52 protein-coding genes, 25 tRNA genes, 3 rRNA genes, 1 pseudogene, 1 riboswitch and 1 other annotated feature (2 of these 83 only partly in view) are annotated in these 57,671 nt (G+C 44.0%); of the genes and pseudogenes, 15 read left to right on the forward strand and 66 right to left on the reverse strand.

The genetic code is table 11. The features are described 5' to 3' along the window. Positions 1–445, forward strand: the 3' portion of a protein-coding gene (locus tag LC20001_RS09055) for a bifunctional transcriptional activator/DNA repair enzyme AdaA (RefSeq protein WP_010010963.1). Its footprint begins 128 nt before the window's first position; only the last 445 of its 573 coding nucleotides appear in the window; its start codon lies off the left edge, out of view; it ends in the stop codon at positions 443–445. Next, entirely contained in the window at positions 429–1,085 is a 657-nt protein-coding gene (locus LC20001_RS09060; RefSeq protein WP_010010962.1) for an endonuclease III domain-containing protein, read from the forward strand. The genes LC20001_RS09055 and LC20001_RS09060 overlap by 17 nt, the downstream gene beginning before the upstream one ends. Before the next feature lie 33 nt (positions 1,086–1,118). Here the strand turns inward: LC20001_RS09060 and LC20001_RS09065 are convergent, their stop codons facing one another. From LC20001_RS09065 to LC20001_RS09075, 3 genes and pseudogenes are all read right to left on the reverse strand, one after another. Next, entirely contained in the window at positions 1,119–2,270 is a 1,152-nt protein-coding gene (locus LC20001_RS09065; RefSeq protein WP_010010961.1) for a glycerate kinase family protein, read from the reverse strand. Between the two features lie 99 nt (positions 2,271–2,369). After that, positions 2,370–3,753: pseudogene (ltrA, locus tag LC20001_RS09070) on the reverse strand (group II intron reverse transcriptase/maturase). 484 nt (positions 3,754–4,237) lie between these two features. Then, positions 4,238–5,629 (reverse strand): L-cystine transporter, encoded by a 1,392-nt coding sequence (locus tag LC20001_RS09075; RefSeq protein ID WP_010010960.1) that lies wholly within the window; start codon positions 5,627–5,629, stop codon positions 4,238–4,240. Positions 5,630–6,346: 717 nt separating this feature from the next. On the opposite strand from LC20001_RS09075, the gene LC20001_RS09080 reads away from it, so the two are divergent. After that, positions 6,347–6,940, forward strand: a complete 594-nt coding sequence (locus LC20001_RS09080) for a TVP38/TMEM64 family protein (RefSeq protein ID WP_010010958.1) — start codon at positions 6,347–6,349, stop codon at positions 6,938–6,940. Between the two features lie 76 nt (positions 6,941–7,016). Here the strand turns inward: LC20001_RS09080 and LC20001_RS09085 are convergent, their stop codons facing one another. From LC20001_RS09085 to LC20001_RS09115, 6 genes are all read right to left on the reverse strand, one after another. Continuing rightward, positions 7,017–8,177, reverse strand: a complete 1,161-nt coding sequence (locus LC20001_RS09085; protein ID WP_056943334.1) for a pyridoxal phosphate-dependent aminotransferase — start codon at positions 8,175–8,177, stop codon at positions 7,017–7,019. Between the two features lie 555 nt (positions 8,178–8,732). Continuing rightward, positions 8,733–10,235, reverse strand: coding sequence for a ribosomal protection-like ABC-F family protein (gene abc-f / locus LC20001_RS09095; protein WP_004562613.1), 1,503 nt, complete (start codon positions 10,233–10,235; stop codon positions 8,733–8,735). A gap of 241 nt (positions 10,236–10,476) precedes the next feature. Then, a complete protein-coding gene (locus LC20001_RS09100; protein ID WP_010010955.1) occupies positions 10,477–11,310 on the reverse strand; it encodes an NAD(P)H-hydrate dehydratase in 834 nt (277 codons plus the stop codon). A gap of 85 nt (positions 11,311–11,395) precedes the next feature. Further along, positions 11,396–11,791, reverse strand: coding sequence for a hypothetical protein (locus LC20001_RS09105; RefSeq protein WP_056943335.1), 396 nt, complete (start codon positions 11,789–11,791; stop codon positions 11,396–11,398). Between the two features lie 95 nt (positions 11,792–11,886). Further along, positions 11,887–12,915 (reverse strand): IS30 family transposase, encoded by a 1,029-nt coding sequence (locus tag LC20001_RS09110; protein WP_169925067.1) that lies wholly within the window; start codon positions 12,913–12,915, stop codon positions 11,887–11,889. A gap of 217 nt (positions 12,916–13,132) precedes the next feature. Next, positions 13,133–13,216 (reverse strand) — tRNA-Leu (locus tag LC20001_RS09115). Between the two features lie 162 nt (positions 13,217–13,378). Between LC20001_RS09115 and LC20001_RS09120 the strand changes: the two genes are divergently transcribed. Beyond that, positions 13,379–13,741 (forward strand): DUF1304 domain-containing protein, encoded by a 363-nt coding sequence (locus LC20001_RS09120; protein WP_003680825.1) that lies wholly within the window; start codon positions 13,379–13,381, stop codon positions 13,739–13,741. 34 nt (positions 13,742–13,775) lie between these two features. Here the strand turns inward: LC20001_RS09120 and LC20001_RS09125 are convergent, their stop codons facing one another. After that, positions 13,776–14,246: a universal stress protein gene (locus LC20001_RS09125; protein WP_003680827.1), complete on the reverse strand. Its 471-nt coding sequence runs from the start codon at positions 14,244–14,246 to the stop codon at positions 13,776–13,778. Positions 14,247–14,342: 96 nt separating this feature from the next. On the opposite strand from LC20001_RS09125, the gene LC20001_RS09130 reads away from it, so the two are divergent. Together LC20001_RS09130 and LC20001_RS09135 are read left to right on the forward strand one after the other, a co-directional pair. Further along, positions 14,343–14,900 (forward strand): Ntn hydrolase family protein, encoded by a 558-nt coding sequence (locus tag LC20001_RS09130; RefSeq protein ID WP_010010953.1) that lies wholly within the window; start codon positions 14,343–14,345, stop codon positions 14,898–14,900. A gap of 59 nt (positions 14,901–14,959) precedes the next feature. Beyond that, positions 14,960–15,030: transfer RNA gene (locus LC20001_RS09135), tRNA-Gly, on the forward strand. Between the two features lie 73 nt (positions 15,031–15,103). Here LC20001_RS09135 and LC20001_RS09140 read toward each other — a convergent pair. The 4 genes from LC20001_RS09140 to LC20001_RS09155 all read right to left on the reverse strand — a co-directional run bounded on the left by LC20001_RS09140 (position 15,104) and on the right by LC20001_RS09155 (position 18,500). Next, positions 15,104–15,508: a hypothetical protein gene (locus LC20001_RS09140; protein WP_010010952.1), complete on the reverse strand. Its 405-nt coding sequence runs from the start codon at positions 15,506–15,508 to the stop codon at positions 15,104–15,106. Between the two features lie 64 nt (positions 15,509–15,572). Continuing rightward, entirely contained in the window at positions 15,573–15,749 is a 177-nt protein-coding gene (locus LC20001_RS14415) for a hypothetical protein (RefSeq protein ID WP_010010951.1), read from the reverse strand. Positions 15,750–16,222: 473 nt separating this feature from the next. Further along, positions 16,223–16,975 (reverse strand): sulfite exporter TauE/SafE family protein, encoded by a 753-nt coding sequence (locus LC20001_RS09150; protein WP_003680600.1) that lies wholly within the window; start codon positions 16,973–16,975, stop codon positions 16,223–16,225. Between the two features lie 46 nt (positions 16,976–17,021). Then, complete coding sequence (locus LC20001_RS09155) at positions 17,022–18,500, reverse strand: MFS transporter (RefSeq protein WP_003680601.1); 1,479 nt, start codon at positions 18,498–18,500, stop codon at positions 17,022–17,024. A 192-nt stretch (positions 18,501–18,692) separates the two neighbouring features. Here LC20001_RS09155 and LC20001_RS09160 point away from each other — a divergent pair, with 192 nt between their 5' ends. After that, positions 18,693–19,043, forward strand: a complete 351-nt coding sequence (locus LC20001_RS09160; protein ID WP_010010945.1) for an HIRAN domain-containing protein — start codon at positions 18,693–18,695, stop codon at positions 19,041–19,043. Between the two features lie 193 nt (positions 19,044–19,236). Here the strand turns inward: LC20001_RS09160 and LC20001_RS09165 are convergent, their stop codons facing one another. The 9 genes from LC20001_RS09165 to LC20001_RS09205 all read right to left on the reverse strand — a co-directional run bounded on the left by LC20001_RS09165 (position 19,237) and on the right by LC20001_RS09205 (position 26,328). After that, positions 19,237–19,638 carry a hypothetical protein gene (locus LC20001_RS09165; RefSeq protein ID WP_010010944.1) on the reverse strand — a complete coding sequence of 134 codons (402 nt, stop codon included), beginning with the start codon at positions 19,636–19,638 and terminating at the stop codon, positions 19,237–19,239. 77 nt (positions 19,639–19,715) lie between these two features. Then, on the reverse strand, positions 19,716–20,537 hold the full coding sequence (locus LC20001_RS09170; protein WP_010010943.1) for a helix-turn-helix domain-containing protein: 822 nt from the start codon (positions 20,535–20,537) through the stop codon (positions 19,716–19,718). A 92-nt stretch (positions 20,538–20,629) separates the two neighbouring features. Beyond that, on the reverse strand, positions 20,630–20,848 hold the full coding sequence (locus LC20001_RS09175) for a hypothetical protein (protein ID WP_010010942.1): 219 nt from the start codon (positions 20,846–20,848) through the stop codon (positions 20,630–20,632). A gap of 53 nt (positions 20,849–20,901) precedes the next feature. Further along, positions 20,902–21,489, reverse strand: a complete 588-nt coding sequence (locus tag LC20001_RS09180; protein ID WP_010010941.1) for a hypothetical protein — start codon at positions 21,487–21,489, stop codon at positions 20,902–20,904. Next, entirely contained in the window at positions 21,482–21,940 is a 459-nt protein-coding gene (locus tag LC20001_RS09185) for a MarR family winged helix-turn-helix transcriptional regulator (protein WP_010010940.1), read from the reverse strand. Before LC20001_RS09185 ends, LC20001_RS09180 begins: the two co-directional genes overlap by 8 nt. A gap of 72 nt (positions 21,941–22,012) precedes the next feature. Further along, positions 22,013–23,326: an MFS transporter gene (locus LC20001_RS09190; RefSeq protein WP_010010939.1), complete on the reverse strand. Its 1,314-nt coding sequence runs from the start codon at positions 23,324–23,326 to the stop codon at positions 22,013–22,015. Between the two features lie 63 nt (positions 23,327–23,389). Continuing rightward, positions 23,390–23,911 (reverse strand): GrpB family protein, encoded by a 522-nt coding sequence (locus LC20001_RS09195; protein ID WP_010010937.1) that lies wholly within the window; start codon positions 23,909–23,911, stop codon positions 23,390–23,392. A gap of 50 nt (positions 23,912–23,961) precedes the next feature. Then, complete coding sequence (locus LC20001_RS09200) at positions 23,962–24,687, reverse strand: pseudouridine synthase (RefSeq protein ID WP_003680176.1); 726 nt, start codon at positions 24,685–24,687, stop codon at positions 23,962–23,964. Positions 24,688–24,696: 9 nt separating this feature from the next. Continuing rightward, on the reverse strand, positions 24,697–26,328 hold the full coding sequence (locus LC20001_RS09205; RefSeq protein ID WP_003680178.1) for a putative polysaccharide biosynthesis protein: 1,632 nt from the start codon (positions 26,326–26,328) through the stop codon (positions 24,697–24,699). A 177-nt stretch (positions 26,329–26,505) separates the two neighbouring features. On the opposite strand from LC20001_RS09205, the gene LC20001_RS09210 reads away from it, so the two are divergent. After that, entirely contained in the window at positions 26,506–26,937 is a 432-nt protein-coding gene (locus tag LC20001_RS09210) for a universal stress protein (RefSeq protein ID WP_010010936.1), read from the forward strand. A 254-nt stretch (positions 26,938–27,191) separates the two neighbouring features. Here the strand turns inward: LC20001_RS09210 and LC20001_RS09215 are convergent, their stop codons facing one another. After that, positions 27,192–28,529 (reverse strand): IS4 family transposase, encoded by a 1,338-nt coding sequence (locus LC20001_RS09215; protein WP_099267146.1) that lies wholly within the window; start codon positions 28,527–28,529, stop codon positions 27,192–27,194. Between the two features lie 211 nt (positions 28,530–28,740). Next, positions 28,741–31,161, reverse strand: coding sequence for a leucine--tRNA ligase (leuS, locus tag LC20001_RS09220; protein WP_003680180.1), 2,421 nt, complete (start codon positions 31,159–31,161; stop codon positions 28,741–28,743). A gap of 55 nt (positions 31,162–31,216) precedes the next feature. After that, positions 31,217–31,419, reverse strand: a binding site (T-box leader). 161 nt (positions 31,420–31,580) lie between these two features. On the opposite strand from leuS, the gene LC20001_RS09225 reads away from it, so the two are divergent. Both LC20001_RS09225 and LC20001_RS09230 read left to right on the forward strand, forming a co-directional pair. Then, a complete protein-coding gene (locus LC20001_RS09225; RefSeq protein WP_010500113.1) occupies positions 31,581–32,459 on the forward strand; it encodes an IS982 family transposase in 879 nt (292 codons plus the stop codon). 71 nt (positions 32,460–32,530) lie between these two features. Further along, positions 32,531–33,193, forward strand: coding sequence for a phosphatase PAP2 family protein (locus LC20001_RS09230; protein ID WP_056943298.1), 663 nt, complete (start codon positions 32,531–32,533; stop codon positions 33,191–33,193). Here the strand turns inward: LC20001_RS09230 and LC20001_RS09235 are convergent. The 30 genes from LC20001_RS09235 to LC20001_RS09380 all read right to left on the reverse strand — a co-directional run bounded on the left by LC20001_RS09235 (position 33,190) and on the right by LC20001_RS09380 (position 45,200). After that, positions 33,190–34,662, reverse strand: coding sequence for an MDR family MFS transporter (locus LC20001_RS09235; protein WP_010010933.1), 1,473 nt, complete (start codon positions 34,660–34,662; stop codon positions 33,190–33,192). The genes LC20001_RS09230 and LC20001_RS09235 overlap by 4 nt on opposite strands. 87 nt (positions 34,663–34,749) lie before the next feature. Continuing rightward, a complete protein-coding gene (metK, locus tag LC20001_RS09240; RefSeq protein WP_003680443.1) occupies positions 34,750–35,937 on the reverse strand; it encodes a methionine adenosyltransferase in 1,188 nt (395 codons plus the stop codon). Further along, positions 35,935–36,027, reverse strand: a riboswitch (SMK box riboswitch). It overlaps the preceding gene by 3 nt. Before the next feature lie 110 nt (positions 36,028–36,137). Further along, a tRNA-Asp gene (locus LC20001_RS09245) sits at positions 36,138–36,211 on the reverse strand. 3 nt (positions 36,212–36,214) lie between these two features. Further along, a tRNA-Met gene (locus LC20001_RS09250) sits at positions 36,215–36,288 on the reverse strand. A 9-nt stretch (positions 36,289–36,297) separates the two neighbouring features. After that, positions 36,298–36,385 (reverse strand) — tRNA-Ser (locus tag LC20001_RS09255). 10 nt (positions 36,386–36,395) lie between these two features. Next, positions 36,396–36,467, reverse strand: a tRNA-Glu gene (locus LC20001_RS09260). Positions 36,468–36,485: 18 nt separating this feature from the next. Then, a tRNA-Ser gene (locus LC20001_RS09265) sits at positions 36,486–36,573 on the reverse strand. Between the two features lie 4 nt (positions 36,574–36,577). Further along, positions 36,578–36,651, reverse strand: a tRNA-Ile gene (locus LC20001_RS09270). A gap of 7 nt (positions 36,652–36,658) precedes the next feature. Further along, positions 36,659–36,729 (reverse strand) — tRNA-Gly (locus LC20001_RS09275). A gap of 24 nt (positions 36,730–36,753) precedes the next feature. Then, a tRNA-Phe gene (locus LC20001_RS09280) sits at positions 36,754–36,826 on the reverse strand. Positions 36,827–36,835: 9 nt separating this feature from the next. Then, a tRNA-Asp gene (locus LC20001_RS09285) sits at positions 36,836–36,909 on the reverse strand. A gap of 2 nt (positions 36,910–36,911) precedes the next feature. After that, positions 36,912–36,985 (reverse strand) — tRNA-Met (locus LC20001_RS09290). Positions 36,986–37,033: 48 nt separating this feature from the next. Continuing rightward, positions 37,034–37,107 (reverse strand) — tRNA-Ile (locus tag LC20001_RS09295). Between the two features lie 16 nt (positions 37,108–37,123). Further along, positions 37,124–37,197, reverse strand: a tRNA-Met gene (locus LC20001_RS09300). 15 nt (positions 37,198–37,212) lie between these two features. Beyond that, positions 37,213–37,286: transfer RNA gene (locus LC20001_RS09305), tRNA-Pro, on the reverse strand. Between the two features lie 37 nt (positions 37,287–37,323). Beyond that, a tRNA-Arg gene (locus LC20001_RS09310) sits at positions 37,324–37,397 on the reverse strand. A 10-nt stretch (positions 37,398–37,407) separates the two neighbouring features. Continuing rightward, positions 37,408–37,493, reverse strand: a tRNA-Leu gene (locus LC20001_RS09315). Between the two features lie 10 nt (positions 37,494–37,503). Next, positions 37,504–37,575 (reverse strand) — tRNA-Gly (locus LC20001_RS09320). Positions 37,576–37,589: 14 nt separating this feature from the next. After that, positions 37,590–37,662, reverse strand: a tRNA-Thr gene (locus tag LC20001_RS09325). A gap of 12 nt (positions 37,663–37,674) precedes the next feature. After that, positions 37,675–37,756: transfer RNA gene (locus LC20001_RS09330), tRNA-Leu, on the reverse strand. Positions 37,757–37,777: 21 nt separating this feature from the next. Next, positions 37,778–37,850 (reverse strand) — tRNA-Lys (locus tag LC20001_RS09335). Positions 37,851–37,853: 3 nt separating this feature from the next. After that, positions 37,854–37,926, reverse strand: a tRNA-Val gene (locus LC20001_RS09340). Between the two features lie 12 nt (positions 37,927–37,938). Continuing rightward, a 5S ribosomal RNA gene (gene rrf / locus LC20001_RS09345) occupies positions 37,939–38,055 on the reverse strand. A gap of 78 nt (positions 38,056–38,133) precedes the next feature. Next, a 23S ribosomal RNA gene (locus tag LC20001_RS09350) occupies positions 38,134–41,056 on the reverse strand. A gap of 158 nt (positions 41,057–41,214) precedes the next feature. Further along, positions 41,215–41,287 (reverse strand) — tRNA-Ala (locus LC20001_RS09355). Between the two features lie 14 nt (positions 41,288–41,301). Next, a tRNA-Ile gene (locus LC20001_RS09360) sits at positions 41,302–41,375 on the reverse strand. A 99-nt stretch (positions 41,376–41,474) separates the two neighbouring features. Continuing rightward, positions 41,475–43,044 (reverse strand): 16S ribosomal RNA (locus LC20001_RS09365). The 16S, 23S and 5S rRNA genes sit together here with 22 tRNA genes alongside, the layout of an rRNA operon. A gap of 501 nt (positions 43,045–43,545) precedes the next feature. Next, positions 43,546–43,926 (reverse strand): hypothetical protein, encoded by a 381-nt coding sequence (locus LC20001_RS09370; RefSeq protein ID WP_010011645.1) that lies wholly within the window; start codon positions 43,924–43,926, stop codon positions 43,546–43,548. Between the two features lie 101 nt (positions 43,927–44,027). Then, entirely contained in the window at positions 44,028–44,399 is a 372-nt protein-coding gene (locus LC20001_RS09375) for a CvfD/Ygs/GSP13 family RNA-binding post-transcriptional regulator (protein WP_010011646.1), read from the reverse strand. Between the two features lie 216 nt (positions 44,400–44,615). Further along, a complete protein-coding gene (locus LC20001_RS09380; RefSeq protein ID WP_003678941.1) occupies positions 44,616–45,200 on the reverse strand; it encodes a peptidylprolyl isomerase in 585 nt (194 codons plus the stop codon). A gap of 213 nt (positions 45,201–45,413) precedes the next feature. On the opposite strand from LC20001_RS09380, the gene LC20001_RS09385 reads away from it, so the two are divergent. The 4 genes from LC20001_RS09385 to LC20001_RS09400 all read left to right on the forward strand — a co-directional run bounded on the left by LC20001_RS09385 (position 45,414) and on the right by LC20001_RS09400 (position 49,044). Next, positions 45,414–46,592, forward strand: coding sequence for an IS256 family transposase (locus tag LC20001_RS09385; RefSeq protein ID WP_099267088.1), 1,179 nt, complete (start codon positions 45,414–45,416; stop codon positions 46,590–46,592). 149 nt (positions 46,593–46,741) lie between these two features. Beyond that, the gene (locus LC20001_RS09390) at positions 46,742–47,734 is read left to right on the forward strand and encodes an NAD(P)/FAD-dependent oxidoreductase (RefSeq protein WP_003678940.1); all 993 of its coding nucleotides are present in this window, start codon (positions 46,742–46,744) and stop codon (positions 47,732–47,734) included. 1 nt (position 47,735) lies between these two features. Continuing rightward, positions 47,736–48,236 carry a phosphatidylglycerophosphatase A family protein gene (locus LC20001_RS09395; RefSeq protein WP_010011648.1) on the forward strand — a complete coding sequence of 167 codons (501 nt, stop codon included), beginning with the start codon at positions 47,736–47,738 and terminating at the stop codon, positions 48,234–48,236. A gap of 154 nt (positions 48,237–48,390) precedes the next feature. Continuing rightward, positions 48,391–49,044, forward strand: coding sequence for a VTT domain-containing protein (locus LC20001_RS09400; RefSeq protein WP_010011650.1), 654 nt, complete (start codon positions 48,391–48,393; stop codon positions 49,042–49,044). Positions 49,045–49,097: 53 nt separating this feature from the next. Here the strand turns inward: LC20001_RS09400 and LC20001_RS09405 are convergent, their stop codons facing one another. From LC20001_RS09405 to LC20001_RS09445, 9 genes are all read right to left on the reverse strand, one after another. Further along, positions 49,098–49,745, reverse strand: coding sequence for a TIGR01906 family membrane protein (locus LC20001_RS09405; protein WP_010011651.1), 648 nt, complete (start codon positions 49,743–49,745; stop codon positions 49,098–49,100). Beyond that, positions 49,733–50,503 (reverse strand): TIGR01457 family HAD-type hydrolase, encoded by a 771-nt coding sequence (locus LC20001_RS09410; RefSeq protein ID WP_003678932.1) that lies wholly within the window; start codon positions 50,501–50,503, stop codon positions 49,733–49,735. The genes LC20001_RS09405 and LC20001_RS09410 overlap by 13 nt, the downstream gene beginning before the upstream one ends. 24 nt (positions 50,504–50,527) lie before the next feature. Next, on the reverse strand, positions 50,528–51,148 hold the full coding sequence (locus LC20001_RS09415) for a YutD family protein (RefSeq protein ID WP_010011652.1): 621 nt from the start codon (positions 51,146–51,148) through the stop codon (positions 50,528–50,530). 9 nt (positions 51,149–51,157) lie between these two features. Next, the gene (locus tag LC20001_RS09420) at positions 51,158–52,540 is read right to left on the reverse strand and encodes a bifunctional metallophosphatase/5'-nucleotidase (RefSeq protein WP_010011653.1); all 1,383 of its coding nucleotides are present in this window, start codon (positions 52,538–52,540) and stop codon (positions 51,158–51,160) included. A 337-nt stretch (positions 52,541–52,877) separates the two neighbouring features. Beyond that, on the reverse strand, positions 52,878–53,117 hold the full coding sequence (locus tag LC20001_RS09425; RefSeq protein WP_010011655.1) for a hypothetical protein: 240 nt from the start codon (positions 53,115–53,117) through the stop codon (positions 52,878–52,880). A gap of 83 nt (positions 53,118–53,200) precedes the next feature. After that, positions 53,201–53,812, reverse strand: coding sequence for a metallophosphoesterase (locus LC20001_RS09430; protein ID WP_010011656.1), 612 nt, complete (start codon positions 53,810–53,812; stop codon positions 53,201–53,203). A 143-nt stretch (positions 53,813–53,955) separates the two neighbouring features. Further along, positions 53,956–54,027, reverse strand: a tRNA-Asn gene (locus tag LC20001_RS09435). A 163-nt stretch (positions 54,028–54,190) separates the two neighbouring features. Continuing rightward, positions 54,191–54,511, reverse strand: coding sequence for a hypothetical protein (locus tag LC20001_RS09440; protein WP_029507753.1), 321 nt, complete (start codon positions 54,509–54,511; stop codon positions 54,191–54,193). After that, complete coding sequence (locus LC20001_RS09445; protein ID WP_010011657.1) at positions 54,483–55,043, reverse strand: GNAT family N-acetyltransferase; 561 nt, start codon at positions 55,041–55,043, stop codon at positions 54,483–54,485. The genes LC20001_RS09440 and LC20001_RS09445 overlap by 29 nt, the downstream gene beginning before the upstream one ends. A 391-nt stretch (positions 55,044–55,434) precedes the next feature. Here LC20001_RS09445 and LC20001_RS09450 point away from each other — a divergent pair, with 391 nt between their 5' ends. Beyond that, positions 55,435–56,463: an IS30 family transposase gene (locus LC20001_RS09450; protein WP_169925060.1), complete on the forward strand. Its 1,029-nt coding sequence runs from the start codon at positions 55,435–55,437 to the stop codon at positions 56,461–56,463. A gap of 502 nt (positions 56,464–56,965) precedes the next feature. On the opposite strand, the gene LC20001_RS09455 is transcribed toward LC20001_RS09450, so the two are convergent. Together LC20001_RS09455 and rihA are read right to left on the reverse strand one after the other, a co-directional pair. Further along, positions 56,966–57,319, reverse strand: coding sequence for a hypothetical protein (locus tag LC20001_RS09455; RefSeq protein WP_010011658.1), 354 nt, complete (start codon positions 57,317–57,319; stop codon positions 56,966–56,968). A 31-nt stretch (positions 57,320–57,350) separates the two neighbouring features. Then, positions 57,351–57,671, reverse strand: the 3' end of a protein-coding gene (gene rihA / locus LC20001_RS09460; RefSeq protein WP_010011659.1) for a pyrimidine-specific ribonucleoside hydrolase RihA. It continues 615 nt past the right edge of the window; 321 of the gene's 936 nt are visible here — the last part of the coding sequence; its start codon lies off the right edge, out of view; the stop codon is at positions 57,351–57,353.

Here is a 57,671-nt window from a genome sequence, read left to right on the forward strand (position 1 = left end):
TCTACCCCAACGCCAAAATGTGCGCATTTTTAAAACGTCGGCTGAAGCACTGGCTGCTGGTTTCCGACCATGCAAACGTTGTACGCCTACTGGTCGGCCGCTAAGTGACGCCGCTTGGAGCGCCGAGATCAAACAGATCATCGAACGCCATTACGCCAGTGAGCTGAACTTAAATGAACTCGCCCAACTTGCCCATGGCGCTCCTTACTATCTGCACCACAAATTTACCACAGTCACCGGGCAAACGCCGCAACAATATTTGACTCAAGTTCGCCTCGCCCACGCGCGTCATTTCTTGACCACCACCACACTGAGCATCAGCGCGATCGCCCAACGCTGTGGCTGGCCGAACGCCAACTATTTCAGCACCTTATTTAAACGCCAAATTGGCATCAGTCCCCGTCAATACCGCGAAAAGAAGGCCACACATGCAACTCACGATTAAACAACTCTACCAAACGATGTACACCACCATGGGCCCACAAGGCTGGTGGCCCGCCGACTCTAAATGGGAGATCATTCTCGGCGCGATTCTGGTACAAAACACCAACTGGCGCAACGTCGTCCCCGCGTTGACTAATTTAAAAGCCGCCACCGCTTTTGCGCCGGCGAAAATTCACGCACTTAACGCCAACCAGCTAGAACCCCTGATCCATTCCAGCGGTTTCTACCATAATAAAAGCAAAGCGATCGCCGCTGTATTTAACTGGCTCGCGACATTTGATTATGATCTAACCGCCATTAAACAAGCCCGCGGTGACCGATTGCGTCACGACCTGCTGCAATTGCGGGGAATCGGTGCCGAAACCGCCGACGTTTTCCTCGTCTATATTTTTGACGTGCCCACCTTTATTGCCGATAATTACGCCCGCCGCCTATTCACACAGCTCGGTTGGCCGAGCAACAATTATCAGCAGCTTTACCGCCAAGTTCAATTACCAGCTGATTTTACGCCAGCACAAGCCCAAGAATTTCACGGCCTAATCGATGAATTCGGCAAAAGTTATTTGCAAACGGCCACCGCCTGGAAGCAAAGTTTTCTTGCCGATGCCCACTTGATTCCAATCGAAAAAGCGACGCAGTGACCTCATTTATGCCACTACGCCGCTTTCACTTTTTCATACCGCCAACACTGCAGCTACGCGCTGGGCCGTGCGAGCTAAATTAATTTTGCCATCGACTAACGCTTGTTGCAGCGTGGTCACATGATCAACGATTGGGAAAATACTGGTTAAACCATGCGCTTGGAAGGCCGCCAAATCCCCCACTTGATTACCGACAAAGGCAAGACAAGGTTTATGCTGGCGTTGCGCGATCTGCGCAATTTTGACCGGCACCTTTCCCTGCAAACTCTGCGCATCGATTTGCCCTTCGCCCGTAATCACCACGTCAGCGGCCTGCACTAACTGTTCAAACTGACAAACTTGCGCGATCAAATCAAATCCAGAATGGACTTGACTGCCGATCAAACGCAACGCAAAACCAATACCACCAGCTGCCCCATCGCCAGCAACTTGGCCTTGCTGTTGCGGATCAAGTCGCTGGGCCAACTGCGTAAATTGTTGTTCCAACTCGACTGCTGCCGAGCCAGTTAGCCCTTTTTGCGGACCAAACAGCTGCACCGCGCCATTTTTACCCGTCAGTGGGCTCGTTACATCACTAGCACTTAATAAGGTCACGCCCTTCGTCATAACTGACTCAGTATCTATGGCGTCAATTTCTGCTAAATGCGCTAACGGCTGGGCAATTTGCTGCCCCGCCGCATCCAAAAACCGCGCACCTAAAGCAGCCAGCAGCCCCACACCCGCATCAACGGTGCCGCTACCACCTAAACCAACGATCACGCGCTGGGCGCCTAACTCAATTGCCGCCCGCAGCAGCTCACCGGTCCCTTGAGATGAGGCCAACTGATAGGTTGCTGCCGGTTGTACAAATTGAATGCCTGAAGCGGCTGCCGTTTCAATAATGGCTAATTTTTCCGCCGGGTACCAACCAAATTCAGCTTGAACAAGCTTGCCGTAAGGATCGTGCACTGGTCGTACTATTTTTTCGCCACCAGACTTATTGTGCAAAAACGCTACTACAGTACCCTCACCACCATCAGCAATCGCAACAGCGGTGCTGGGGATGCCCGCTTGTACAAACTGCTGCGCGACGATTTCACCCGCCGCTAAACTAGTGAAGGATTGTTTAAATGAATCAATTGCGATCAATGCTTTCGTAAGCTCACTTCCTTGATTAGGTTCATTAAATAGCTTAACACGACGCACTTATTTCAGCCACTGATCCAAATCGAGTAGGAGGTAATTGTAAGTTACCGTCCTCTCACACCACCGTACGTACGGTTCCGTATACGGCGGTTCAATAATTTAAGCACTCTGAATTTGCTGGAGCGTCTGACTCAAGTTAATGAGTCCACGACGTTCCAGCTCTTTGTTAGTTAGGGTACGGCACAGCGTTTTACTATGCGCTGTCCGCCAGTACCCTTTACGCGTGTTAGCGGATAGCTTAGCTTCATCTTTCGTAAATCCTAATCCGCTCAAGTTGTTCTCTCTAGTTTTGGCTTTCTTCCATTGTTTCCAAATGTACTGGCGAATACGTGACCGCAGCCACGCATCTAATTCCGTGATGAACCGCTTCATTCTACCCAAGCTGTAATACTGCAACCAACCGCGCATCTTTTGACGAATCTCTGCCATTATTTGGTCTTCGGATACACCACGATTACGCTTAGTCAGCCGCCTCAATGCTTGTTTAACTCGCTGCTTCGCTGACCACACCGGATAGGGAAAAGCCCTGCCTTTAGTGTGGCCCAACGTAAACCCTAAGAACTTCATTCTGTTGGTGGCGACCACTTGTGTCTTTTCCTGATTGAGCGTGAGTTTTAACTCATGCTCGAGAAAACGAGTCACACTAGCGAGGACTCGTTGGCCCGCGCGTGGACTTTTAACAAAGATATTGCAGTCATCGGCGTAACGGACAAATTCATGACCGCGCCTAGCTAGTTCTTGGTCGAATTCGTTGAGATAAATATTCGCTAACAGTGGCGAGATCGGCCCGCCTTGCGGTGTGCCTTTCTCACTGCGTTCAAACAATTGCCCATTCATGGTGCCACTAGTCAGAAAACGGCGAATGAGCCGTAGTATCCAGCGGTCACTAATTCGCTGCTTGAGAAACTTCATAAGCATGTCATGATTAACCGTATCGAAGTAGGCCTTCAAATCCAGATCAACCACATAGTGATAACCCGCATTATCTAGCTTGAACGACCTGTTGAACTGCGTCATGTGCACTGCGTTGGGGTCGAAAACCAAAACTATTGTTGGCGAAGATCTGTTCATATATCGGCGAAAGGACCTGGGCCACGGCCTGCTGGACTAGCCGGTCGATCACGGTCGGAATGCCAAGCTTACGCGTTCCACCGTTGGGCTTTGGAATTGAGACTTGCTTGACTGGTGCCGGTTTATAAGTCCCATTGGCCAATTCTGCGAGTAATTCTTCGCGATGTACTTTCAGGTACGGTTTCAATTCATCAACGGTCATACCGTCAACTCCGGCCGCCCCTTTGTTCCTGACCACACGTTGATAAGCCAAATTCAGGTTGTTGCGGGCCAAAACTAATGCTTGAAACTGAGTGCCACTCATCTTTTCTCCTTCACCGGAGGCGATACTACGCGCCCCAGTTTGTCTTTGGTCTTCCAGACCTATCATCCGCTGGCGGTCAGCTTGTTCTGTTTTCTGCGATTTTCGCATCGTCTTCACTTCCAGTCGCAATATGAGTTATTATTGTTTGGTCCTTCATGGTTACCCACTACTATGACCTCGGCTGACTCCTGTACACTTAACCAGCCATTTCTGACTTGCTTTGAACTCATATTTCCTTGTCATTTGGGTATTCCCTAAGAAAATCAGGATTGTGTGTACAGGTCTCCCCGGGTAAGAACGTCAACTTTCGTACCATGTCACCGTCAGCTTTACTGTCGTAACTTCGGGTAGTATCGGACTTCAGTGTGTTTGGCCACCTTATCCAGTTACTTCCGGCCTTATAGCTGCTTCTTGTTCATCGGTGCAGTACTTTGCTCATCAGGCTTCCTTCAGTCTTCACCTCACGATAAAGGCCTTGCCTTTGGCTAGCGGTTCCGACTACTACGGCCCGCAGTGGACTTTCACCACCTAGTTGACGCCCATGCCGGGCGCACCAAAAAAGCACCTACCTTTACGATAGGTGCAACCAAACTTAAAGCGTCGATTCGACCACATGAGTGGCGTCGTCAAAAACTGTCTCGTCCAGCGTCCCACCACGTTTAGCAGTGATCACGCCGGCTAAAATACTATCGTTGACGTTGGCTAAAGTCCGCGCCATGTCGACAATCGGATCGATGGCGATCAGCACACCTAATACACCGATCGGCAAATTCAACGTCCCTAAAACGATCAACGTTGAGAAAATGGAACCACCCCCGACACCAGCGACCCCAAAGGAAGCCAGCGTAACCACAGCAATGATCGTTAAAATATATTGCAGTGAGAAAACATTGATACCAACCGTTGGCGCAATGATCGTGGCGATCATCGCTGGATAAACACCAGCGCAACCGTTTTGCCCGATCGTCAAACCAAAACTAGCCGCAAAATTTGCCGTTGGTGTATCGACCCCCAATGATTTGGTTTGGATCTCCACATTTAACGGTAACGTCCCGGCACTAGTCCGTGAAGTAAAGGCGAAGAGCAATGCCGGCCAAGCTTTACGATAATAGATCACCGGATTAATATGGTGCGCCACCAAAATCAATGTGTGCAATAACAAAACGCCGATCAATGCAATATAAACTGCGATGATGAAGACACCAAGATTAGCGATCAACTCAATACTATCCGTTGCCGTCGCTTTAGTCATCAAAGCGAAAATCCCATAAGGTGTCAGTTGCAAAACAAGATGAACTAAGCGACTGACGATTTGATGGATTGCTTCAAAGCCTTTGGCAAATACAGCTGCCTCTTCCGGATGATCTTTACGGATACCTAAGAAAGCAACACCGACAAAGGCAGAAAAGATTACCACGGCAATCGTACTAGTTGCCCGTGTGCCAGCAAAGTCAGCAAAAATATTGCTTGGTAAAAAGCTAACGATTTGTTGCGGAATGCTTAGCCCCTTAACCGCTGTTTGATGCTCCTTTAAGATCGCTAAGTTAGCCTTGCTGGCTGTAGCCTTAACAAAATCAGCACCTTGCAGATGAAATAGGAAAACACTTAGCACACCCAATACCGCTGCGATCGCGGTTGTTGCCAATAAAGTCACCAAAACCGTCGAGCCGATTCGCCGTAAATTAGTCGATAATTTCAATTTAATAAATGCGCCAACCAGTGAAACGAAAATCAGCGGCGTGATCAGCATTTGCAGCAATGCCACGTAGCCCCCACCCACAATATTCAACCAATCAATCGCGTTGGTAATAATTTTACTGGTTGCGCCAAAAGATAATTGCAGGATCAAGCCAAACACGATCCCCAAACCTAACGCGAGAAAAACTTGCTTAGAAAACTTAACTTGCCGCCGTTGCAAAACGTACAAGCCGGCTAAAATCAAACCGGCGATGATCACGATTAAAACTGTCAAAGCTGTTGTCATAAGAACGCCCCCAAATAATATATCGCGCACCACTAAGTGCGCTTGCTGAACCAATAAATTGCGGCCACATCACGCCCGCCAAAGCGCACCACCTCCTTAAATAAAAAAACGCCCGCCCCCTGGATTCAAAAACCCAGGGACGAACGCATTCGTGTTACCACCCTTATTTGCCGCTACCTCACGATAGAAACCTCAACAAGTACGTCAGAGTGTTAAAAATAACGGTTAGATTATGAAATATAGCCTAGCTTGATGATAAGATACACGAAGTGGATCGTTCATCAAGTGTAGCTATATGCAATAATCTGTTATTTTTAACACGTTTCCGCTAAACTAGTCAGAACACACCAACCCATTTAACGCAAAACTGATTATACTGGGCAATATATCGCTTGCGGGACGAATCATGGGCGTTAACCCACCATTAGCTCAGAGCTCATCTTCAGTTAACCTGCTTTTGTACGCTTCCATCAACCGTACTTGCTGAAAAAAGCGAACTAACTTACTCTTCTCTTCAACACCATTTATTAAATTAGTATTAATTATTAAACTATTTACCGTAACTGTAAACCTTATTTTTTAATTTATTTTATATCTAGCAAAAAGCTCAGTCATAAGCCACCCAGAAATTCCGACTTTTGACCGAAGCTTTTTTATCGGCAAATTAGCTAAAATATGGTATAACATTTGTAATTCAGCAAAATGGAGGACCTGCGTATGAGTACTGCAACATCACGTCGACTGCTTAACATTATTTCCTTAGCTGGACTGATCGTCTCGGTGTGGTTTACAATTTATTGTTTTCATCTCGGCGTCTTTAAAAATACTGCAGCGCTGCAAAACTTAGTTGGCCACGCCGAATTTTTCGGTCCACTACTGTTTATTGCCCTACAAATCGTTCAAGTCGTAATTCCAATCATCCCCGGTGGGATCAGTTTAGCCGCTGGTGTCTTGATCTTCGGCCCCGTTGAAGGCTTCGTTTACAACTACATCGGTATTGTGATCGGTTCACTGATCGCCTTTTTCCTCGGCCGCCGCTTCGGCAAGCCACTGATCCATCACCTGATCAGCCAAAAAACTTACGACCGCTACATCGGCTGGTTAGATAACCAAAATCGCTTCACTAAATTATTTGCCATTGCGATTTTCTTACCAGTCGCCCCAGACGACGTCCTTTGTTTGTTAGCCGGCCTAACTAAAATGTCATTCAAAACTTTTACAATGATCATTTTATTAGGTAAACCAGCGACGATCTTGGCTTACAGTTACGCCCTCGTTTATGGCGGGATGTTTATCAGTCATATTCTTTAAAATAAAAATGGCGCTGACCAAAATTGGTCAACGTCATTTTTTTGCTTATTTTCAAAATATTATTTCACGCTCAGTTTTAGTGCGCTTGGACGAAAGCTGTTAAGCGTTCAACCGCCTTATGCAAGTTTTCCATGCTGGCTGCGTAACTGATCCGTACGTAGCCTTCACCGCCGGCACCAAAGGAGATACCAGGGATCAAAGCTAATTTTTGCGTTTTAGCTAATTCACGTACAAATGTCCATGAATCTTGCGGGCAATTAGCTGGGATCTTGGCGAACAAATAGAAAGCCCCATCTGGCCGTGCCATTTCAAAACCTAGTGGTTCTAATGATTTGATCAAGTAGTCGCGGCGTTCAACGTATTGCTTAGCCATGACCTGACTATCTTCTTTACCATTAGTCATCGCTTCCAATGCAGCATATTGAACCAAAGTGACTGGTGCAGTCACCATGTACTGATGTGACTTGATGATTTCATCAGTGACTGCTTTAGGCGCCAATAAGAAACCAACGCGCCAGCCAGTCATCGCGTGGGACTTGGACAAACCGTTGACCACGATCACTTGCTCAGGAATGAAGTTAGCCAAGGATTCGTGGGGTTCACTGTATGATAATTCAGCATAGACTTCGTCACTAACGACCCATAATTGATATTTAGCGATGACTTTGGCTAAGCCAGCTAATTCTTCATGGTTATAAGTGACCCCGGTTGGATTGTTAGGGTAATTCAAAACTAGCGCTTTAACGACTTTGTCGCCTTGCGCTTTGATCGTTGCTTCTAACCGTTCTGGTGTCAACACAAAGCCGTCCGAACTGGTATCAATGAACACAACTTGACCGTGATTCAACAACGTATCTGGGATATAGATCGGGAAAATTGGTGTCGGAATGATCACCACATCATCTGGATTAACAATTGCCTGTAACGCTGCCGCGATCCCTTCTGTCGCCCCAACTGTCGTAATCACATTTTCTGCCTGGTAATGCCAATTAAATTTTTCGTTATAGTAGGCCGCCGCCGCTTCGCGTAATGCTGGGATCCCTGGATTTGGTGTGTAATGTGATTGATTATCCTCAATTGCCTTGATTGCCGCCTGTTTAACGTGCTCTGGCGTATTAAAATCTGGTTCACCTAAAGTCAATTTGACCATTCCTGGTACTTGACTGACCTCATTATCGAACTGGCGAATATCGGATACTGCAATTTTTTTAACAATTTGATTAAAATCTTCCCGCAAAACATTCCCTACTTTCTTAATACAATTTAATGAATATTATACTCGTTTTCAGTTAGTTGTGGCAGAAAATTTTCAGCCTTAAAAACAAGCCGCATCATTTAGCGCCAACTTTCAGTTAGTAGCCTCATCTATTTTGACATTTTTCGTTGGTCTTATGGCCAGCGACTGTAAATTACTTCTAAATAAAGAGCTAGCCACTATCTATAATATACGCAAACGAGTACAATTCACTTCAAGTGTTTAGAAAAGTGAACTGACTAATCGCGCACGCAAAATTTGTACTGCTTATCATGATTTAGAAATTACACAAGCTGGCCAACAGAGCAAGACGCGTTAGTTTTTTTGACCGATGCTGGGCTTGTCGGTCGCTTAGTCATAGCACAACAAGTCAGTTGACCGATTGAACAAACATAATTTTCGTTGGCTCACCAAATTGCCAAGTTGATTTGGTAGCTTAGCGCTTTAGCCAAGGCCAACGACATTGACCTGACTGCAGCGCTGGAAAACTTTTTATAGTTGCGGAAACAACATTTAAACTAACGAAAAAGGCGGACCTTATTGGTCTGCCTTTTCTAGTGCCACTACTTTGGTCGCTACTCGCTCAATAAATGTTTGATCATGCTCGATCAGCAGCATCGTCGGTTGGACCGCCGAAATTAATCGTTCCAATTGTTCTTGGTTGAACACATCTAAATAGTTCAACGGTTCATCCCAAATATACAACTCCGCCGGTAACGACAGCGATTTAGCTAACTCAACTTTTTTGCGCTGACCCATGCTCATCAATTCGATCCGCGTATTAAAAACATCCCGCGGCATCCCCAGCTTATGCAAATTATTCAAAAACACGGTGTAATCTAGCCCCTGCGCTTCAGCAAAATCCATCAATGTGCCCTGATTATCTTCGTAATCTTGGCGCACATAACTGATCTGTAGCTGTGCCGGCTGCTGTACTTGTCCACTTACGCTTCCCCTAAAATGGCCAAGTAATTGACGGACGATCGTTGATTTACCTGCCCCATTAGGCCCTACCAATGCTAAACGCTGACCTTGCTGCAAGTCAAACGATAGTGGTTGAAATAATGGCTGTTCATAACCTAATTGTAGTTGATCCACCGTCAATAATCGTTGGTGATGGCTCGGGCTAAACGCCATGGACAACGGATCGACCTGCTCAGTATTTTTTAACAAGCGTTCTTTTTCACTGATCTCATTTTCCATTCGCTGGGCTAAATGCTTTGACCGTTTCATTGTCCGCGCTGCCCGCGCCCCAATAAAGCCAGTATCGTAAACCGCACCACTGCCTTTTTTACGCGGATCGCCATATTTATCACCTTCACGGGCTTGCGACCACTTCGCTTTTTCCGCCGCCGTTTGTTTTAGCCGACCGATATCTTTTTTCAGCTTACTATTTTGCGCCTGTTCAAAGTTATCACTTAACTGCTTTTGTGCTTCATAAGTAGCAAAGTTACCCTGATAGCTACTGATCTGATTTTTCTCGATTGCCAAAGTATGATCAGTCACTTCATTGAGAAAATGCCGATCATGACTGACCACAATAAAGCCCTGTCGCTTTTGTTGCAAATAAACGGCGACCTGCTGACGCCCTTGCAGATCCAAATGATTGGTCGGCTCATCGATCAACGGAAAAGCCCCATCCTCGATAAATAATACTGCCAGCAAAACTTTAGTTTGCTCGCCACCAGATAGCGTATTAAACGGCCGCCATAATAGATTCGCTGCTAACCCAAGCTGGCTCATTTCTCGCTCGATCTGCCACTGTTCAGCGTCACTGATTTCTGCCAACACATAAAACGTCAACTGACTTTTATCACTGATCGGCTGCGGGAAATAGCTAAATTGCTGGTGCTGCTGAATCGTTCCTTGATAAGGCAGTTGTCCTTGTAATAAGCGTAATAACGTGGTTTTGCCACGCCCATTACGCCCGACTAGCCCTAATTTCCATTGACTATCCAGTAAAAAATTGGCTTGTTCAAACAACGGTTTTGCTTGCCCATCATAGCCAAAGGTTAAATTTTTAATTTCAATTTTAGACATAAGCTCACTCCAAACTTAAATAACCGTTTTCATAATTAGCTAAAAAAGTGAGCACACAAAAAGAGACCCACGCATCGATCGACTAAGCCAATTCTGAAAATCTGCAGACTCCACCCGTGATTTACGGTTAAAGTATAAACAGCTTTACCAGATTGACTTAGTTTCTCAACGCACAGATCCCTCATTTCGTTTTATATTAGTTGGATTATAGCATGCTGATAATTAGGACGCAACCCGCTAATTAGGACGCCATTTCTGCCATATATTTTGGCAACGCGGCAATGATTTGCGTGGGTAACGTTACATATTGCTTTTGTGCCAACTGGTCACTGATTGCACTATGAGTGTAAACCGCCGCTAAAATCGTTTGCGCGCGATCAGCAGAAAATTGTGCCAAAAAGCCAGCCAAAATTCCAGTTAAACAATCGCCCATACCGCCAGTGGCCATTGCCGCCGAACCAACTGGATTCTGCCACATTATCGTTGAATCCGGTAAATAAATTTCTGTCCGGTGTGATTTAACGATCACGGTTGCGGCTAATTTTTGCTGGATTGCTTGATTCTTGGCCGGCGTTTGTTGGGCGACGGGGATGCCCGATAGCCGTTGCCATTCCATTTGATGCGGTGTGAAAATAATTTGCGCCTGCGGTAAAGCTAGTTTTTCCTGTGCAACCAAAGTGATCGCAGAACCGTCAATAATTAGATTCTGCTGCGGCTGTACTTGAGTAAAAACAAATTTCAAAATAGCCAAGGCGGTGACGTCAGTGCCTAAGCCAGGGCCAATCACGATCACATCCATTTGCGGAATCAACTCAGCCAGCATCTTTTCATCCTGATAATCCACCACCATTGCTTCTGGCAAGCGGGCATGCAAACTGATAAAATTCTGCGGTGCCGTGGCACACGTAACCAAACCGGCACCGCTATAAACGGCAGCACTAGCACTCATAATAATCGCACCACCAAAATTTTGGTTACCACCGATCGTCAATACCCGGCCAAAATTGCCTTTATGACTTTCTTGTGTTCGTGGTCGAATCACCTGTTGCACAAGCGATTTTGTAATCTGTTGCACCCTCAGCACTCCCCTTACAAAGATTTACATCACTACTCATATTATAGCATCTGACCAAGTAAATCGGGGCAGCAACCCCTACAAACTATTTGGGATCAGCTGCAATTGGTTCAATTGCTTTGACCCATGCTGGTGCAGCTTCCAGCTGGGTACGGGTGACATAAAACGCACTGGATTTGGCTTGCGTAGCACTTAAATGTGCCGTAAACCACTGACCGTTCTTGCGGATTCCAGCATAGGTCTGCCCACGTGGATCAGTAGTTTCAGTTGCTTCTAGTGGCAGTAAATATTTAGGTTCCACCACGACATAACCATCTAGAGCTGCCCGCATTAACCAAATTTTATCGGTAGCCGTTAGCACATGATCGCCTGCCGTCTCTGAACTTGAAATACACTGCACTAAATAAAGTGTTTGTGAATCCTGATCCAAAAAAGCCTTACGCGCGCGTTGTGCCTTTGCCCATTGATCAAACCACATCATATAATTCACCCCAAATTGCAAGAACAAATTAGCCACGCAATAAATCCCGGCAAGACAGTATTTTCATTGATATTCATATTTTAAAGATTCAATCTTTAGCCAGCGGCAGCGGAGAAAAGCTCTTTTGGGGTTTGGTAACCTGACTGCCGGCGTGGTAAGTTGTTTAGCTTGGCTTCCACTGCTTGGATATCACTAGGGCCTAAAGTATCCATGGACAGGCCCTTAGGCACATCACGACGGATCATTCGATTATGCGCCTCATTTGTGCCTCGTTCTGAAGAGCGGTAAGGGTGGGCATAATAAAGGTCGGCAACCCCGTCAAGCACCGTCCCCGCCGCTGCGAATTCTGCCCCGTTGTCAGCGGTAACGGACTTCATGATGTGTCCATATTCTTGGCAGATCTTAGCCAGTTCGTAGTTGACTGAATCGGCGTCACGGCCATCAATCAAACGCAGGATCTGACAGCGAGATTGGCGCTCGATCAGCGTTAGAATAACACTTTCTTGGCCGTTACGTTTACCGACTACGGTATCCAACTCAAAGTGACCGAACTCCTGACGCTGGTCAATACTTTCAGGCCGATCTTCGATACTCCGTCCGGCCAGACGCTTATGCTTGGGTGAATGGTGGTGTTTAGTGCGGCGCCGATTTTTTTCGAGCAGATCAAGATTACGGACTTCAAGTAGTTGCGCATCGATATAGTGGTATAACGTCTTGGTCGAAACCATCTCCTCAGGTTGATATAAGCCTTCAAGTTTAGCACGGCCCACCGCGGCATCAGGCGACCAACCGTCTTGGTGCAAATGGGCCGTAAAGTAGTGGATAAAGTCAGCGACACCAGCGAGTTTCAAAGGTCGATGACAGGACATTCGGTTAGCTTCGTATTTGGCCTGTGCCGCTTCTGGCGAGTACTCGCGGTGATATTGCCGTTGACCGTTCACTTTTTTAACTTGGTCGATCTCACCACGGCGTAGTTCATTACTGATTGTTTGATGACAAACACCGATAACTCTAGCAATTGCGCGGTTAGAGTATCCTTGGCTGTGTAGCGTGGCGATTCTGCCGCGCTCAAATGAAGTTAGGTGGTGACCTTTTTCTCGGACTGTGGTATTCTGTTCTTGCATCAAGACAATAACCTCTTTCATTTTTGTGTTGGAACATCAATGATAACAGAGATTTGTCTTGGTGTTTTTTATTTTTTCAATTAGCTGGATCTAATTGGCTAACTTGATTATAAAACGCGCGACATATAATTCACCTCAGCTGTACGACTTTTTTGTATTAATACAAAAAAACACCACTTTCAATTAAGAAAGTAGCGCTTGATCGTGATTAATTTAATGCCGCTGGCAGGGGTCGAACCTGTACTTCCCGAAGGAAACAGCACCCTGAATGCTGCGCGTCTGCCAATTCCGCCACAGCGGCAAATTACTTTAGCACTTAAATAGTTTAGCATTTTCCCGGTAGTGAGGTCAAGTTTCTTTTATGTAAAAAGTATAAATAACCAATTCTAGTTAAACACAAACATTGACGCTCCCGTTTGACCTGCCTTATAATAGGAATACGGAATTTCATTAGGAGGAAATTATGCAAATTTTTACCCTTATTTTAGCCGCACTCATTGGTTTAGAGCACCTGGGAATCATGGCATTAGAAATATTCGCCGGACCCAAAAGTCAGGCCAAAGCGTTTGACATGCCACTTAACTTTGTGAAATTGCCAAACGCAAAGATTGCTTTAGGCAATCAAGGTATTTATAACGGTGCACTGGGATTGTTGATCCTAAGTAGTCTTTTTATTTTCAGCGGTACCGCTTTGACCACTTTACTTAAATTATTGATGCTTTTTATCATGATCGTTGCGCTTTACGGCGGCTTTACGGCGACCAAGAAAATCTTTGGTTTGCAATTTTTACCGGCCACGATTGTTTTCATCTTACTGTGGCTATAAAAAACGCCTAGGCAATTGACCTAGACGCTAACGGTTATTCTACTTCAGTAGTATTATCTTCAGTGTCATCAGCTTCGTCGTTGACGACTAAAACTTTGGTCATACTGTGCCGGACAACATAACTAGTTGTTGAGCCAAGCATGATCCGTGATAGCGCATCGACCCCACTTTTACCCATGACGATCAAATCGATATCGTATTTTTCTGGCAGTTCTTCAGCAATCGCTCTTTTAGGCATCCCGTTAGCTAAGATCGTGGTCACCTTAAGCCCCGCTGCTTTAGCGTCTGCTTCCGCTTCGTTCAAAATTTGTTGAGAACGATCTCGCATGTCGGAATAAAATTGGGCTGGTGCTGCCATACTGCCATACGCGACAAATTGTTGCTCATTGACGATGGAAGCAATAAACAGTTCCGCAGCAAATTTTTTCCCGAGTTCAATGGCCTCTTTCAAAGCGACTTCTGCGTTACGGCTACCGTCTAACGGAACTAAAATGTTTTGGTACATATCGGCACCTCTTTCGTTTTTGATAACCTTAGTATACGTTAGAACCAATAATGAACGACAGAAATATGCATACCTATAATAAATAAGGAGGTCCCCATGACCATTGCAATTGGCGTTAGTACTGGTAACGGTAGCATTATTGCGACCGATTCACGGCTGACGATGCAGCTAAAGCATCGTCTATTTGTACGTAGTGACGCTACGACTAAAATTTTTCAGCTCAATGATTGTTTGCTGGCTACAGCAGGTCAATACAATCTTAAATTTAACAACCAGTGGCTCTCAATTAAAGAGTTTCTACTTAATTTTACTGCGCGCCATCCCGATCTAACCGCCGCAAACTTAGCTAATTCACTGCAGCAAGAACTAGCCAACACCAATCTAGCCAGCAATGATTTTATTCTGGCTAAGAATAATTCGGTTTGGCATATTAGCGACCAGACAATAACTAAAACACCATACATCGCAATTGGCCAGCAAGCGGCGGTCGCTGAATTTTATAATCTGTATCCGGCTTTTACAAACACTGGCACAATCGAGTTACTAGCTACCGAGTTAAAAAATAATTTAACCCATTTTATCGCTGCACATCCACAATTTGGCAAAATTGGTGGCCCAGTACAAATTGCGTATAGCACAAATAATGACGCATAAAAATTCAAAAAAAGCTGGCGGCACTAAAATAGATATGCTATACTATAATAGTTGAAATTGCGGGTGTAGTTTAGTGGTAAAATATCAGCTTCCCAAGCTGAAGTCGCGAGTCCGATTCTCGTCACCCGCTTAAGTGAATAAACGTTTTTAGGAGCAGCACTTTATTGCGTAAGTGTTGTTTTTTTATACTCTTTTTACGAACACTACCATAATCGACGCAACAAAATAAACACACCAAAGACCCACAGAATCGGTGCACCCAAGAACAGCAACAATGCAATAAAGAAATGAATGACCCCGGTTGAATAAGCCAGTGCATTGGGCGTCTGCGCTAATATATTGTAAGGTAACACATTGGCGAAGCGTCCTAAATTATACTGCTGGCGACGCTGTTCCCAATTAAAATGAAATGCATCAATTGGGACGCTAACGGTTTTTTTAACAAATGGTATCGTTGCTAATGGATAGAAGAACAACAAGTTTACTAATAACAAAAAGTCGCGGTCCGTAATTTGTATAATTAAGCCATGATTACCTAGGTGTACAAAAAGTAATAAACAAGCAAATGGTAAAATACCACTTCTTAAATAGCGATAGTATTTTTTCATCAATACGACCTCCCTTTACCAGTCGAATCACAATGCCAGTAAAAACACTTATTACTAAGTTTTCCTACCAATTAAATTTAGGTGCACAATTAGAACAACCACCACAATAATAAACGCCAGCCACTTTCCCAATCAAATGGCCTTGCTTTTCTGTATATTTGGTTGGATCAAAGTCAGCTAATGACCTTAAGTATTTTCCTTTGATAAAACAAAAACCGATAACAAGCAATAAAATCGCCATTAAGTTAGCCAACACAAGGGCAATTGTGTCTTTCACCAACTTTCTTTAGAATGCGCTAGCTAAATATTCCATAACACGCTGTTGTTGCCACTGGGTATAACCAGGTGCAATGATTTGCGTCATTTCCGCAATACTTAATTATGCATGACGAATTGTCAAACATACTCAATCTTATTTGCCATTTATTGCTCCTACTCCTGAATGGTTTGACCCCAAAACTTCATTTCACCACTAGCACAAGCACACGGTAATATTTCGCAACACACCTTTACCAGTGCCGTTACTACCTGATAAGGCACCCACTGAATGACGCGGAATTTGATAAGAAACAGCTTCTAGTTTAAATTTCACTAACACAAGCAGCTCAACTTCAACAATAGGCTCCATGGCCACTCCCCTGATTGTAAACCGCTTTCAATGCAATTATAGCGCAATAACTAAAAAGGCTAAGCCCTAAATCAGACTTAACCCATTTACAGATACGCGGTATAAAATAAATAGCCGGCCAAACCAAATGCGGAAAACGCAATAATAATGCGCAATGGCCGTACTGGCACGTGGCGAATGACCACTGGTCCAATATAGCCGCCAATAAACATACCAAGCCCCATCGGTACCACCATCCACCAATAAATTTTAGTAGTAACAGCATAGATCACCAACGATAACCCATTGGCCAATAAACAAGTAAAGTTTTTGATCGCATTGGTGACCGCAAATGATTTATTCAACGTGACGATCAAAATCGATAACAAGATCATCCCCGCTGAAGCGCCAAAATAACCGATATAAACACCGACTAACAAAATCGCTAAATTTTTAAAAAACGTCACCCCGCGACCGGCGGGCTTAGGCGCATCTAGAATTTTTGACTGGTGAAATTGCGACCACAGCATCAAAACACCAGCGCCAAAAACTAAGAATGGTACCACCCGTGTAAAAGTTTTTGCCGGCGCGACAACAAGTAAAACACTGCCAATAACGCTACCCACTAACACATACACCGCAACTTGCCACAAAGTTCGGTGACTACTATTCAGTTCCTTTATCGAGGAAACACTGGAGCCTAAACCGGTAAAAATCAGCGCGGCCGTATTTGTGGTGTTAGCGCTGATCGGTGGCACGCCGAGCATCAATAAAACCGGGTATGACACTAACGAAGCTAGTCCCGCAATCGAAGAAACTAATCCGGCAGCGGCACCACTGACTAATAAAATAATTACCATCAACCAAACTGACACGCTTGATCACTTCTTTCCATAATTAACCCACTCAAGCTGCTGTTTTACGTGCGGCCTGTTTTTCCAAATGTTGGGCCCAAATATTGATTCCCAACGAGATCAGCATTAAGATCAGTGCCAACAGCATGATATTGTGCAGGCCATGATGTAAAATCAATCGCATTTGCGGCAGCAGATGACTCGGTAACGAATCAATATTAGTCGCATCACTTAGCTTATTCATCATTTTCATCGTGATCGTTCCACTAGACTTAGTGACTCCTTGGCGCAACGCATTATTCATGACCAAACCAAAAATCGCGGCGGTAAAAGTTTGACTAAGCATCCGAATCAAAAAGCTAAACGAAGTCGCCACGGGAATATCTTGTTGCTCAGCATCTTGTTGCACCTTAACCTGTAGTTCATTGAAACATGCACCGTTACCTAAACCTTCAAAAGCACCAGCCACCAACAACAGCCAATACGGTGTTTTAACACCACCCATCAACAAAACAAAGGCGATCGTCAACGTAATGATGCCAAATGCCAATACCTTTTGTGGCGAAAAATATTTGCGCAGTGGCGCTACAGAACCAGAACCAATAAAGTTAGTGAACGAGCTAGGGATCTGCGTCGCCCCACCAATTAAAGCCGTAGTACCCAGCAATCCTTGCGCCCACATCGGACTATAGATCAAGAAACCAACAAAGGCACCCCAAATGATGGTAAATAACGCAAAATCGATCATCAAATCACGATTTTTGAATAGACGGCTAGGAATGATCGGATCAGCAACCCCTTTTTCAAAGTGAACCATACTGCCTAGACTGACCACTGCAACCACTAGTGCTATAACAACAAAAAGCCTGCTGGCACTGCCGATCATTTCAATACCTGCCAATAGGCTAGTTAGCCCGATCGTCATTAAAATGGAACCTAAGTAATCAACTGGCTTAGTCCGACCAACCGTTTTTTCTTTTTTGTAATAAATTTGTACTAGTAACGCTGATAGCAAACCAATCGGCACATTGAGATAAAATACCCAGTGCCAGGTAAAGGCATCGACGATAAAGCCGCCGACTAGCGGCCCAATGATCGTGGCCGTACTGTAACTGGCCGACACGAAACCCAGCACCTGCATCCGTTTGCGCGGATTAGTGTACATTCGCGCGTAGATAATGTAAGGCAGCGAGACGACCCCACCATTACCAATGCCAGCAATCGTCCGCGCAATGATCAGAAAAACGATATTCGGTGCCATCCCTTGCAACAGCGAACCTACGACAAAGAACAACGCCGCTAACTGATAGCTGCGTTTATTGCCGATATGTTCACCAAGTTTGCTCCATAATGGTGTGCTGACTGCTGTACCTAATAAGAAAACGGCTACGATCCAGCCCATCATTTCGAGCCCATGCAGATCGGAAATGATGGCTGGCAACGCCGTATTAATGATTGTGCTGTCCAAGCCACTCATTGCATTCGATAACAATAATGCGCAAGTCACGATTAAAATATTCCGTTTTGACAAAAAATTCGCTTCTTCCTCCAAATAATTACTCTCTTTATGTTACAACTTATACCTTGATTTTAAAAATAAAATCGAAAACAACCGCTTGTATCGTGACCAAATTCATTTATAATTTAAGTGATATTAAAATAACAGTATCTGTATAATATACGCACAGTAATTAATAATTTTAGATCAGAAATGAGGCTAACCATGGCTAAACCTTTTCAACCCAAATACGAACCCAGCCGCCACCTACTTGATTTCCACATTGCCGGCTTTACTTATTACGACGGTCTTGATGTGATCAACGAGCTAACTTTAGGTAAACCCGTGACCCTAGTAGCCGAGCCAGATAACCCCGCTGACAGCGAAGCCATTGCGCTCTACTATCACAAGCACAAACTCGGCTACGTCCCAGCAGCTAAAAACGAATTCATCAGCAAGCTGCTGTATTTCGGCTATGGCGCTTTTTTAGAAGCGCGCATTCAATACATGAACAAAGAAACCCACCCTGAGCGCCAATTTCGCGTCGTCGTTAAGTTAAAAGATAATCGCAACTAAAAAATGGTCGTTGTGACATAAGTCGCTTATGCCCAATGCCTTCTTTGCACTTCCGAACAATATAGTTAAAACGTGTGACATAAGGCAACTTTTTCCGCTTAGCTACGAGCGGCAAATAATCCACTACGTGAATCATTCGCCGCTCTAGGCTAATGCTCAAAAGCTGAACGCCTTATGTCACACTCTCATTTTTTCACGCAACGATTTGTGCAAGACGTTCCAAATTAACATTAAAAGCATACTTAGCAATGGGCGCCAACAAACTTAAAGGTAAGTTATTTTCATCTAGCAAATATAGGTCTTCTTGTATCTGTACACCGGCAGTAACCTGACGTAGTGTAAAGACTAAATCATATTCCAACCAACCTTGTCTACTGTGATAAGTAATCATCGTCCCACTATTTGTCACCGTAATCACTTCATGCTTATTTAGTGCACCTGCCCCACGAGTCACCTGAAACTGCGCTGCTACAGCGGTAACTGACTGAATATCTGGTACCCATTCGTGCAACCGGCGCGGATCTGCCAGTAGCGCCTGTATCCCTGTCATTGACGTTGTTACATCCAAAATATTAGTAAAAACTGCTTTTTGCATAAAAGTAAAGCCTCCTTGTCTTTGATGGCTTTACTTTACCCAATTTAGCGCAATATAAAAAATAAGAATACTAATATTTAGAATTGATCATAAGTTTTTTCTTGAAAAAGCTCGGCAAAGATCTGTTCCCGTTGCTGCGCCACTAAGGCTAGATCTGCTTTTTCCTCAATCTGTGCAGTTTGCGCTAACAAATGATAAAAATTAGCTAGCATATAATGCGAATCATGCGCCGTAGTAAATTTAATTCCCCTAGCCACCCACTCCAATGACAACGTGTACTGCTGCAAATAAAAATAACTCAATGCCACTAAATAGAATAAAATATTTTGATTTTCTGTGTATGGTATAGCGGCTAAATTATGCATTGCTTGATCGATTGCGTGCTCAGTCCGTCGCGGCGCCTTTAATTTAGCTGCGATCAAACCCAACGATATCCGCGCTAAACGGGCCAAAGTTGTGTTAGTCGTCCCTGTACTGGCCAGGGATAAATGCAGTAAGCGTTGTGTTTCCGTTAAATCAGCACTGACCTGCAAAGTTGCCACTGCTAAATAATAATAGTAGGCCTGGGTCTGCTCAACACTACTAATATTCGCTAAGACGGCCTCGCTTTGCAAGAAATCGGCTAGTGCCTGATAACAATGCTGATTACATAGTTCCGCCAGACGGGCATTTAAATTGGGCAACTGACTGACGGCAAAATTATGCGCCAAACTAATTTCGGTCAGACTGATCCCTAAGCGCTGGCATAAACTGATCAACAACTGCGCATTTGGCCGATACTTATCATGTTCAATTGCTGATAACATTGGCTGCGAACAAATGCCCGCCGCAACTGTTTTTTGCGCTAAATGCTGTGCTTGTCGAGTTTGTTTTAACAATGCCCCAATACTTGCCGCCATTGATATTGTCCCCCTTTTTTATTCGTTAGTCGCATTATACACTTGCTATTAATAAAAAAACTAGGCCCAAAATCAGCCTAGTTTGTACTTATTTATTCGTAATCCACTTCATCATCGTCGATCTGCCGCTCCAGCAGCCGAATTTCCTCATCGGTCGTGCTGATCTCTTCGTTGATTTCTGCCAACGTTTGCCCTGAAGCACTGTAACCTTTATACAAGGCGGTCACATAATCCGTTTCGGCTAACTGCCGCGCGTGCTCACGTAAATTACCTAATTGTAAGATCAAATCTTCATATTCACGATCGTTCATTAAGTTCACCTCAGCTTCTATTAATGGCTACATTCAAAAACTAAGCACAGAGGCTAGGCCAACGCTTCTGGCGCCGCCAATTGTGGGCCCTGGCCGTTACGAGCCAACACCCAATCATCATAATTCCACTCTTCGGTTGCTCTTCTGGATTGGAAATAATCCCACCGTGACTCGCGCTCCAATTCGATCACCTGTCCGCCAGGTCCAACCGACACCCAATTATACGAGCCATTATCGTGGGCAAATTTGACCCACTGTACTTTAAAGGATTGGCGCTGTCCTTGATCATCAATGAAAAATCTGGGTAACGTGTCCGTGCGCATATAGTGCAATCCCCGCGCATAATCAGGATCAACCGTTTGCCACGTCTGTTCAGCTATATGCACCACGTCGCCTTTGATCGGTAATTTCAGTTGTTCCGCAGCAACGAAAAAGCGATTGTAACTGATCAGACGCTCATCAGCGCCATAAACTAGCGTAACGTGCGCATTATTCGGGCTAAAATCCGGCGTCATTTGAAAACAATCCACCCGAACCTGTTCGCGATTGCGCCGGTGCGTTTCTGTGGTGACCAATTTAAATCCATCAGGAATAATTAATGCCGGAACCGCGCGTTGTTTGATCAATACATGATTAGCCATTTAGTTCGTCCCCCTTATTTGACAATAATTGATCGAGATCACGATCAACTATCCCTAGAAATTGCTGTAAAATTGTACGTTGTTGGGTATCAAATGAATCGACCAACGCTTGATTGATCTGCGGTAAGCGCTGAAGCAACTGTTGGTACTGCTGCTGACCTAAAGCTGTTAATTTAATCACGCGGCTACGACCATCCGTCGGTGACTTTTCTTTGACAACGTAACCGAGTTTGATCAACCGATTAAGCCGCCGAGTTACGTTGCTGGGATTTAAATAGATGACTTTAAATAGCTCTTCCTGCGATAAAGTCCCCCGCTCACCAACTTTCAAAATGAAAAAATACGTGCTGGCTGTTAAATTCAGGTCCTTTAACTGCTGATTCAAATATTGGCGAATTTTTTGCGCCACCAGATTGAATTGCCGAATATAACTGTCCATTTCATCGATCATCAACCTCACTTCTTTCCTTTATGCGTGCCCGAATCAATATGACTAGCGCCACCGCCAATAACATAAACGCCACTAGATAAGTGCCACGCTGAGCCTGGAGCAAAAGTGCCGCGCAACCCCTAAAGCCGTACTGACTGACCGGTGGCTGAAAAATGACAACAACCGATAAAAAATCAAAGTCGACAGCGTGGTACCCAAAACTAAGCCAAGCTCACGCACTAACGAGTTAGTCGCACCAGCTAATCCCCGCATTTTATTGGGCACTGCTTGCATGACGATCACATTGTTCGGCGTGCTGAAAACAGCCGTCCCGATCGCGATCAGAACCGAATTAAAAATAAAATACGTCGGTTCATACTGTGCTGTAGACAGTGCCAAAGTCAACTGAGCACCCACTAAAATCGTCATCCCAATCAACATTTCCAAGCGCTGATCATAACGATCGGAAAGATAACCAGCCAATGGTGAAGCCACTAGTGAGACGATCGGCGTGACCATTAATAATACTCCGGTGACCCCTGGTGAGTATTTCAACGCTAATTGCAAATACAATGGCGCTAAAATCGTGAAGAAATACGAAACAATGAAGCTCAAAAACGCAACTAACAGACTCTGACTAAATAAATGATAACGAAAAATCTTAAAATCTAGCAACGGTAACGTAACCCGCCGTTCGATCCGCCAAAACACATAACTTAAACCCATGGTTAATAACAACATGAGCCACCAATAACTGACTTGCGTCGTTGCCACATACAACGTACTAGCAGCCAAGGCCAAAATCAGCGCCCCCAGCCAGTCAATTCGCCCACTGTGTTGCGACTTATTTTTCGGAAAAATCACGAGTTCAGCCAATAAACACAGCAACCCTAATGGTAAGTTGACCCAAAAAATATAGTTCCAAGGTAACTGAACCAAGATCAAACCGCCTAGGCCAGGTCCAGCTAAAGCCCCTAGCGAAATAAAGATACCTTCAATTCCAAAGGCGCGGCCCAATTGTTCTGGTGGAAAAGTATCAGTCACCAATGCATAACTATTGGCCATCGTCATACTAGCACCAATGCCTTGGACTAAGCGGCCCAGCAATACAACTACCAAATAACCGCCTAAACCGGCCAAAAATGACCCGAATAAAAAGACTAATGTGCCCCATTTAAATACCCGACTACGGCCAAACTGATCACCTAGCTGACCAAACAATAGTAACGTCGCACAAATGGTGATCAAATAACTAGAAATAATCAAAGTGGTTGCGCCTGTGGTGATCGATAAATCTCGGGCGATCGCCGGAATCGCAATCGCGACGATGCTGCCATCGACGATCACCATGAAGAAAAACAAACCAATAACTGATAAGATCGTCCAACGCTGAATCGGTGATTGCATTTTATCCACCTCCTCGCGTAGTATAAGCTATTTTATTTGCTTAAGCAAGTAAATTAACTCACCTTATTTTTCCGCGGCAGCTAAGCGATAAATATCGGCGATAAAGTCAGCTTTATAGCGATTATATTGTTCAATATCATTGGCGAACAGTTGCGCACCTTGCAGTTTGATCTGTGCATATTGCTCCCGGGCAGCCCGATGTGTCCGCAAATAATCACGTAACGCTAAGTGATGACGTAGCGCCAGTGAATCAGCTAAGCAAACATATAAATGATGTAGCTTTAAAACCGACTTTGTGGGCTCATAACTAAAGGCGTAACGTTGGGCCACGCCTAATTCACCTTCGCAGTAATAACCTAATTTTGCTAAGCTAGTAATCAGCGTCTGCAGTTGACTGGCTTGTGCGATCACAATATCGATATCAATGATCGGCTTAGCAGCCAAGCCAGGCACTGCTGTACTACCAACATGTTCAATGCGTGTAAATGAACCCGCAATACTAGGCATTAAATGGGCAACGATTTGTTTAAATGCCAACGGCCAAGTGGCTTGATAAGGAATCACTTCAATATGTTCAGTTCGCATAACAATTTCCTCCACTATTTAATTAATTCAGATCAAAAAAGCAGTCTCCCTTAGGAAACTGCTGCTTGTAATAATGTAATTTCGGCATCCGTTAAGGCGCGATAGGCACCAGCGGCCAACGTCGTATCTAACTGCAAGCCGCCCATCTCTATTCGCTGCAACGTCAGCACTTCTTTACTGACTGCTTGGAAGAGGCGTTTAACTTCATGAAATTTACCTTCATGTAAGGTCACTTCGATCTGACTTTGCTGCTGCACTGGATCAACCGCTAAGATCCGCAAATCGGCGGGCGCAAATTCATTGCCTGCCTTCGTCGTAATACCAGCCGCAAAACGTTGCTGATCAGCCGCAGTAACGATGCCCGTGATCAACGCGTGATAAACTTTAGCTACCTGCCGCCGCGGGCTTAACAATTGATGCGCCAACTGCCCATCATTAGTCAAAAACAATAAGCCCGTGGTGTCTTTATCCAAACGACCAACTGGAAACAGATCAGCCCGCTGGTCGGTAGCCACTAATAAATCGATCACCGTCCGCTGCTGTGGATCAGTCGTTGCCGACAAAACACCCGCTGGCTTATTCAGCATATAATAATAAAATTGCTGATAATGAACCATTTCACCAGCCACGTCAACTTGATCACGTTCTGGCACCACATTTGCCTTGCTACTGGTAACCACTACCGCATTGAGCTGAACCTGCTTACCGCGAATCAGCCGCTGCACTTCTTTCCGGCTACCAACGCCAGCATGCACTAAAAATTTATCTAAACGCATGATTCAACCTCACTTGATCCGTAAACGCCGTCGTAGTCCGGCGATCCGACTACCTAACAATTGATCGCCTAACCGACTCTTCAGTACCAAATAGCCATACAACGTCGCGCCAACACCAGCAACCAACACGATCACCAGCATACTCTGAACCCGGCTAGCTGGATTTAGGAATAAATACAATACCTGCTGCAAACCAATGCAAACCGCGTACATCACGAGCGCAAACAACAACGTCTCCGAGAAGAATTTGATCAACTCGGCAACTTTCAAATGGAACATGTTGTTCATGGTATTGATCATCAAATAGCTAGCGACCATGAACCCAATTGCCGTTGCCATCAATGGACCAAATACTTTGAACAAATAAATCATAGGGTACTGAACAACAATCTTAACGACTAAGCCAACGACAAAGTAGGCAATTGCCAATCGATTTTGGTATAACCCCTGTAGCATTGCGGCTAAAACGGTAAATAGTCCTAACACGATCGAAGTATAAGACGAGAACTCCAATACTAACGTACCAGTAAAGTCATAACCGTAAAAAATCGTGTACAACGGCTTAGCCACTGCCGCCATCCCGATTGCTGAAGGAATCATAATGAAGAAAAATAATTCGATCGTATTATCGACTTGATCACGAACATCACGGAAATCACGTTTCGTGTAGGCCTCCGATAACAATGGAATCGAAGTGATCGCCATTGATGCCGCCAACGAAACGATGATCATGATCAGTTTATTGGCGTTAAAGGCAAATAAAGAATACAACGTATTAAATGTCGCCCGTGTCCCCACGACAAAATCATCGATCATATTGAAGAACGTATATTGATCGACTAACTGGAAAATCGTGATCCCCGCATCTAAAATGATAAACGGAATCGCCTGACGCACCATTTCCATCAGCATATCGCGAGTCGAAATATCTAACGTATCCGCACTATTATCTGCTAAAACATCCCACTCTTTACGTTTACGCAAATAATACCAAGCCAATACCAGTAAACTGGCCACCGCGCCAATAAAGGCCGCAAATGTTGAATGCGCCACGGCTGTAACGTAACTACCGTGCATGACCTGCATGATCCAATAAGCCGTCACCAACATATAGATCACCCGCGCCACCTGCTCAATAAACTGAGAGACTGCGGATGGTGCCATATCCTGATAACCTTGGAAAAAGCCTCGGAATAGACTCATCATCGGAATCACTAATAACGGCCACGCCAATGACCGAATAACTGGGATTGCATCCTTATCCCCAGTTGAGATCCACGGTGCTAACAAATAAAGTGCCGCCGCCGAAATGACGCCCATGAATACCATTAAATACAGCCCACTACGAAATAATTTACGCCCAGTTTTATATTCATTCATCGCGTTATAGTGCGAGACCTGCTTGGCCACTGCCCCGGGAATCCCGGCAGTAGAAATAATCAGAAAAATACTATAAATATTGTAGCCAATCGCAAATAAGGCATTCGCTTGCCCTCGATCTCGGCCGAACCACATCATCCACGGAATCACGTACAAAGCACCTAAGATACGTGAAAACATACTACCGGCGGTCATCCAGGCCGATCCACGGAGCATTTTTTCTTTCGATGTGGTTGTCTTTTCTTCTGGCTGCTTTGCCATAATCATATCCCTCACAAACTAAGTTTCACGAACATGTCATGCTGGCATATTCCAACTGATTTCCGATTTCCTGTTGCTGGCCGACAGCCATTGATTCATGCTTGCACAGCGCCTTTTCTTTGACGCTTGATGTAAGAAGCTTCTATAATGAAGTAAATAAGTAAAGGTGGCGATCTTATGCAGCAAGCAACATATTTAGTCGCAGTCGATGGCTCTAAAAATGCCGAACGGGCTTTTCAGGCCGCTGTTGATCTAGCAACCGTAACTGGCGCACAATTAACCCTTTTATATGTGATCAATGATCGGGGCTATGATAAACAGCGTTTTGAAGCTGAATATTTACGCCTGATCGACGCTGAACATCAATTAGCCGAAGAGCTGTTGAACACTTATCAAAAAACAGCACAACAGCAGCATATCAATGTGCAACAAGCAATGGTCTATGGTTATCCGAAGGAACAAATCGTCACTTATAGTCGCGATAATCAACCCACTGATCTGATCTTCCTTGGTGCCACCGGGAATAACGCCTTTGAAGACGGTGAACTCGGTGCGACCGCCAGCTACGTGATCCGTCACGCCGCCGCCAATATTTTTTTGGTCAAATAAAACTCGACCAAATTTAATTTTATCATTTTCAACGCGCATTAGATACTAGAAAACGTGCAAAAAGAAGGTGCTGGCATAAATCACAATGTCATTAAGTTAGTGACTTGACAATTATTAGTCCCTGAGGAAATCGCTCGGCTAATTTTAAAACCACCTGATTAGTCATTTCATGATTGCTAATTGGGTGGTTTTTATAATTTAAAGCTAATTTAAAGCGCACTAAAATAAGGGCGACGCAAGATTAGGTTGTCAGTTTACGCGACTCGATAAACAAAACTAACCGCACGCTTAGGTTTTAGTCGCCGCTTATTTTTACGCCCGGGGCGAATCGGGACTAAGTAGGTGCCAAGCTGAATCAATAACGCTTGAAACTTTGCCTGCTGGTTATTGCGGTAATAATACCGCACGATCCTAGTGGCCAGTTTAAAATTAATGGTGTCCCAATGATGGTGATCGGTCTGCGCGACGTAAGCTTGATTAACGGCTGCACTAACCACATTGTACATGATTAAGTTGGCGTAAAGTTCCATTTCAATAAACTGGTCTTTTTTGGAATGAAATTGAATGGCGCCAAGATCATATTTTAGCTTAGAAAAAGCGGTTTCGATGCCCCAGCGCAAATGATATAACCGTTTCATTCGTGGTAATGGAAACTGCTTTGCCGGAAGATTAGTGATCAAGACTTCCCACGCTGGCTTACCGTCAGCTGTTGTCCCAATTTGAAATTTACAAGCCCGGAATTTAACGGTACAAAAGACGCCAAAATCCCACCGCCGATCTTTGGTATTTTTGGAACGAAATGGTTGGTACTGGTGCCAATAATGTTGAATACAATGAATATTTTCACTACTTTTATGCGTAACGTAATAATGATTAGAAGTGGTCACGCGGCACGCGATTGCTTGATCACACTCACCATCTGGCAAATTTTGAATTTCTTTGATACTGCCGCCTAACTTGGCTCGAATAAGATAATGCAACCCCTGGTGCCGGTTTAGATTTTCAATTAGATTAAAGCTTGGGTAGCCACGGTCCATCATCACGATCGAATCGTCTGGTAGGTGATCAAGCATGGCTAAAACACTGCCGCGTTCGTCCATTGCCGTTTTGGGTTGGCTAATACAGTCTTGATAGCTTTTATTTAACAAGTCGTATAAAGTATTAACATGCATTTGACAATAAGGCTTATTTTTTGAAAAATCACAAACGTACTTTGAAGTAGGATTCCAAGGCAGATCAAAGTCCGAGCCATCGATCGCTAATACATGGTAATGGTGATCCAACAGTTGCGCGTTAGCTATTTGCTGGTTGAATTGATGAAAAATATGTTTGAAGCAGTCGGGTTTTAGCTTACCTTTTTGTTGTTCAAAGGCAGAAGCTGAAACTTGTTCATCAATACCAGGAAAAGCATTGAATAACTCAATGTTAAGGCTGTTACCCTGCATATTAAGCATCGTTTTAATCATCGTACCAGCAGTTAATTTCCGTTTACGCGTAAAATCCTGTGGTGAATGAGTGTAATCATGAATATGGCTAACTGTTTCATTGATAATTTGGTCCAGAACGCTTAAACTATTAGTTGGGTTTAACATTAGTGACACACTCCTTATCGGTATTGGATTGTTACAATTAGGCCTGTGGAGGAGAAGGTTTAGTGCCTTCCCCTTTTAGTTTACCAAGTTTAAAGTAAAAAATAAGGCTTCAGCTACATAAATGATGTAGCTGAAGCCCTATTCTTTTTTGTCAATAGCTTAACTTAATGACATTGGCATAAATCAGCACCTTCTTTTTTATACGGATAGCTTAATTAGCCACGATATTAACTAACTTTTGTGGAACTGCAATAACTTTACGTACGGTTTTACCGGCAATAAATTCTTGCACTTTTGGATCAGCTAAGGCTAGTTTTTCCATATCGTCTTTAGAGGTATCCTTGTTGATTTGGACCTTGGAACGTAATTTACCATTAACCTGTAGGACAACTTCAACGGTGTCTTCAACCAACGCACTGGCATCATAAGTTGGCCAAGCCGCATAGGTGATACTTTCATCATGGCCTAACTTCTGCCATAACTCTTCAGTCATATGTGGCGCAATTGGGTTCAACATTTTAATGAAACCTTCAACGTAAGCTACTGGTAGAATTTCAGCTTTGTAAGCTTCATTAATGAAGACCATTAATTGTGAGATCGCCGTATTGAAATGCAGATGTTCGAAGTCTTCAGTGACTTTTTTGACCGTTTGATTGTAGACCTTCGTCAAAGCATCGTCACTAATCGTCGTCACGCGATCACGCAATTCATCTTCATCATCAACAAATAAGCGCCAAACCCGATCCAAGAATTTACGGCTCCCATTTAAACCTTCATCGCTCCACGCAATCGAGGCGTCTAATGGGCCCATGAACATTTCATACAACCGCAACGTATCTGCGCCATATTCAGCCACGATATCATCAGGATTGATGACATTGCCTTTGGACTTAGACATCTTTTCATGGTTGTTACCTAAGATCATCCCTTGGTTATACAACTTCTGGAATGGTTCAGGTGTGGGAACAACACCGATATCATACAAGAACTTGTGCCAGAAACGAGCGTACAATAAATGCAAGACCGCATGTTCTGCACCACCAATATAAAGATCAACTGGCAACCACTGCTTCAATTTTTCTGGGTCAGCGATCATGTCCTTATTGTGCGGATCAATATAGCGCAAGAAATACCATGAACTACCAGCCCATTGTGGCATGGTGTTGGTTTCGCGCTTACCTTTACGGCCATTTTCATCGACCACATTGACCCAATCTTCAACATTGGCCAATGGACTTTCTGTACTACCAGAAGGCTTAACGTCCGCCGTCTTTGGTAAGATCAACGGTAATTCGTCCTCTGGTACCAAGGTCGTTTCGCCATCTTCCCAATGAATCACAGGAATTGGTTCACCCCAATAACGTTGCCGCGAGAAGATCCAGTCACGTAAACGATAATTAACTTTGCGTTCACCAATACCTTTTTCTTCCAACCAATCCAACATTTTCGCAATGGCTGTTTTTTTATCCAAGCCATTTAAAAAGTCAGAATTGATGTGTGGACCGTCTTCAGTGAAAGCTGCTTCGTCGATGTTACCACCTTCAATTACAGGCTTGATCGGCAAATCGAAGGTCCGTGCAAATTCATAGTCACGATCATCATGTGCAGGTACCGCCATGATTGCCCCAGTCCCATAAGAAGCTAAAACGTAATCGGCGATCCAAATCGGAATTTGTTCACCATTAACCGGGTTGATCGCATAACTACCAGTGAAAGCACCTGTTTTTTCTTTAGCCAGATCAGTCCGTTCCAAATCACTCTTCTTAGAAACTTCTTCTTGATAGACCGCAATTGCGTCTTTTTGGTCTGGTGTCGTTAGTTGTTCAACCAAATCATGTTCTGGTGCCAGCACCATGTAGGACGCACCAAACAACGTATCAGGTCGTGTTGTGAAGACTTCGATCTTAGCGTCATCATGTCCGGCAACACTAAAAGTAACACTAGCCCCTTCAGAACGGCCAATCCAGTTGCGTTGCATTTCTTTAATGCTTTCTGGCCAATCAACTAAGTCTAGATCATCCAATAAACGTTCCGCATAAGCAGTAATTTTCAGCATCCATTGCCGCATTGGTACCCGATAAACCGGGAAGCCGCCACGTTCCGTTTTACCATCGATCACTTCTTCATTAGCCACAACAGTACCGCCTAATAAATCAGGCGCCCAGTTGACCAAAACTTCGGACTCGTAAGCTAAGCCCTTTTTGTACATTTGTTCAAAGATCCATTGTGTCCATTTATAGAAATTAGGATCCGTCGTGTTAACTTCACGACCCCAATCGTAGGAGAAACCTAACGAATTGATCTGCTTACGGAAAGTTTCAATATTTTTCCGGGTAAAGCTAGCTGGTGAATGCCCAGTATTCAACGCATATTGTTCCGCTGGTAACCCAAAGGCATCCCAACCCATAGGGTGCAGCACGTTAAAGCCTTGCATCCGTTTCATCCGCGCAATAATATCGGTTGCCGTATAGCCTTCTGGGTGACCTACATGCAGGCCTTTACCAGATGGATAAGGAAACATATCTAACGCATAAAAATTCTTTTTCTCTGGATCCTCTGTTGTTTTGAACGTATTGTGCTGTAACCAGTATTGATTCCATTTACGCTCAACCACTTTGTGATTGTAACTCATGAGTTAACTCCCTTTCAGCTGTATGATAAGAAAAAAGTCCCACAGGAAATAATTCCTGTAGGACGAATGGACCGCGGTGCCACCTACATTTTGCGCTAAAAACGCAACACTTTGCCATAACGCGGCACACGAACCGACCTACTTGAGTTCAATCGATTATTCCAAGGTGAGTTCACTTATTCCCGCTACGATTTTCCATTAACCAATCGCTTGCTGGCTAGTCGCAAATAAGTTACTACTCCTCATCAACATTTCTTATTAATACTCAAATCATACCAAAAAGAATTTTTTAATTCAAGATTGTTTTACCATAACATGGTACACTACGTGTGGTGCTAGTTTGTAACATTTAGAAATTTAACAAAAAAGTCCAACCCAGTTAGACTCATAAGTGACAAAACTTAAAAGGAGTAATAACTGTGTTGAACCACCTCAAGTTTAAGCAAAATCGTCACGAATTACAAGTTAGTTTCCATTACTTTTACCAGTTATGTTCATTGCTTTATCAGCGTTATTGTCCGCGTAGCGTCATTGAGCGGCGCAACGTTGAACATACTAAAATTACTGATATTAAACTTTTAGCTTTACTGTGCTTACAAGTCACACTGGGAATTCAATCGCAACGCCGCTTCTATTATCTGATGGCAGCGTTTATGCCGCGGCAAATGGTGGTATCACGTTCACGTTTCAACCGCCGCGCGCAACAATTACTGGCAGTAGTCAATGCCATTCGCTCAGGTATCACTAAGGATTATGCTCATTCGGGCGACCTAGCGATTATCGACAGTTTACCCAACCCACTATGTGCCAAAGTTCGTAATTTCAGAGTTAGAATTTTTGCTGGGAAGGCCAACATTGGCTATAATGCCACCAAGAAAATGCCATTTTATGGGTTTAAAACCCACATGGTCGTCACGGCTAATGGCTATATTCTGAATTATGTGATCACGGCAGCCTCAGTTCATGATGCTAAGGTAGCGCCTGAGCTAATTAGCGGTTGTCCTTGTCCCAATATTTTGGCCGATGTTGGTTATGTTGGGAAAAAACTCAAGACCAGTTTTAGGGCCCTAGGCTATAACTTATGGACGCCTTATCGTTCTAATATGAAAGGTGCTAAACAGCATAATAAGCGTCAACTCAAGGCGTTACGGCGGACAATAGAGTCACGCTTTTCAATTTTAGCCCAGCAATTTGGGATTGAAACCAATCTCACCCGTAGTCTATTTGGTTTTCAATTAAAGATTGAATTGACGATATTGGTATACAATTTAGGCTTTTTTGATTTTATGACGAACTAGCACCACGCGTGGTACACTATCCTTATTTATACGAATAAACCGACTTAATTTATAAAATAGGAGTTATTTCCATGTCCACGAAATCTTTTCGCCAGCGGCTATTATATTATAGCTTAGGTGCTTACCTTATCTTCGCCCTGTTTTTTTGCTTAGTTTGGCAGCAAGTCCCTTGGCTGACTCAATTTGATCTATCCGTCAACGCTTGGTTCACTAATTTGCGTACCACTTGGCTTAATCCTAGCGTTATTGCCATCACCAATTTTGGTAATCCCAGTAATAGCGCACTGTTAAACGCAGTCGTTTTGATTATTCTGCTCAGTTTCCGCCAGCAGCAACTAGCATTGTTTAGCCTAGTCAATGTTGCTTTAGTCGGTGGCCTCGGCAATCATTTAGTGAAACAATTAGTGATGCGTCCACGACCAACCGCCGCTACTCATCTAGTCTACGCTGGCGGGTACAGTTTTCCCAGTGGCCACGCTGCTGGTAGTATGGCCTTCTTCGGCGCACTGATCGTCATCACTTACTACCTAGTTGCCGATTTTAAAAAGCGCCGTATACTAAATAGTTTATCGGCGCTTCTCATTCTCTTGATTGGCCTAAGTCGTATCTACGTCGGCGTCCACAATACTAGTGACGTGCTAGCTGGTTGGACATGGGGATTTGCTGGACTTTGTTTAACCTGGTGGTTATTTTTAAAATTCAATTTATTACCTAATAAAAACGCTGCCGATTAAGCAGCGTTTTTATTAGGTTTACGATCAGCCAAAACATTAATTAACAACGCAACGATCATCAACGCGACGGAAACATAATAGATCACGTGTAAGCCGCTATATAAAATCTGCCGCAGTGTTGGCAGTAATTTAGCAGGTAGATCAACCGCTGTTTGCGGATTGACCAATTGGTTCATCATATCACTGGTCACACCGCGATCACGATATTGTTGGACGCCACTAGCTAAGTGTAAATTAATCACAATACCATAAACCGAGACCATCAGTGTCTGCCCCAACGTCCGACAAAGCGTATTAAATGAGGTCGCCACACCAATTTGATCCTTAGTCACTGAATTTTGGGAAACTACGGTGGTCGTCGTGATTGTCACACCAAAACCAAGCCCAAGGAAAGCAGCAATAACGAGGAATAAAGCAAATTGTGTCGTCTCTGGTACGATAGCGAGCACAAAACTGCCAATCGTCAATAAGAGTAGACTCCAGAACAAGATCAACCGCGGCCGATATTTAGCCAATAAACCGCCTGTAATAAACGAAGCTACCACCCACATCAATGAACTGGGCGTTACCACAAAACCACCCATCGAAGCCGGTAAGCCTAAAATGCCTTGCATCCACATTGGCATATACACTTCAAAGCCCATTAAAAAGCCACTAACTAACGCCGCCACCACATTTTGCACATTAAAGGTCGTATTTTTAAATAGATCTAACGAAATAATTGGGTCAGCCACATGTTTTTCAGTACGAATAAATAGCCAAAAACAGCCAACTGCCAAAATAAACAACCCGATCAGCCAGAATGTGAAGCCTTGTTCCATGACTTGGAAAGCATACATGATCGTCAATAGCGTCAGCATTAGCCAAATACTGCCCCAATAATCGATTGGCGCATGGGTGACTTTACGTTCCTCATCTAAGAATTGCCAGATCAACCAAATCGTAATAATGCCAATTGGCACATTGAGAAAGAAAATCCAATGCCAGCTTAACCGTTCAACAATAAAACCACCTAATAACGGCGCCACTACCGAAGCAATACCCCAAGCCGAGCTGTTAAAGCCAAGGACCTTTGCCCGCTTTTGTAGCGGATAAATATCGGCAATGATCGTAAATGATACGGGCATGATCGCCCCCGCGCCAATTCCTTGTAACGCCCGGAAAATGATCAACGTGATCATATTTTGCGCTAAACCACACAAGGCGGAGCCAATAATAAAAATTGCCAAGCCGGTAATAAATACGGGCTTGCGGCCAACCCGATCAGCCAATTTACCATAAATCGGCGTTAACATCGCATTGGTCAATAAGTAAATTGAAAAAATCCAGTTCATCATGTTAAGGCCATGAAGATCACCAACAATCGTTGGCATCGCTGTTGATACGATTGTCCCTTCAATTGCTGACATGAATGTCGCGATAAAAATCGCAACCGTCACCACCATCACATTCGTTTTATTTTTACGCATAACGACTTCCTCTCATTTTTTATAACCATCGCATAAAAAAAGACGGCCCCCACCAAATAAATTGGTAAGGGTCGCCTCTTTTACTCGTTAATCTAGTTCTTGGTGTAATGCGTCAACTTTATCAAGTCGTTCCCAAGGTAAATCAACATCTGTACGCCCAAAATGTCCATAAGCAGCGGTTTGTTCATAAATTGGCCGCTGTAGATCTAGCATTTTAATAATTCCTGCTGGTCGCAAATCAAATACCTTACGAATAGCAGCCACTAATGCCGCTTCAGACACTTTGCTTGTCCCTTGTGTATCGACAGAGATCGACACAGGCTTAGCAACACCGATTGCATAAGCTAATTGAACTTCACAACGCGTTGCAAAGCCAGCAGCGACGATATTTTTAGCAATATACCGTGCTGCATAACTAGCTGAACGATCGACTTTAGTTGCATCCTTACCAGAGAACGCACCGCCGCCGTGCTTAGCATAACCGCCGTAAGTATCAACAATGATCTTACGTCCAGTTAAACCTGCATCACCTTGTGGTCCACCTAAAACAAAACGTCCCGTAGGATTAATAAAGTATTTGGTTTGATCATCTAATAGATCAGCTGGTACCACCGCTTTGATCACTTGCTCGATCATATCCTTGCGAATTTGGTCAAGCGTTGCATCAGGATCGTGCTGTGTACTAATAACAACTGTATCTACACGACTAGGTTTGCCCTGATCATCATATTCAACGGTAACCTGTGCTTTCGCATCTGGCCGTAAATACTTAATAGCCCCAGTCTTACGCAATTGAGCTACCTTGCGCATTAAGCGATGACTCAATGAAATTGGTAATGGCATCAATTCAGGTGTCTCATCAATTGCAAAGCCAAACATCATCCCTTGATCGCCAGCACCGATCTTGTCCAATGGATCTTCATCAGCCTCGCGTGCTTCTAATGAATCATCGACCCCTTGGGCAATATCCGGTGACTGTTCATCTAAAGCCACCATAACGGCACAGTTATCGCCATCAAAACCGTACTTAGAATGATCGTAGCCGATCCGCTTAATTGTATCGCGAACGGTTTTTTGGATATCCACGTATGCACTAGTTGAAACTTCACCCACAACCAGTACTAAACCAGTCGTAACCGTTGTTTCAACAGCCACACGTGCTTTTGGATCTTGTTCTAACATAGCATCTAAGATTGCGTCACTAATTTGATCAGCGATTTTATCTGGATGTCCTTCAGAAACGGATTCTGAAGTAAATAAATGTCTTTCTCGCATAAGAAAAATATTCCCCCTTAAAATAATCGGTTACAAGGCACCTTTGTAGTCGAACTACAAATCCTTTCGGGAACCTAAATATAAACCATAAACTAGTGTAGCACAGTGTTCTAGTCTTTAAAAGGACTCATGAATAAAAAAAGAACAAAAGCAATTTGCTTTTGTTCTTCATCAGCCGTCTTACCGTTAACACGGTACGACGGTCCCAACGGGACTCGAACCCGTGATCTCCTGCGTGACAGGCAGGCGTCCTAACCAACTAGACCATGGAACCATATTGCGGGAGCAGGGTTTGAACCTACGACCTTCGGGTTATGAGCCCGACGAGCTACCAGACTGCTCCATCCCGCGATAATATAAAGGAGGATGAGGGATTCGAACCCTCGCATGCTTTTACACATCTGACGGTTTTCAAGACCGTTCCCTTCAGCCACTTGGGTAATCCTCCAAGCTGAAAATGACCCGTACGGGATTTGAACCCATGTTACCGCCGTGAAAGGGCGGTGTCTTAACCACTTGACCAACGGGCCATACAAAAAATAAAAAAACGGAGAAGGAGAGATTCGAACTCTCGCGCGGTGTTACCCGCCTACACCCTTAGCAGGGGCGCCTCTTCAGCCACTTGAGTACTTCCCCAAAATGGGCCTAAATGGACTTGAACCATCGACCTCACGCTTATCAGGCGTGCGCTCTAACCAGCTGAGCTATAGGCCCATAGTAAAGCGGGTGACGAGAATCGGACTCGCGACAACAGCTTGGAAGGCTGTGGTTTTACCACTAAACTACACCCGCATACTATAGAATAACTGAATATGATGGCGCGGGACAGAATCGAACTGCCGACACATGGAGCTTCAATCCATTGCTCTACCGACTGAGCTACCGAGCCATATTTAAACGGTCCCAACGGGACTCGAACCCGTGATCTCCTGCGTGACAGGCAGGCGTCCTAACCAACTAGACCATGGAACCAATTGCGGGAGCAGGGTTTGAACCTACGACCTTCGGGTTATGAGCCCGACGAGCTACCAGACTGCTCCATCCCGCGATAATATTATATAAAACTTAGATGGTTTAAAACAACATCCATCAAAGATGGACCTTGTAGGACTCGAACCTACGACCGGACGGTTATGAGCCGTCTGCTCTAACCAACTGAGCTAAAGGTCCAAGCTCTTTAAACCTATCGCGGCAAAGGGAATCGAACCCCCGACCTCCCGGGTATGAACCGGACGCTCTAACCTGCTGAGCTACACCGCGATACTTTGGATCTAATCGGGAAAACAGGATTCGAACCTGCGACCCCCTGGTCCCAAACCAGGTGCTCTACCAAGCTGAGCTATTTCCCGAAACTTTTTATGTGTTACTAATGAGCTAATCGCTCAATGCACCCAGTAGGAGTCGAACCTACAACCTTCTGATTCGTAGTCAGACACTCTATCCAATTGCGCTATGGGTGCATAATAATAATGCCGAGGACCGGAATCGAACCGGTACGGTGATCACTCACCGCAGGATTTTAAGTCCTGTGCGTCTGCCAGTTCCGCCACCCCGGCATATTATTAAAGCGGAAGACGGGATTCGAACCCGCGACCCCCACCATGGCAAGGTGATGTTCTACCACTGAACTACTTCCGCATGTATTCAATTAATGCCGACTAGACGATTCGAACGCCCGACCCTCTGATTACAAATCAGATGCTCTACCAACTGAGCTAAGTCGGCATAACTCTCGAGTGCGGGTGAAGGGACTCGAACCCCCACGCCTTACGGCGCTAGATCCTAAATCTAGTGCGTCTGCCAATTCCGCCACACCCGCAAAAATATTTAAAACTGGCAATGAGCCGTGACAGGCTCGAACTGTCGACCCTCTGATTAAAAGTCAGATGCTCTACCAACTGAGCTAACGGCTCAAATGGAGGTTACAGGGTTCGAACCTGTGACCCCCTGCTTGTAAGGCAGGTGCTCTCCCAGCTGAGCTAAACCTCCAAATGAAAAAGTGCGTGGCAACGTCCTACCCTCGCAGGGGGTGCTCCCCCAACTACTCTCGGCGCTAAGAAGCTTAACTTCTGTGTTCGACATGGGAACAGGTGTATCCTTCTTGCTATCGCCACCACACCACTTTCTGAGAACGTTGCGCTCTCAAAACTGGATATTCATTTCTTTGCCCTTAAACTAACACTACGTACATGCTACTTGGTTAAGTCCTCGACCGATTAGTATTGGTCCGCTCCATGCCTCACGGCACGTCCACTTCCAACCTATCTACCTGATCATCTCTCAGGGGTCTTACTTCCATAAAGGAATGGGAAATCTCATCTTGTGGGGGGCTTCACACTTAGATGCTTTCAGCGTTTATCCCGGCCATACTTAGCTACCCAGCGATGCGCCTGGCGGCACAACTGGTACACCAGCGGTATGTCCATTCCGGTCCTCTCGTACTAGGAACAGCTCCACTCAAATTTCCTACGCCCGCGACGGATAGGGACCGAACTGTCTCACGACGTTCTGAACCCAGCTCGCGTACCACTTTAATGGGCGAACAGCCCAACCCTTGGGACCAACTACAGCCCCAGGATGTGATGAGCCGACATCGAGGTGCCAAACCTCCCCGTCGATGTGGACTCTTGGGGGAGATAAGCCTGTTATCCCCAGGGTAGCTTTTATCCGTTGAGCGATGGCCCTTCCATACGGAACCACCGGATCACTAAGCCCGACTTTCGTCCCTGCTCGACCTGTAAGTCTCGCAGTCAAGCTCCCTTATGCCTTTACACGCTATGAATGATTTCCAACCATTCTGAGGGAACCTTTGGGCGCCTCCGTTACTTTTTAGGAGGCGACCGCCCCAGTCAAACTGCCCACCTGACACTGTCTCCCGCCACGCTAAGTGGCGCGGGTTAGAGGGTTCATACAGCAAGGGTAGTATCCCACCAATGCCTCCACCGAAACTAGCGTTCCGGCTTCAACGGCTCCTACCTATCCTGTACAAGCGGTACAAACACTCAATATCAAGCTACAGTAAAGCTCCATGGGGTCTTTCCGTCCTGTCGCGGGTAACCCGCATCTTCACGGGTATTATAATTTCACCGAGTCTCTCGTCGAGACAGTGCCCAGATCGTTACGCCTTTCGTGCGGGTCGGAACTTACCCGACAAGGAATTTCGCTACCTTAGGACCGTTATAGTTACGGCCGCCGTTTACTGGGGCTTCATTTCTGGGCTTCGTACCGAAGTACTAACTCATCCACTTAACCTTCCAGCACCGGGCAGGCGTCAGCCCCTATACGTCATCTTACGATTTAGCAGAGACCTGTGTTTTTGATAAACAGTCGCCTGGGCCTATTCACTGCGGCTGATCGTTAGATCAGCACCCCTTCTTCCGAAGTTACGGGGTCATTTTGCCGAGTTCCTTAACGAGAGTTCTCTCGCACACCTGAGGATACTCTCCTCGACTACCTGTGTCGGTTTGCGGTACGGGTAGTTTATTTCTCACTAGAAGCTTTTCTCGGCAGTGTGACATCAAGGACTTCGCTACTTAAATTCGCTCCCCATCACAACTTGTCCGTACAGGTGCAAGCATTTGACTCACACCAAGACTTATTGCTTGGCCGCACATTTCCAATCGTGCGGATCCTTTAGCCTCCTGCGTCCCTCCATCGTTCAAACAAAATAAACTAGTACAGGAATCTCAACCTGTTGGCCATCGCTTACGCCTTGCGGCCTCAGCTTAGGTCCCGACTAACCCTGGGAGGACGAGCCTTCCCCAGGAAACCTTAGTCATACGGTGGACAGGATTCTCACCTGTCTTTCGCTACTCATACCGGCATTCTCACTTCTAAGCGCTCCAGTTGTCCTCACGATCAACCTTCAACGCCCTTAGAACGCTCTCCTACCATGACCACATAAGTGGTCATCCACAGTTTCGGTATTATGTTTAGCCCCGGTACATTTTCGGCGCAGGGTCACTCGACTAGTGAGCTATTACGCACTCTTTAAATGGTGGCTGCTTCTGAGCCAACATCCTAGTTGTCTATGCAACCCCACATCCTTTTCCACTTAACATAAATTTGGGGACCTTAACTGGTGGTCTGGGCTGTTTCCCTTTCGACAATGGATCTTATCACTCACTGTCTGACTCCCGGATAATTCATCAATGGCATTCGGAGTTTATCTGAATTCAGTAACCCAAGACGGGCCCCTAGTCCAAACAGTGCTCTACCTCCATGATGGTCAATTCCGAGGCTAGCCCTAAAGCTATTTCGAAGAGAACCAGCTATCTCCAAGTTCGTTTGGAATTTCACCGCTACCCACACCTCATCCCAGCATTTTTCAACATACACGGGTTCGGTCCTCCAGTGTGTTTTACCACACCTTCAACCTGGACATGGGTAGGTCACTTGGTTTCGGGTCTACGTCTACATACTAAACGCCCTATTCAGACTCGCTTTCGCTATGGCTCCGCCTTATCAGCTTAACCTCGCATGCAAACGTAACTCGCCGGTTCATTCTACAAAAGGCACGCTATCACCCATTAACGGGCTCTAACTAATTGTAGGCACACGGTTTCAGGAACTGTTTCACTCCCCTTCCGGGGTTCTTTTCACCTTTCCCTCACGGTACTGGTCCACTATCGGTCACTAGGTAGTATTTAGCCTTGGGAGATGGTCCTCCCAGATTCCGACGGAATTTCACGTGTTCCGCCGTACTCAGGATCCTGAACGAAGAGCCGTTGATTTGACTTACGGGACTTTCACCCTGTTTTGTTCAGCATTCCAACTGACTCAGTTATCAACGACTTTGGTAACTCCAAAGTTCAGTCCTACAACCCCACAATGCAAGCATCATGGTTTGGGCTGTTCCCCGTTCGCTCGCCGCTACTTAGGGAATCGAATTTTCTTTCTGTTCCTGCAGGTACTGAGATGTTTCAGTTCCCCACGTTTACCTCTCATAAGCTATGTATTCACTTATGAGTAACCAACGACTAAGTTGGCTGGGTTCCCCCATTCGGAAATCTCCGGATCAAAGCTTACGTACAGCTCCCCGAAGCATATCGGTGTTAGTACCGTCCTTCATCGGCTCCTAGTGCCAAGGCATCCACCGTGCGCCCTTCTTAACTTAACCTATTTGATACCTAACGGTATCACGGTTAGAGTTTAGCGATTAAGAAATACTTTCTTAAAAAACTCTTTAAAACGCAGTGTTAATTCTCGGTTTATATATTACAAAGAAATTGAATATCCAGTTTTCAAAGTACAACGTTTAACAGCTCTCGCTGTTAATGGAGGATAACGGGATCGAACCGATGACCTCCTGCGTGCAAAGCAGGCGCTCTCCCATCTGAGCTAATCCCCCATATTAATTAGAAATGGGCCTAAATGGACTTGAACCATCGACCTCACGCTTATCAGGCGTGCGCTCTAACCAGCTGAGCTATAGGCCCAAAAAAAAGCGTCCAATTAATATAAGTATGAGAGTAAACCTCTCAAAACTAAACAAAGTTTCAAAACAAATCGTGTAGGTTTCCGTAATTATTCCTTAGAAAGGAGGTGATCCAGCCGCAGGTTCTCCTACGGCTACCTTGTTACGACTTCACCCCAATCATCTGTCCCACCTTAGGCGGCTAGTTCCCTAAAAGGGTTACCCCACCGACTTCGGGTGTTACAAACTCTCATGGTGTGACGGGCGGTGTGTACAAGGCCCGGGAACGTATTCACCGCGGCGTGCTGATCCGCGATTACTAGCGATTCCGGCTTCATGTAGGCGAGTTGCAGCCTACAATCCGAACTGAGATCGGCTTTAAGAGATTAGCTTACCCTCGCGGGTTCGCAACTCGTTGTACCGACCATTGTAGCACGTGTGTAGCCCAGGTCATAAGGGGCATGCTGATTTGACGTCATCCCCACCTTCCTCCGGTTTGTCACCGGCAGTCTTACTAGAGTGCCCAACTAAATGCTGGCAACTAGTCATAAGGGTTGCGCTCGTTGCGGGACTTAACCCAACATCTCACGACACGAGCTGACGACAACCATGCACCACCTGTCACTTTGTCCCCGAAGGGAAAGCTGTATCTCTACAGTGGTCAAAGGATGTCAAGACCTGGTAAGGTTCTTCGCGTTGCTTCGAATTAAACCACATGCTCCACCGCTTGTGCGGGCCCCCGTCAATTCCTTTGAGTTTCAACCTTGCGGTCGTACTCCCCAGGCGGAATGCTTAATGCGTTAGCTGCAGCACTGAAGGGCGGAAACCCTCCAACACTTAGCATTCATCGTTTACGGTATGGACTACCAGGGTATCTAATCCTGTTCGCTCCCCATACTTTCGAGCCTCAGCGTCAGTTACAGACCAGACAGCCGCCTTCGCCACTGGTGTTCTTCCATATATCTACGCATTTCACCGCTACACATGGAGTTCCACTGTCCTCTTCTGCACTCAAGTTTTCCAGTTTCTAATGCACTTCTTCGGTTAAGCCGAAGGCTTTCACATCAGACTTAAAAAACCGCCTGCGCTCGCTTTACGCCCAATAAATCCGGACAACGCTTGCCACCTACGTATTACCGCGGCTGCTGGCACGTAGTTAGCCGTGGCTTTCTGGTTGGATACCGTCAAAGGACTAACAGTTACTCTAGTCCCTGTTCTTCTCCAACAACAGAGTTTTACGATCCTAAAACCTTCTTCACTCACGCGGCGTTGCTCCATCAGACTTTCGTCCATTGTGGAAGATTCCCTACTGCTGCCTCCCGTAGGAGTTTGGGCCGTGTCTCAGTCCCAATGTGGCCGATTACCCTCTCAGGTCGGCTACGTATCATTGTCTTGGTAAGCCGTTACCTTACCAACTAACTAATACGCCGCGGGTCCGTCCAAAAGTGACAGCCAAAGGCCGTCTTTTACATTCAGACCATGTGGTCTGAATGGTTATGCGGTATTAGCATCTGTTTCCAAATGTTATCCCCCACTTAAGGGTAGGTTACCCACGTGTTACTCACCCGTCCGCCACTCACGTCAATCAACGTCCACTGCAAGCAGCTTCGGTCGACGTCAGTGCGTTCGACTTGCATGTATTAGGCACGCCGCCAGCGTTCGTCCTGAGCCAGGATCAAACTCTCATATAAAATGAAAATTGATTGCTCAATTGATTTTGTTGCTAGCGAGTTATAATTCAAATTGAATTGACTTCGCAAATGTTTGCTTTATCTCGAACCGGTCCGAAGGCCGGTAAAAAATAAAGACCCTACACATTTGATTTGTCGAAACTTTGTTCAGTTTTCAAAGGTCTACCTTGTTGCTCAACACAACTTAATCAGTTTATCATGACGAGCGAAGCTTGTCAAGAACTTTTTGAATAAATATTCAAGCCGTTCATTTCTGATTTCGTTATGCCTTGTTAAATCAAGCTTTTACTCTGCATCTTTATGCAAATAGAAATGAATAACTCAACAAGTGACAACTTTATTAGTTTATCAAGTTAAGCAAGATCTGTCAACAAAAAGTTTTAAAAACTTTTTTCAACGACACGAGCTGTAACTGACAACAACAAATACTATATCAACATTTCGCGGTAGCGTCAAGAAAAAAATTTCGAATTTAGTATATTTATACCAAAATTAGCTCACTTAGTTAAAATGTGGGACCCCGCTCATATCGATCTGCGTCAATAAACCGCGTAATATCTTAGGATGTTCAAAGGTATAACTCTTTGCTTGAAGCGAGGTAATGTTCTCTGACAATTGCTGAGCTGCAATATTCCCCCACTCAAACACAAACAGTGAAACATCCTGATCCTCGATGATCACATTACTTAACTCACCTAAACGTAGATCATTAACGTTCAATCCTAATTGATCTTTGATTGCAGCCAAGATTGTTGCCAATGGTGTTCGTCCATCTTCCTGATCAGCCAACATTAAATGATAGTCTGCCGCCGACTTCGTAACTAAGAATTTAGGCGCACCAGTTTTATCGATCAACATGATCGTCCCCGCAACTTGTTTCATAATAGCTTCCTCTCTGCCTCACTTAAAAATAACACTTTTTGATAATCATTTAACTAAGATAAAATTGCTAATTGAAATCCAGCTCTGCCTAGTCAAAAAGATTATTCGTGAACTAACTCTTCTAGTGCTGTTGCTACCCACACTGGTAACCGTTCCGCAATCGGTTTAAATCCAGTATGCTCATCGCGACTAGTCCAATAGTACTTACGTCGATTATGATCTGAATGCGTAGGTGTCGGTACCAAGGTACGGCGCGACAAACTGATTTTTTGGGTGAACTCATCAATATCTAATACCTGAACTTGGATCTGCTGACCAACATGCAAAATCTGATGAATGTCTTTAACGTAACCATGCTGACATTCAGAAATGTGAATCAGGCCCTGGGTTTCATCGTCCAACGCAATAAATGCTCCATACGGTTGAATGCCCGTCACCGTTCCCTTAACAATATCGCCAATATGATAAGTCAATACAATTCAGCTCCCTTCCATTTCATTAAGATTCAGTTCTTATAAAGTAACTACTACAAAAGCAGGTTCAATAATTAATGCTTGTTGCACCTATCTATCCATAAATGCGTAACAGCCAATCTAACATGATATTATAGCTGAGGGATACACAGGCTGCAAGTTAACTAAAAAAATAGTGGCGCCTAAGTCAGCTTGACCTAGTCCACCACTATTTTATTAATCTGTGATCGTTACAGTTTCCATAACAACGTCGCTTAATGGTTTATCTTGCATATCACGCTTAACTTGGCTGATCTTTTCGGCAATGTCGAGGCCAGATAAAACTTGACCAAAAACAGTATGCCGATGATCGAGCCACGGTGTGCCCCCATTTTTATAAGCGTCAATAATTTCAGCTGGATAGCCTGCGCCTTCCATTTGTTGGATCATATTAGCAGGTACATCCGTATTGGTAACGATGAAGAATTGGCTACCATTGGTATTAGGGCCAGCATTAGCCATTGATAGTGCCCCGTTTAAATTGAAAACTTCATTAGAGAACTCATCTGCAAATGGTCCACCAAAGCTGCTTTCACCACCAGCACCAGTTCCAGTCGGATCGCCACCTTGAATCATGAAATCAGGGATCACCCGATGAAATGTTACGCCATTATAATAATCCTTTTTGGCTAAGGCAATGAAATTTTCCACAGTCTTAGGCGCTTGTTCTGGAAAAAGTTGAACGACGATTTCACCAAGGTTGGTTTTGATCGTTGCTTTAGGGCCGGTTACTTCATTTAATGCTAATTGAGGATAGCTCATTTTTTGACCTCCGCGACACTAGACTAATCTTCATCTAGTTAATATTTTTTATCTGCATCATTATAACATGAACTTAGTACTACTTCGTAATAAATTCATGTCAAACTGAGAGTATAAAATAGTTTGTGTAAATGAATAAAAATCCTATTGAAAAGGGAATCCCTTCCCCGTATGATTAAATCGTCAAACCAAACCAAAACGGAGGGATTCCCCATGGACCAGTTTACCAAAGATTTAACCAAAACTCTATTATCAAATGGCGATGTTAAAGAACTTTTTCGTCAACAACTCGAAACGGCTATTAATCACATCTTGCAAGCTGAACTAACAGCTTTGCTTGGTTATGATCCTTATGACCGCTGCGGCTTTAATTCGGGCAATTCTCGCAATGGCCAGTATTATCGCTTAATTGACTCTGAATATGGTAAGTTGAAGATTGCTGTGCCGCGTGACCGTAAGGGCCATTTTCATAACCACCTGCTTCCAGCCTATTCTCATCGTCAGGACGCTTTAGAAACAACAATCATTCAGCTTTATTCCAAGGGCGTTACGACCCGTGAAATTACAGATTTGATTGAAAAAATGTATGGCGCTTATTATTCACCTACTACTGTTTCTAATATCACTGCTCAGGTAACAAAACAGATTGAAGCTTTTCATCAACGAACTATTAAGGCAAACTATGTTTGTCTTTTCTTAGATGCAACTTACTTACCTTTGCGCCGCGATTCAGTTCAAAGAGAAGCGGTCTATATTGCTTTAGGTATTACATCTGTCGGCATCAAAGAAGTTCTTGATTATCGAATCGCTCCAAGTGAAAATGCAGGAGTTTGGTCAGAAATGGCAGAAGATCTTAAAAAACGTGGATTAGAACAAGTCCAGTTGATCATTGCAGATGGAATGGTTGGTCTGCAGCCAGCATTATTGCACGCTTTCCCGAAAGCCAAATTTCAAAGATGCCTAGTACATGTTATGCGTAATATTGGTTCGCATGTGCGTTTAAAAGATCGTGAGGCGATCTTAAATGACTTTAAAGAGTTGCATTCAGCGACCGATGTAACTGCAGCACACAAGATCTTAAATGATTTTTATGGTGCATGGGGGAAATCGTATTCCAATCTGATCCAGCAACTTAAATCCATTGAAAATGAACTATTAGCTTTCCTGAGTTTTCCCCCGGCCATTCGACCAACAATTTATTCAACCAATATCTTAGAATCACTGAACAAAAGAATCAAACGCAAGACCAAACCAAAGGAACAATTTCCAAACGAAAAATCTTTAGACAATTTTATCGGAGTTCAAGTCATAAGCTATAACGAAAAGTACTTCAATCGTAGCCATCGCGGATTTGGTCAAGTCAAAGACACGTTAGAATCACTTTTCGATTAATACATTATTTTGCCAGGAGAAGGGATTTTCATTTACACAAACTTCTTGACACTCCCGTCAAACTCATTGACCGCCCCTTGTTCTTAACTATTATTTTGTGCTAGAGTAGCAATTATTGATAAGTTTACTATATAGGAGGAGGCAACATTTTGTCTGAGTCTGAACATATTTATGATATTACTGTGATCGGTGGCGGCCCTGTCGGCATGTTCACCGCATTTTATGCTGGTATGCGCCAGTTAGATACCTTGGTTGTTGAAAGCTTACCTGAACTAGGTGGCCAAGTTAGTACCTTATATCCAGAAAAAATTATTCGCGATGTCGCTGGCTTTGCTGGCATTAAGGGTGGTCAATTAATCAGCGCATTGCACAAGCAAATGACCGTCTTTCCTGATTTTGCACCAACTGTTGCGACCAATGAAGAAGTTACTGCGATTGACAAAACTGATGATATCTTCGTATTAACTACGACTAAGGGACAATATAAGTCGCGTAGTGTTGTCGTTGCAATTGGCGGTGGTTCCTTCGCCCCACGCAAACTCGCAATCGATTATGACCAAGCTCTAGAAGATCAGAAAATTTTCTACTTCGTCAAAAATGTCGCTGATTTTGCTGATAAAACAGTTGCCATTGCTGGTGGCGGTGACTCTGCGATCGACTGGGCGCTGACCTTAGAAGGTATTGCCAAAAAAGTTTACTTGATCCATCGGCGCGATCAATTCCGCGGGTTAGAATCAAGCGTCGAACGTTTACATCAAGGAACCGTTGAATTAATGACACCCTATCTGATCGACGGGGTCACTGATGGTCCTGAACTGAGCCTAGACCTTAAAAAAGTCAAAAGTGAAGATCACGTTGATTTAGCTGTTGACGCCTTACTAGTCAACTACGGTTTTACCGCCGATAACCACGCTTTACGGAAATGGGGATTACCACTAGATCATCGCTTATTGAAAGTTGATGCGAATATGGAAACCAGCATCCCTGGTGTTTATGGTATCGGTGATTGTGTGACCTATCCTGGCAAAGTGAAGTTAATTGCCGCCGGGTTTGGCGAAGCACCAACTGCAATCAACGATATTGCGGTCAAGCTTTACCCAGAACGTCGTCAGCCACTACACAGTACACAGATGGACCATTAATATGACACCAAAACAATTAAAATTATACGAAACCACATTGAAGTTGTTGACTCAGCGCGGCGTAACCCTAGACGCTATTGCTGAACTCGTCATGTTTTTGCAAAAAGACTATATTGAACACTTAACCTTACCGGAGTGTCGCAACAGCGTTGAAGTTGTGCTGCATAAACGTGAAATTCAAAATGCTATTATGACTGGTATTCAGTTAGACCTATTGGCTGAACAGAAGCAATTGATGACACCACTACAGGAAATCATTGAAGCCGATGAAGGATTGTACGGTATTGATGAAGTAATGGCGTTGAGTATCGTCAATGTTTACGGATCGATCGGCTCAACCAATTACGGCTACATCGATAAAATCAAGCCAGGCATTCTCGCTAAGTTAAACGCTCATGAACCAGGTATCATCCATACTTTTCTCGATGATCTAGTTGGGGCTGTAGCTGCCGCTGCAGCCAGTCGTCTCGCCCACGCTAATCCTGAAGAAGATATTTATTAATACAAAATGAAGAAGAAGATATTTATTAATACAAAAAATAGGACTAAACTGCTTCTGCGGCTTTAGTCCTATTTTTATCAACTTGGCTATACGTTGCTACTTTTTTCCGGTATACTAACTGGACACAAACCAATTAACTTAAAAGGAGACAGTTATGCCCCAATTAATTGATTTTATTTTGCACATTGACGAACATCTAGTGACGATCGTTAACCAATTCGGTAACTCAACTTACCTCGTATTGTTCTTAATGATCTTCATCGAAACCGGTGTGGTGATCTTGCCATTTTTACCGGGGGATTCATTATTATTTGCCGCTAGTGCGTTAGCCGCCAATCAGGCCTTTAACCTAAACATTTGGTTACTGTTAGCGGTGTTCTTCGCCGCTGCAGTACTCGGTGATAGCGTTAATTATGAAATCGGTAAGCGCGTTGGTTTGGCCGCCAGCAACAATTCATTTTTCGGTCGTTTTCTTGATCAACAGAAGTTGAGCAAAGCTGAAGCCTTCTTCAACAAACATGGTGGCAAAACGATTGCAATCGCGCGCTTCATGCCATTCATTCGTACCTTTGCCCCCTTTATTTCTGGTGGTAGCCATATGAATTATCGCAAGTTTATCCATTATAATGTATTGGGCGGTTTTCTCTGGGTGGCACTATGTTGTACTGCCGGCTACTTCTTTGGCAACATCCCCGTTGTGCAAGATAATTTCTCATTAGTTGTTTTAGGCATTATCGGTATCTCACTATTACCAATTATTGTGACTTACTGCCGTGGTCGACTTAACCGTAAGCCAGAATCACTGTAGTTAGCTTTCATAACAAATAGACGCTACATCTGCCATAACGACAGACGTAGCGCCTATTTTAGTTGGTTTAAAGCTCGTCGACCAATCAGCCAAGCTACCAATAAACAGCCCTCAAATAAAATAATCGCCAAAATAAAACAGTGCATGAAAAACGTTTCTGGCAACACATTAATAATTGGATCTGTCACTGGATCAAATAGCCAATCTTGATTGTGGAACAACACTTGATGAAAATCGGTGAAAAAGGTTTGAAAATTAGCTAATAAAAGTAGCAATAACCCAAACGGGATCACGGCCATTACCGTTACCGGACGCATTAGTTGCCACAATAACTTTTGACGCCGCAATTGACGCAAGAAATAGACGCTTAGCGGCGTTGTGACTACTAAAACCAGATTATTCACCAAGACTAACTGTTTGACATCAGCAAAATGCTGCGCTCCTGCATAAGAACTAGGAAAATCACTCATTTGTAAATGCTGCACCCAGGGAAACATCACATAACTTAGCATTTGGCGATAATTGCGCATCAAGCGGGCAACACTCATCGGTACATCAGTCAAGATCCCGAGTAAATGGACATCCAAACGATATAGCCAAGTTGAGCCAAACGTTAACAGAATCACCCAGCTAAGCAAACAGAAAAACAAGCACACCCACCACAGGCCGCGCTTGATCCGATAGCCGGCTAAACTTCCCATTGATCTAAATTCTCAACTTCATAAGTCGGTTTAACCGCCACTTGCTCAATATCCGCCGGCTTGGAATAACCGGTATAAACCAACAAGGTATCCACACCAGTATTAATCCCCGCCATAATGTCAGTATTATAATTATCACCGACCATGATTGCTTCAGACTTGTCTAAACCAAAATGCGCCAAAGCCGCTTCCAACATGATTGGCTCCGGTTTACCTACATAAGTCGCCTTTTGCTGTGTTGAGCGTTCAACTAACGCAATCACTGAGCCGGCGCCAGGAACAAGGCCACGCTCATTCGGTAAATTAGTGTCCGCGTTAGTCCCAATAAATTTAGCCCCGCGCTGGATGGCCAAAGTTGCTTTTTCAAACTTACGATAAGTGACATCCCAGTCCAAACCAACCACAACGTAATCTGGCCGGTATTCATCAAAGGAGAAACCTTGATTCAAAATTGCTTGTTTCAAGCCTAATTCGCCAATAGCGTAAACCTTTTTTCCTAAGTTTAATCGCTTCAAATAATCAGCGGTAGCTAAGCCAGCAGTATAAACGTTTTCTGGTGCAATTTTCATGTCGTAATTAGCCGTTAGATTCCGGGCTACCGTTTCAGGTGTTTGCGTGGTATTATTCGTTAAAACTAAAAAAGGGATCCCGGCTGCCTGCAAACGTGCAATAAAGCGCGCCGCCGCTGGAATCTTTTCTTTACCGCGATATAATGTACCATCTAAATCAATAAAATAAGCCTTATATTTCTTCTGCATGCTAGTTATTTATTCCCTTCACAATTAATGCACTTTCTTAGTTGGTTTAGTTGCCTTTTGCTTTCTGATCGTAAAATGGCGTTTGCGCGGCGATTTATTATTAGTCTCCGCCCGTACATTTTTACGTTTCAGTGGATCAGCTTGCTCACGATGTTCACTAGTGTGTGCTTGCTGCCGCCGTCGTGGTGAACGCGTCCGCCGCCGTTTTGAGCTGTTACCAGTACTATTGTCTCGTTTGGGCGTACCTAAACGCTGCAACACAAAATAAGCACAACCAAAATTACAATACTCATATAAATAATCTTCTAACGTTGTGATCAATTGGTCACGGTGGGCCCGCTTATTATTTTCAGCATAAAAACCCTTTAGCCGCAACTGTTCGTAGCCCCAATCGCCGACGATATAATCATATTTCGTTAAAATATCACTAAAACGAGCGGCCAACTTGTCTTTATCAAAGCCATCATGGTAATTAGCCACCAGTTCATACGGCCGACCATCGATCGTCAACATATTGTCCGACTCCATCAAAACTCGCTCAATTTCTGGCGTATCGTCAGTTTGAACGGCTGCGGTGATCTCAGCAGCCAAATTGATCGTAGCTGGCCTTTCAGTTGCTTTAGGCTGTTTTTTTTCAGTGTTCATCCGTGCACCTCACTTTAACTCACTATGCTTTAAATAATCCGCAATCGCATTGCGTAAAACGCCAGGGAAAAGCACCTCCGTTTCACCAACAATTTCAATTGTCGGGAAAAACGGAAAATACAAATAAGTATCCACCGCGGCCATAGTATAGACACGATCGGGATCTAGTGGCTGGCCACGCCATTTAACCGTACGGTCGGCCGAATCCCAGCTCAACCCCTGATAAACCATGTCGCCAAATAACTTACCACGAAAACCCAATCCATGCAATTCAAAGTGGCGTAAAAACAAGCGCGCTTTTTCGATTTCTTGCACCAAGCGCCAAACATCATAGCCGCGTAGCCGAATACGCAATAAATGCATCGCGTGCGGTAAAGCTTGATGTAGATCATCAGCCGTGATGATGCCCTTCTTAAAAGGCGCTAAAAATATTCCCGTATTCAAAAAGGCCACATCCGTCCCAGCTGCCTGAGCAACGGCGTGTAAAGCAACTGTCATTTGCGGTGAATTCCCCACAGGTTGTGCGCTCAATGTTTTTGATAACGTCGCAATTTTTTGGCGCTTTAGTTGTTGGTGCCCATGGCGACGATAACCAGCAATTTCAGCACGATCACCTGGTGCCACCGGTAACTCACTGGTTTTAACCACGCCGGCCTGCCTTGTCAACACACGATGGTGGGCATCGATTGTTAATGTAATATGACCAATATACTGCCCATAGCGACCCGCCGCCGCTAACAGCGATTGATTAACTAATAAACCATTGATCAGCAAATGATGGGTGTGGCTTCCAATAATGACGGTGATTGCTGGATAGTTTTTAGCAATCCATTTATCCACATCTAAGCCTAAATGTGACAATAGAACTAAAACATCGGCTTTACCCGCTAACTCCGCCAACAACTCTGGTAACACTTGTTGCGCTAACTCAGGTTCCCATCCATTTGGCCGATAAGTCGAAATATACGGAGCTGTCAGCCCAAACAAAGCGATACGTGTACCAGCGGCAGTTGTAATGATCTTAGTCTGCAACGCCCATTTTGGCGGTTGCTTCGTTTTCCGATCCCGCAAATTAGCTAAAACAACGTCAAAATTAGCTTGATCATAAAGCTGATTTAACTGCTCCTGTGAATTACCAATACCTTCGTTGTTACCAATAGTCACCGCATCGTAACCAATTTGATTAAACAGTGCCACGTTTGCGCGACCGTCAGTTGCCTCGGTCAAAGGGTGAACCCGATCCATTGCATCCCCAATATCCAACGTCACCACAGTTGACCCGCTTTGGCGCAATTTTGTTTGCTCAGCTAATAACCAACGCCGAATTCGGGGCCAGTGTTCCAAGTGTGAATGTATATCATTCGTATGCAAAATATGGATACTTTCCGTCATGACTGATACTCCTCTACTCCACAATTAAGGTAGATAATTAGCCAAAACCACTAATTACCCTTGATGCTGCAGGCGATGTCCATTCAACTAAAGCAAAACCTGCTTAGTTGAAACATGGCGCTACTCCACAATTAAGGTAGGTAATTAGCCAAAACCACTAATTATCCTTGATGCTACGGGCGATGGCCATTCAACTAAAGCAAAACTCGCTTAGTTGAAACATGGCGCTACCACAAATTAAGATCTGCTTTATTAGCCCCTTAAATTGCTTATTCAAACCAATTCAAATATTACACTAATATTAGCTTAGAGTGAAAAGCAATCAGCGTCAAGTCACTTACTCTGATTGCCCATATTGTTGAAAAACGCGCTTAACCGCCGCAACCTGATCTGCTTGCAACAGCGGCAATAATTGTGGAAATAAACTATATTCCAGATAGGCCAACGTCATCTGTCCCGCCTGATATTTGATCAGCGCAAGCTGCAAAAGATCAGCTACAACTTGTTTATTTTGCGGCAGCGCACGCGTCGTAATTGCTTCTTGAAATTTGATCAATGATTTTACTGGTACTGTCATAACCATCCCTCCAAAACCTAACTTATTTTAAGCTAATGATAATCGAGGTAAGATTAAAAATCAATGTGACTACTAATAAAAAATTAATTTTTGTGTTGCTTCGCTAATAGCGCCGCTTTTTTTGTGTAAATTTCGAAAATTTCTGCCACCGATAATGGTGTTCCAAACGGTAATTTATGCGCCAACAAGTCCAATTCTGGTGCGTCCACACCAACATTAATATTTTCAGCTAACGGTACACTAGAATGATGAATATGTCCGTGTAAATTCATGGTTTGCTTAACTATGCCCATCATTAATGGATAATGCGTCATAAAAAACTGAAAATGATTAGCTTTGATCAAAACACCAACATCGTGAAACTGAAATTTTGGTCGTCCTGGAGCGATCATTGAGTTATGCTTTGCCAAAAACTTGAACAAAGCACGATTATCATGGTTCCCTTTGATCAAGATCAACTGCCCATTTAATTGTTGTAAAACTTCTAATACTTCGTCATTACCTGGATAATTACTTGGTCGCATAGCAATATCCCCTAAATGGTAGACAATATCGCGATCAGTGACTCGCCGATTCCATGCTGTTATAATTGCTTGATTCATTTCTTCAACCGAATCAAACAAACGCGGCGCAAAATCATTGTTACCTAATAATTGTTCATGAAAAAAATGTGTATCTGCTGTAAAATACTGCATCGAATCACCCACTTATTAAAACCATTTCTTCAAGCATAACCTTAATCAACTAAAAAAACAGCGAATCAGATCAATTTCACAATAAAAAAGAAAAGAGGTTAAAGCAAATTAATATTTGCCTTAACCTCTTCTCGATCATATGACTGTCCAGGTTGGGTTCGAACCAACGACCTACGGTTTAACAGACCGGTATTCTACCGCTGAACTACTGGACAATTAATAACTCAACATATAAATTTATATCATATTTTCCTCATTATTGCAAAGATTTATTTAGAAAAAAATCAGTTAGTTATTATTAATTACATAAAAATGCTATAAACACGCACTTTTCATATGAAAAAATATGAGAAAAGTTTCCTGCAGTTTCTCATAAAATTAACCAACATGATTTTCACGAATAATCGTTTTATAATCCTGTTCACTTTGGGCATTTGGTTCCGGTAGCCATTCCTGCCACTCAGTAAAATCCTCAGCTGGTAAAGTAAAATGCTCATTTAAATATTTTTCATATGCCACGACTGCAGTTGAGCGGGGAATATTTAACTGAATAATCCGTACTTGCTTAATTAAACCACGAATCGCGGCTAATTCAGCCCGTCCATTCATCAACATATTACTTATATCCAAGTAAGTTGTTCCATCATTACGCATAATTTCCTGAATCAAATCAATTGTTATCAAGTGTTTTTCCCCCAATATCTAAGCCAGCAATGCAGCTGTAAAGGTCAATGTCGCTAAAACCACTGTCAGTTTGCTCATAGTGGCGTAAACGCCCTTCTTTTTGGAAATGATTATGTGTCAGCACACGTTGTGAAGCAATATTATCTGGCAAAACGTAGGCTTCTAAACGCTGCAACTGTAAATGTTGGAAGGCATCAGCTACCAATGCACCCACTAACTCAGTACCAAAACCTTGGTGCCACGCGTTAGTTGCCAACTCATAACCAATTTCAGCTCGTTGCAACTGCCAATTAATTTCATTATAACCACAAGTGCCGATCAGGTGTTGTTGATACCAAATACCATACCGCACCGCACTATCGCCATCGGCCGCTTGACTAAACAGATCAACCATTTGCCTAGCTTCAGCAATTGATTGCATTGGTTCAATGTTCATAAAATGTGTCACTTGTGGATCGGACCACAGTTCGAATAAAGTCGGCAACTCTGCAGTTGTTAAAACGCGCAACTGTAAGTTGGTCGTTTCTAAATTTTGTGCTAAGCGCATCAATTTTCTCCTATCCCACAATTAAGGTACGTCGTTATAAAATTCGTAGTTTAAACCGTTCGCTGCGACTTATTGCTAGCTCATTTAATCGACCGCGATAAGTAAGTTTGAGTTAGCAAATCCCTAAACCAACTAATCACATTGTTGCGATTGCATAGTAGTCGCTGGCATAAGCATATGCACACACCAATAAAACATTAATATCAATAACCTATTCTAGTTGCTTTTACGTCACTTGCCAAGTCCTTTAAAAAACAAAAACATATAGATCGCGCGTTTTATAATCAAGTTAGCCAATTAGATCCAGCTAATTGAAAAAATAAAAAACACCAAGACAAATCTCTGTTATCATTGATGTTCCAACACAAAAATGAAAGAGGTTATTGTCTTGATGCAAGAACAGAATACCACAGTCCGAGAAAAAGGTCACCACCTAACTTCATTTGAGCGCGGCAGAATCGCCACGCTACACAGCCAAGGATACTCTAACCGCGCAATTGCTAGAGTTATCGGCGTTTGTCATCAAACAATCAGTAATGAACTACGCCGTGGTGAGATCGACCAAGTTAAAAAAGTGAACGGTCAACGGCAATATCACCGCGAGTACTCGCCAGAAGCGGCACAGGCCAAATACGAAGCTAACCGAATGTCCTGTCATCGACCTTTGAAACTCGCTGGTGTCGCTGACTTTATCCACTACTTTACGGCCCATTTGCACCAAGACGGTTGGTCGCCTGATGCCGCGGTGGGCCGTGCTAAACTTGAAGGCTTATATCAACCTGAGGAGATGGTTTCGACCAAGACGTTATACCACTATATCGATGCGCAACTACTTGAAGTCCGTAATCTTGATCTGCTCGAAAAAAACCGGCGCCGCACCAAACACCACCATTCACCCAAGCATAAGCGTCTGGCCGGACGAAGTATCGAAGAGCGACCTAAAAGTATTGATCAGCGCCAAGAGTTCGGTCACTTTGAGTTGGATACCGTAGTCGGTAAACGTAACGGCCAAGAAAGTGTTATTCTAACGCTGATTGAGCGCCAATCTCGCTGTCAGATCCTGCGTTTGATTGATGGCCGTGACACCGATTCAGTCAACTACGAACTGGCTAAGATCTGCCAAGAATACGGGCACATCATGAAGTCCGTTACCGCTGACAACGGGGCAGAGTTCGCAGCGGCGGGGACGGTGCTTGACGGCGTTGCCGACCTTTATTATGCCCACCCTTACCGCTCTTCAGAACGAGGCACAAATGAGGCGCATAATCGAATGATCCGTCGTGATGTGCCTAAGGGCCTGTCCATGGATACTTTAGGCCCTAGTGATATCCAAGCAGTGGAAGCCAAGCTAAACAACTTACCACGCCGGCAGTCAGGTTACCAAACCCCAAAAGAGCTTTTCTCCGCTGCCGCTGGCTAAAGATTGAATCTTTAAAATATGAATATCAATGAAAATACTGTCTTGCCGGGATTTATTGCGTGGCTAATTTGTTCTTGCAATTTGGGAAAACATATAGATGATAGTGACTTTGGGGAAACCACCTAAAAAAGTCATCTATAACAACCTTAATGTAAAAGGATTTATAGATGACTGCACAAAAATAACCACTGTCTGCGGAACAGTGGTTGGCATAAGAGAGAAAGAGAATTGATTTAAAGGTAATGATGAAATACCTTACAAGATGAATATACCCGTTTATAAATTGATTGTCAACGATTTTTTGTAACTGCTTTCAAATCAACGAAATAAAAACACCTCCTGGGTGTGTGGAGGTGTCTTTATCCGCATTGATCAATAAATAATCAATCGGTTTTAACACAGTGTGTTAGAGGAAATAAATAAATGGTTATCTATAAATTAGCACTTAAATGTGAGAAAGTCTAGTTTAATTTTAATTTAATTTAAATTTTTCTAATCAAAATCAAATTTTATCGTCAGTTAATAAAATTGGTGCCTCACCCGTTGCTAGTGGTGCTGTTAATTTAAATGTTTGCGTAAAAGTGTAATCACGTAACTTCAATAAATCAGCCTTTAAAGTTTCATATTGTGCTAATGTCATTACTGCTTGATAATAGCCCGTTACATATTTACCCTGATACTCAACTTGCAACAACGCTTTTTTATTATCAGTTGTTGTGGTTGGTTTAAAACCTACTTGTGCTACTCCCGTATTAACGGCCGGAACTAGTAAAAATAAAAGTACACTTTCAGCATTAGGATCATCCTTTGTGATCAGTTCGCGTAAATCAGTTTCGTTTTTTACAGCTACTTTCATATTTAAAGTTCCTTCCTCTGCTAAACAACATTTAGTCAAATGCATGTAAACATTGCGTGATCAAATCAACAAATTTTGTCCGATCAATATCTAGTAAGATTTCAGCATTGATTGGCTTACCGGTTAGTTCATAATAATCAATGATCGTCTCGCCGCGTGTCAATGTACCAGTAGTTTCAATATCTAAATTACGCTTTACGGTGTCAAACAATGTTGGTTCGATCAGCCAAGCAATCGTACATGGATCGTGCACTGGTGTCCCCTTGAATCCCCACTTTGGCTGGCTGTAGTAAATATGATAGAAGTCCAGCAAATCAGCAATCGCTTTGGCAACTGGGTTACCAATTTCGCG

This window comes from Loigolactobacillus coryniformis subsp. coryniformis KCTC 3167 = DSM 20001 (genome assembly GCF_002706425.1).
Lineage (GTDB): Bacteria > Bacillota > Bacilli > Lactobacillales > Lactobacillaceae > Loigolactobacillus > Loigolactobacillus coryniformis.

What these genes read in the sequence shown, in the direction of transcription:
- LC20001_RS09060 (WP_010010962.1), top strand. Translation starts at nt 429, where the DNA reads ATGCAACTCACGATTAAACAACTCTACCAAACGATGTACACCACCATG.
- LC20001_RS09075 (WP_010010960.1), bottom strand. Translation starts at nt 5,629, where the DNA reads ATGACAACAGCTTTGACAGTTTTAATCGTGATCATCGCCGGTTTGATT.
- LC20001_RS09080 (WP_010010958.1), top strand. Translation starts at nt 6,347, where the DNA reads ATGAGTACTGCAACATCACGTCGACTGCTTAACATTATTTCCTTAGCT.
- abc-f (WP_004562613.1), bottom strand. Translation starts at nt 10,235, where the DNA reads ATGTCTAAAATTGAAATTAAAAATTTAACCTTTGGCTATGATGGGCAA.
- LC20001_RS09105 (WP_056943335.1), bottom strand. Translation starts at nt 11,791, where the DNA reads ATGATGTGGTTTGATCAATGGGCAAAGGCACAACGCGCGCGTAAGGCT.
- LC20001_RS09110 (WP_169925067.1), bottom strand. Translation starts at nt 12,915, where the DNA reads ATGCAAGAACAGAATACCACAGTCCGAGAAAAAGGTCACCACCTAACT.
- LC20001_RS09120 (WP_003680825.1), top strand. Translation starts at nt 13,379, where the DNA reads ATGCAAATTTTTACCCTTATTTTAGCCGCACTCATTGGTTTAGAGCAC.
- LC20001_RS09125 (WP_003680827.1), bottom strand. Translation starts at nt 14,246, where the DNA reads ATGTACCAAAACATTTTAGTTCCGTTAGACGGTAGCCGTAACGCAGAA.
- LC20001_RS09130 (WP_010010953.1), top strand. Translation starts at nt 14,343, where the DNA reads ATGACCATTGCAATTGGCGTTAGTACTGGTAACGGTAGCATTATTGCG.
- LC20001_RS09140 (WP_010010952.1), bottom strand. Translation starts at nt 15,508, where the DNA reads ATGAAAAAATACTATCGCTATTTAAGAAGTGGTATTTTACCATTTGCT.
- LC20001_RS14415 (WP_010010951.1), bottom strand. Translation starts at nt 15,749, where the DNA reads ATGGCGATTTTATTGCTTGTTATCGGTTTTTGTTTTATCAAAGGAAAA.
- LC20001_RS09150 (WP_003680600.1), bottom strand. Translation starts at nt 16,975, where the DNA reads ATGGTAATTATTTTATTAGTCAGTGGTGCCGCTGCCGGATTAGTTTCT.
- LC20001_RS09160 (WP_010010945.1), top strand. Translation starts at nt 18,693, where the DNA reads ATGGCTAAACCTTTTCAACCCAAATACGAACCCAGCCGCCACCTACTT.
- LC20001_RS09165 (WP_010010944.1), bottom strand. Translation starts at nt 19,638, where the DNA reads ATGCAAAAAGCAGTTTTTACTAATATTTTGGATGTAACAACGTCAATG.
- LC20001_RS09170 (WP_010010943.1), bottom strand. Translation starts at nt 20,537, where the DNA reads ATGGCGGCAAGTATTGGGGCATTGTTAAAACAAACTCGACAAGCACAG.
- LC20001_RS09175 (WP_010010942.1), bottom strand. Translation starts at nt 20,848, where the DNA reads ATGAACGATCGTGAATATGAAGATTTGATCTTACAATTAGGTAATTTA.
- LC20001_RS09180 (WP_010010941.1), bottom strand. Translation starts at nt 21,489, where the DNA reads ATGGCTAATCATGTATTGATCAAACAACGCGCGGTTCCGGCATTAATT.
- LC20001_RS09185 (WP_010010940.1), bottom strand. Translation starts at nt 21,940, where the DNA reads ATGATCGATGAAATGGACAGTTATATTCGGCAATTCAATCTGGTGGCG.
- LC20001_RS09190 (WP_010010939.1), bottom strand. Translation starts at nt 23,326, where the DNA reads ATGCAATCACCGATTCAGCGTTGGACGATCTTATCAGTTATTGGTTTG.
- LC20001_RS09195 (WP_010010937.1), bottom strand. Translation starts at nt 23,911, where the DNA reads ATGCGAACTGAACATATTGAAGTGATTCCTTATCAAGCCACTTGGCCG.
- LC20001_RS09200 (WP_003680176.1), bottom strand. Translation starts at nt 24,687, where the DNA reads ATGCGTTTAGATAAATTTTTAGTGCATGCTGGCGTTGGTAGCCGGAAA.
- LC20001_RS09205 (WP_003680178.1), bottom strand. Translation starts at nt 26,328, where the DNA reads ATGGCAAAGCAGCCAGAAGAAAAGACAACCACATCGAAAGAAAAAATG.
- LC20001_RS09210 (WP_010010936.1), top strand. Translation starts at nt 26,506, where the DNA reads ATGCAGCAAGCAACATATTTAGTCGCAGTCGATGGCTCTAAAAATGCC.
- LC20001_RS09215 (WP_099267146.1), bottom strand. Translation starts at nt 28,529, where the DNA reads ATGTTAAACCCAACTAATAGTTTAAGCGTTCTGGACCAAATTATCAAT.
- leuS (WP_003680180.1), bottom strand. Translation starts at nt 31,161, where the DNA reads ATGAGTTACAATCACAAAGTGGTTGAGCGTAAATGGAATCAATACTGG.
- LC20001_RS09230 (WP_056943298.1), top strand. Translation starts at nt 32,531, where the DNA reads ATGTCCACGAAATCTTTTCGCCAGCGGCTATTATATTATAGCTTAGGT.
- LC20001_RS09235 (WP_010010933.1), bottom strand. Translation starts at nt 34,662, where the DNA reads ATGCGTAAAAATAAAACGAATGTGATGGTGGTGACGGTTGCGATTTTT.
- metK (WP_003680443.1), bottom strand. Translation starts at nt 35,937, where the DNA reads ATGCGAGAAAGACATTTATTTACTTCAGAATCCGTTTCTGAAGGACAT.
- LC20001_RS09370 (WP_010011645.1), bottom strand. Translation starts at nt 43,926, where the DNA reads ATGAAACAAGTTGCGGGGACGATCATGTTGATCGATAAAACTGGTGCG.
- LC20001_RS09380 (WP_003678941.1), bottom strand. Translation starts at nt 45,200, where the DNA reads ATGAGCTATCCTCAATTAGCATTAAATGAAGTAACCGGCCCTAAAGCA.
- LC20001_RS09385 (WP_099267088.1), top strand. Translation starts at nt 45,414, where the DNA reads ATGGACCAGTTTACCAAAGATTTAACCAAAACTCTATTATCAAATGGC.
- LC20001_RS09395 (WP_010011648.1), top strand. Translation starts at nt 47,736, where the DNA reads ATGACACCAAAACAATTAAAATTATACGAAACCACATTGAAGTTGTTG.
- LC20001_RS09400 (WP_010011650.1), top strand. Translation starts at nt 48,391, where the DNA reads ATGCCCCAATTAATTGATTTTATTTTGCACATTGACGAACATCTAGTG.
- LC20001_RS09405 (WP_010011651.1), bottom strand. Translation starts at nt 49,745, where the DNA reads ATGGGAAGTTTAGCCGGCTATCGGATCAAGCGCGGCCTGTGGTGGGTG.
- LC20001_RS09410 (WP_003678932.1), bottom strand. Translation starts at nt 50,503, where the DNA reads ATGCAGAAGAAATATAAGGCTTATTTTATTGATTTAGATGGTACATTA.
- LC20001_RS09415 (WP_010011652.1), bottom strand. Translation starts at nt 51,148, where the DNA reads ATGAACACTGAAAAAAAACAGCCTAAAGCAACTGAAAGGCCAGCTACG.
- LC20001_RS09420 (WP_010011653.1), bottom strand. Translation starts at nt 52,540, where the DNA reads ATGACGGAAAGTATCCATATTTTGCATACGAATGATATACATTCACAC.
- LC20001_RS09425 (WP_010011655.1), bottom strand. Translation starts at nt 53,117, where the DNA reads ATGACAGTACCAGTAAAATCATTGATCAAATTTCAAGAAGCAATTACG.
- LC20001_RS09430 (WP_010011656.1), bottom strand. Translation starts at nt 53,812, where the DNA reads ATGCAGTATTTTACAGCAGATACACATTTTTTTCATGAACAATTATTA.
- LC20001_RS09445 (WP_010011657.1), bottom strand. Translation starts at nt 55,043, where the DNA reads ATGCGCTTAGCACAAAATTTAGAAACGACCAACTTACAGTTGCGCGTT.
- LC20001_RS09450 (WP_169925060.1), top strand. Translation starts at nt 55,435, where the DNA reads ATGCAAGAACAGAATACCACAGTCCGAGAAAAAGGTCACCACCTAACT.
- LC20001_RS09455 (WP_010011658.1), bottom strand. Translation starts at nt 57,319, where the DNA reads ATGAAAGTAGCTGTAAAAAACGAAACTGATTTACGCGAACTGATCACA.